Genomic DNA, 50,944 nt, shown 5'->3' with positions numbered 1-50,944 from the left:
GGGTGGGGGAGGCGGCGGAGGCCGCCCTTGGGGGGCACGAGGACGGGGTCGGGCCAGCGGGGAGAGAGGTGGTCGCCGAGGGTGACCCGGCGGAGCTTGCGGCCGACGAGGGGGAGGACCCAGTCGGCGGCCCACCGGCGCTGCTCGCGCAGGCGTTCGCGGAGGGGGAGCGGCTCGGGCGCCTCCCACGGACCGGTCGAGATCGTATGCGGGACGCCGAGCGTGTCGAGCACGCGGCCCGCGAGGACGCGGTGGCCCCGCTTGGAGAGGTGCATCCGGTCCGCCGACCACAGCATGGGGGAGTGGAACTCTTGCATCGCCCAGTAGTCGACGAGGACCGCGCCCCGCTCGCGGGCGATCCTGCGCACGGCGCTGTTGTAGAGGTGATTGCGGCGCACGAACATTTTCGGAGCGGGCAGGCCCGGGATGTCGACGCCGGTGAAGAGGACGAGGGAGGCGCCGGTCGTCGCGAGGGCGTCGACCAGCGTTTCGTAGCGGGCGATCAGTTCGGCGGTGTCAGTGCCGAGGTCGAGGATGTCATTGCCGCCCGCGTAGAGCGTGACCAGGGTGGGACGCAGAGCGAGGGCCGGGGCGAGCTGGTCGTCGATGATCTGCGCGAGGCGCTTGGAGCGGATGGCGAGGTTCGCGTATTCCCAGCCGGGCTCGGCCTTCGCCAGGCGCTCGGCGACGCGATCGGCCCAGCCGCGCACACCGTTCGGCAGGCGCGGGTGCGGGTCGCCGACTCCCTCCGTGAAGGAGTCACCGAGGGCGACGAAGCGGCGGCGGCGGTCGTCCATCCGCTCAGCCTCTCTGCCGGGGGAGAACGCCGGGTGTCCGACGGGCGTCGGGGAGGCGGCGGGCTCCGAGCCTCCTGCGAGCTGCGCGCGGCTAGGGTGTTGCGGTGATCGATGGTGGACCGGGCCGCTCCCCGGAGGACGAAGACCCGGCGACCCGGGGCGAGACACCCGTCCCGAGCATGGAGGACGAGGACGACGAGGCGCTGGAGTGGGCGGGTGAGGGCGCGGATCCGACCCTCGCTGCGGGCGAGGCGCGAGCGCGCCGGGCGCAGCGGGCGGCGGGCTCCTCAGCGAACCGCGCGGGCGACAGCGCGGCTAACGACGAGGGGGACGACTCCGGGGACGACGATTCCGCGGACGACGCGGCCTCCTCCTCCGCTCTGCTGATCGCCTCGGGCATCGCCGCCGGGCTCTACCTCCTGTACGCCATCGCCTGGGCGATCACGGCGACGCGGCAGGGGCCGACCGTCGTCCAGCGGTTCGAGCCGGGCGACGGGCTGGGTCAGGGGATGTACACGCTCGGACTGTGGCTCGCGGTCGCGGCACCGCCGGTGTGGTTCGCCGTCGTGCTGCTCGTCACCCGCGACTCCCGAGTGCGTGCCCGCGTGCTCTGGCTCGTTGCCGGGCTCGTTCTGCTCGCTCCGCTGCCGTTCCTGAAGGGGGCGTGATGACCGACTCGACCCGGGCCACTCTCGGCGGGACCGGCCGCGGCGACCGGAGGGGCGGGCGCCTCGTCGCCTCCGTGCTCATCGCCGTCGCCTTCGCGCTCTTCTTCGCCTGGGACGTCTGGGAGGCGATCGGCAACCTGATCGGTCTGCGCAGCTACGCGGCGCTACTGGACACCGATCTGACTCCGACCGGCTGGACCGTGCTGCTGCTCGCTCTGGTGCTGCCGGTGGTCTGCTTCGTCGTCGCTCTCGTGCTCGGTCGCCGGCGCGGCCTCGCCGCGAGGGCGGGTCTGCTGGCCGCGGCGCTCTGCCTCTCGGCCGTGCTCTCGCTCGACGTGCAGCTGATCCTGGGAGTCGAGAGCCTGGTCTCCCTGGTCTGACCGTCCGCATCGCTGAGCTGACTCTCCGCGCGTCATCCGGCGCGGGACGCCTGCACCCCTCCGCTACAGTGACGGGGGGCTGCCGACGCTCCCGCCTCGGTGCCCACTCCGTCCCCTCTCCGAAGGAAGCGCCTCTCGTGACACAGCCGGTCGTCCTGATCGCCGAAGAACTCTCGCCCGCCACCGTGGACGCGCTCGGTCCCGACTTCGAGGTCCGCTCCGTCGACGGCACCGACCGTCCGGCGCTCCTCGACGCTCTCGCCACGGCGCACGCGATTCTCGTGCGCTCGGCGACGCAGGTCGACGCCGAGGCGATCGCCGCCGCTCCCTCGCTCCAGGTGATCGCCCGTGCCGGCGTGGGCCTGGACAACGTCGACATCGCCGCCGCGACCGCCGCGGGGGTGATGGTCGTGAACGCGCCGACCTCGAACATCATCTCGGCCGCCGAGCTGACCGTCGGGCACATCCTGAGCCTTGCCCGCCACATCCCCGCCGCCCACAGCGCGCTCGCGCAAGGCCTCTGGAAGCGTTCGACGTACACCGGCGTCGAGCTGTACGAGAAGACCGTCGGCATCATCGGCCTCGGTCGCATCGGTGCTCTGATCACCGCGCGCCTGCAGGCCTTCGGCGTGACCGTCGTCGCCTACGACCCCTACGTGACCAGCGCCCGCGCACAGCAGCTCGGCGTCACGCTCCTGGGGCTGGAGGAGCTACTCGCGCAGAGCGATTTCATCACCATCCACATGCCCAAGACTCCCGAGACGACCGGCATGATCTCGGACGAGCAGCTGGCGCTGATGAAGCCGACGGCGTTCCTCGTCAATGTCGCACGCGGCGGGCTGATCGACGAGGACGCCCTGCACCGTGCTTTGGTCGCGAAGACCATCGCCGGCGCCGGGCTCGACGTGTTCGTGAAGGAGCCGCCGACCGACTCACCGCTGCTCGCCCTCGAGAACGTGGTCGTCACTCCGCACCTCGGGGCCTCGACCGACGAGGCCCAGGAGAAGGCCGGAGTCTCGGTCGCCCGCTCGGTGCGCCTCGCGCTCTCGGGCGAGCTCGTGCCCGACGCGGTGAACGTCGCCGGCGGGGTGATCGATGAGTACGTGCGCCCGGGCATCCCACTGATCGAGAAGCTCGGCCAGGTCTTCTCGGGTCTTGCGGACTCGCCGGTCACGTCGATCGACGTGGAGGTGCGCGGCGAGCTCGCCGGTTACGACGTGAAGGTGCTCAAGCTCGCGGCGCTCAAGGGCGTGTTCAGCAACGTGGTCTCGGAGACGGTGTCCTACGTCAACGCGCCGGTGCTCGCGGAGCAGCGCGGGATCGAGGTGCGCCTGATCACCGACGCGGTCTCGGACGAGTACCGCAACGTGATCACGCTGCGCGGGGCGCTCTCGGACGGCTCGCAGATCTCGGTCTCGGGCACGCTGACCGGCACGAAGCAGGTCGAGAAGATCGTCGCGATCAACGGTTACGACGTCGAAGTGCCCCTCGCGAAGCACCTTGTCGTGATGAGCTACGTCGACCGACCGGGCATCGTCGCGGTCTACGGCCGCGAGTTCGGCGACGCGGCGGTCAACATCGCCGGCATGCAGATCGCGCGCACCGAGGCGGGCGGCACGGCCCTCTCGGTGATCACCATCGACTCGCCCGCCCCTGAGGGCCTGCTCGAGAAGGTCCGCATCGCGATCGACGCCGACCTCATGCAGGAGATCGACATCACCGAGCAGTGAGCACGCGGCGCTTCGCCTAGGTCGACGTCGTCGGCGTCGAGCCGTTCCGCGGCAACCCGGTGGCGGTGGTCGTCGACGGCGACGGCATCGCGGATGCGGCGATGGCGGAGTGCGCGATCGAGGTGCGGGCGTTCCTCCCGGAGGTCGGCACGCGTCGAGCGCGCGGGCGGCGAGATCGGGGTCGGTGGCGCGACGGTGACGCGGATCGACGGGGTCGTGCTCCTTTAAGACGGGCGCGGTCCTCGGCCGTCCGTGGCTGATCCTTCAGCCGCGCGGGGAGAGATTGGCGCGCGGGGAGCGATCGGCGCACGGGTGGCGTCCGTCGCCTCCGTCAGCACGGCGACGAGCTCGTCTCGACCGACGCGGGCGAGGTGCGGTGACGGCGGTCCCCACGCCGACAGGATCCGGGTGGCTAGAGCCTCGACGTCGATGTCGCCCAGGGGGACGACCAGCGACCAGCGCTGGGCGAGGACGGCCAGTGCCGATTCGTCTCCGGACGGGAGGCCGAGTGCGCTCAGGACCGCCATCGACGCGGCGGCACGGCGGCGAGGCGCTCCCCAGACCCGCGCGTCGGCCCGGGCGCGCCGGTCGATCGCCGGCAGCAGGGCGGCCAGGCAGCCGACTTTGGACACTCCGGTGACAGAGGCGAGCTCGTGCGCCAGGAACCAGCCGGGGAACGCGAACGCTGCGCGGCCCGCATGCATCGCAGGGGCGTGGCTGAGGCCGCTCAGACGGGCGATCTCGAGCCGAGTCTCCTCGGCCGCTGGTCCGCTCGGACCGGAGGCGACGGCGTCGCCCAGGACAGCGAGCCGGCCGGCGGTGGCGAGCGCGAGCTGGTCAGCACCGGCCTGCGTTGTCGGGCTCGCGTAGGGCTCGAGCGTCCGCGCGAGGGCCTCGAAGACGCCGGAGAGTACTGCGGCGGCGCTGAGGGAGCGGGTCAGTGCGGGCTCGAGCACGGCTGCCTCCGGAAGCAGGACCGATCCTGACACCAGGAAGCGGCGATCTCCCGCGGCGAGGACGGCGTTGCTGTTGCGCTCGGATCCGGTGCCGAGCGTGGTCGGCATCGCGATCAACGGCAGACGTGAGCGCGCGGTCTCGAGCACAGCGTGTCCCGGAGCCATCGACGTCGCCGCCTGCAGGTCGGCCCCCTCCGCCGCTGCTCGTGCCAGCTTCGCCCGGTCGATCACCGAACCCCCGCCCAACGCTAACACAGCTGAGAAACCTCGTAGCAAGCGTGCATCTTCGAGAACGGCATCGATGGTCGGAAAGCCGCTCACCGGGTGCACCGACGTCGGGATCTGTTCTCGCGTGAGCGTGTCGAGAACGTAGGTCGGCCCGGGGCCCGAGAGGAGTGCGCGATCGACGAAGACGATGACTTCTCCGGCCGAGTCCTGGGCATTTCTCACCGCGCGCGCGCGAAGCGCGCGTATGCCCTCTGTGTCGAATCCTGTCAAGAGAGCAGTAGCGATCAGTGAGCGCATAAGTATTACTCCATTCGGGTCTTGACCTGATGATGTCACGTACTGCTAGTGTGCGAGAGCTTGCTGGGGAGGGTGGCGAAAGCGTCGGAACTAGTGGGCATTCCTATTCACAAACAAGCAAGGGGGAAGTCATGGAACGGAGCCTGCTGAGCGGTTACACCGCTTACGCATCGCCGACGGAGATCCAGAGCATCGTGCTCAACGACGCAGAGCTGGGTGACGTGGGAACGTCGGTCAGCCTCAGCGTCAGCGTGAGCTACTCGCTGTCGTTCTCCTGGTCCTGGTCCTGGACCTGATCCGTCTGAGGACGGGTTCCTGATCGGCGCCGAGCCGTCCCCGGGGCGGCTCGGCGCTGACTTCTCGTGACTCGCTTCTTCGAGGAGCATTCTTTCCCACCCGCCTCCTTTCTCCTGCCCTTCTCTGAGGAAGGAGAAGCGAGAGGCGGACAGTGTGCGCTTCCCCGAGGGAGGTGACCGCCACCGCGCCATCCAGACCTCACCGCCCGAAAACACGACAGGAACTGCGAGGCCTCCGGTGATGACGACCAGCCCGACGACGGCCGCGGCGATCGACCTGATCACGTCCAGCGAGCCGGTCTCGCAGGACGACATCGACCGCCGCCTGAGCCCTGCGCACCGGATCGGCCCGGCCTCGGCCGTGCTCCAGACCGTCCAGGCGATCCGCCTCAGCCGGCCACGAGTCGTGCGCTCGACGCGCGAATCCGACCAGCTGACCGCCGTCCACGTCGAGTCCGAGGCCGGAATCGCGGGGATCGTCTACGTGCAGGAGACCGCGGAGGGCCGCCTCGAGGGCCTCCGGCTGGTCGCTGCGGTTCCCCCGCTCGCCGACGCGGACGACCTTCGCGGCGCGCTGTCGGACGTGGCGGGAACGGTCTCGGTGCTGATCCGCGACGGGGCCCGGCTCGACCGCTCGGGTGCCGAGGTCGTCGCCGGATCGTCGTTGATGAAGCTGTTCCTCCTCGACGCGGCGCTGGGTGCCGTCGAGTCCGGCGAGTTCTCTCTCGCCACCGACTGCGTCATCCGGGCATCGGACATCTCGTATCTCAGCAGCGGCCTGACTCCGGCGCATATCGGCAGGTCGGTGTCGCTCCGTGACCTCTGCTCGCTGATGGTCCTGCGATCCGACAACAGTGCGGCGGACATTCTTCTCCGCATTCTCGGCGCGGAGAGAATACTCGCGACAGCCGAGTCGCACGGCCTGTCTCGCGCGCTGAATACTCCACTGCTCTCGACCAGGGACTACTACCGTCGCGCCTGGGGTGCGGCAGCGGATCCCGCGGCCGATCATGCTACTGTCGACGCCCTCCTGCGCGCGAATGCTCTCGAGGACATCCGATACCCGGACGGGCTGGACTACTTCGTGACGCCCGAGTCGATCGACAGCGTGATGCGTCGCCTGTCCGAGCGGCCGTGGACTCCGTGGCTGACGGAGAATCGATGGGAAACCGCTCCGATCATTCAGTTCAAAGGCGGCTCCGCACCCGGCGTGCTCGCCGGCTCCTGGCTGCTCGTGACTCCCGATTCGGTGAAAGGACTGACTTTCTGCTTGAATGGAGATCAGCCGCTCGGCGCGATCGAGGAAGTCTATGCATTCGCGTGTGCCGAGGCGGTGCTCTCGACGGGGGACATGTCGCGGAGCGACGGAACGAGGGGGATCTGATGCTGACCGAGGCGATCACGGACAGGCTGGTGGGGCGCAACCGCTCCACGGTTGTCACGTCTGCGGAGGGCCTGGTTTTCCGCAAAGTGTTCTCAGGTGAGCGGGCCGACGCCGACCGGCGCTTCCGCAACACCCTGCACTGGGAAGAGGTCCGTCGCGCGCGGGAGCTGACGTTCTCGCCGGCGATGCTCTCGAGCGACGCCGAGGCGCGGACGGTCGTCTTCCCCTATCTGCTCGAGGCGCGCTCGCTCCAGCAGGTGCTCGACAGCGCCCAGGACACGGACGAGGCCGAGCGCCTCTTCGGCCGGGCCGGCGCGATCCTCGGCGAGCTGCACTCGATCACGGGGCTGCATCCCTCCCTCGACACCGACGGCTCGGAGGACGAGCCGTTGCACGGGTTCGACTGGCTGAGCCCCGACGCCTACGCCCGGGCAAGCGGCGGCGAGCTCGAGTGCTGGCGGCTGTTCCAGCACGACGCCGAGCTGGTCGAGGCCGTCCGCACCTGGACGACGGGTCAGCGCCGATTCGAGGTGGTGCCCTCGCACGGCGATCTGCGCCCGGATCAGTTCCTCGTCGGAGCCGACGATGAGCCGGTCCTGATCGACTGGGAGGAGTTCACCGTCGCTCCCGCGCACCGCGATGTCGCGGGGCTGCTCGGGGCGGTGCTCTTCGACGCGATCGCGCGCGCTTTCACCGGAGTCGATTCGCCGGAGAGCTCGCCGCTGGACTTCCACAATCTTCTGCTCGAGCGCGGCGAGACGATGCTCGACCGAGCGCGGCCGGTGGCCGCCGCGATCCTCGCGGGATACCGCAGCCGCTCCGACCAGGACCTGGATCGCGACGAGATCGCCCGGGGCGTCGGCTGGTACGTGATCGAGCGCGTCATTGCGCGGTCAATGCTCTCGTACGCGATGTCGGCCTCGGACCGAGCGCTGGCCGGCATCGGCCGCCAGGCGATGCTCGAGCCGGGCAGCGCCGCTCTCCTCCTAGGCGAGGTGAGCGCATGAGCGCCGCGGGGCCCTCGGCGGCCGAACTCGCCGGGCTCCTCGAGTTGGATGCCGATCGCGGGGTGCTGATGCTCGGCGACGCGCGCCTCGACCTCGACGCCCTGGATCCCCGGCGCGGACTGTCGACCTGGCTCTACGCCACGCTGCACGCGGGCAACCCGGACGTGTTCGCGACGACGTCGCTGCTTCCCGACGAGGCCTTCGAGGAGGAGATCCGAGCGGCCCTGCCGGATCCAGGCGTCAGCGTGCCCGTAGAGGCCCCGCTCGGAACCGCCGCTGTCGCAGGCGTCGTCGAGCTGCACCGTGTGCGCGTGCGGTTCGACGACGAGGAGCTGACCGAGTCGCTGGGAGCCCGACACGCGCGCGTCTCGTGCCTGCGCCCGAATCTCACTCCGGGTTTCTTCATGTTCGTGCACGAGCGCGCCGACCGGCCGGCGGCCCCCGGATCGATGCTGCGTCACTACGTGCGGGTCGAAGACCCGGACGAGGCTCTCGCATTCTGGGCCGCCAGTGTGCACGAGCTCGTGCGGCTCGGCCTCTCGTTCCGCACCAAGATGCTCTCGCGGCCGGACGCGTTCCCGCGCAACGACTCCCTCGTCTACTACTCCTCGGTCGACGCGGACGCGGTCGCCGCGGCGCTGAGCGCTCTCGTGGCATCCTCGGGAGCCGAGACGAGCGGGTCGCCGCTGTGCGCAGAGGTCGTCCCGGGGCTGCGGGTCGCCGCGGATCCGCTCCGCTCCGGGCGAGAGCAGAGCTTCGGTGAGAGCCGGTGCGCCGCACTGGCCGTCGGAGTCGCCGCCGCCGTGACCGCGGGCGGCTCCCTGGTCGAACACCTCCGCGACGCGCTCGTCGAGGCCGGCATCGATCCGGATGACGTCGCCCGCAACCTCGCGCCCGGCGCGAGTGGGGATCGTGCCGCGTGAGCGAGATCTCGCTGCTCTGCCCGCATCAGCCGAGCGGTCCGGGGATCGTCCGGCGCTACGCCCGGGCCGTCCGGGAGGGTCGTTATGCGCGCCTGTGGACGGGCCAGTCCTTCCAGATCGAGAGCCACATGGCCCTCGCCGGCCTCGGCGGGACGGAGGACGCGGTCCCGGTCGGGATCGGTACCGCGCTGGCTCCGCTGCGCACGCCGTATGACGCTGCGCTCCAGGCGCGTTCGCTCGCAGCGGTCCTCGGCCGCCCCGTCGCAGTGGCCTATGGCGCCTCCGACCCGGACTTCGTGATGGCGACCAGGGGGGCTCCGCTGGAGCGCCCGGCCAGCTACACCGCCGCTTACGCGGGCATGGTCCGCGACCTGCTCGCCGGACGCTCCGTGACGAGCGTCGAGCCCGGCCTGGAGGCCCGTGAGGCGCGGCTCCCCGCGTTCGAGACGGGACCGGTCGAGGTGGGGACCGGGGTGTTGCGGCCCGGGATGGCGTCGCGGTCGCGCGATCTGGTCGACTTCGTCGTTACCTGGATGACGCCGCGGACCTACGTGCGCGACGTCCTCCTGCCGCGCCTGACGCGCGCGGACGGCTCCCGGGCACGGGTGGTGACCAACGTGCACGTGGCCCTCACCGGGCCGGGACGCTCCCCGAACCTGCTCGCGCAGGCCGGCTGCTCGAACCACCTGGCGCGCTTCCACTACTCCGACATGCTCCGCCGCGCCGGGATCGACGCGCACCCCTCCGACATCGCCTCCGGCGCGCGCGAGCTCGTGCGCCGGAACGTCTTCGTCGTCGGCGACGCGCAGGAGGTCGCGGAGCAGATCCGCGACATCGGCGGGCACGGCATCGACGAGGTGGTCGTCAACCCGACGGCGGTGGCAACGGTGCACGGCGACGAGGCGGCCCTCGACGACCTCCAGCAGATCAGTGAAGCCCTGAGACCGAAGGTGATGTCATGAAGATCGAAATCCTGCTCCCCGTCCTGCTGCTCGGTCTGGCGTTCCTGATCTACTGCTACGTCGATCTGATTCGCAGCGCGGGCACCCGGTACCTGCCGAAGTGGGCGTGGGCGATCATCTGCGCGATCTCGATCCCCCTGGGCGGAATCCTCTACCTTATCTTCGGCCGGACCGAGCAGCGTGCAGCCCAGTAGCGAGGTGCAGAGCGGGACCGAGGTGCGGCCCAGGAGCAGCGTGCTGGTCCGCGCCGATGGTGCCACGGTACGGTTCGGCTCGTTCACGGCGCTGGACGGCGTCGACTGCTCGTTCGCGGGGACCGGTGTGCACGGCCTGATCGGAGTGAACGGCGCGGGGAAGACGACGCTCATCCACGCGCTGCTGGGGTTGATTCCGGTCACTTCCGGGCGGATCGAGCGCGGCTCCGGCGAGATCGCCTACTGCCCCGACACCCCCAGCTTCGAGCCGTTCCTCACGCCGCTCGAGGTGATGGCGCAGTCGGCGCGGCTCGGCGCGCCTGCGAGCGGAGTCGCCACGCGGCGCGCGATCCGGGACCTGTTGGCGCGGGTCGGGCTGCAGGACGCCGCGCGGCGCCGGGTGGGCGGGTTCTCGCGCGGGATGAAGCAGCGGCTCGGGATCGCCGCCGCGCTGGTGCGCCGACCCTCGCTGCTCATCCTCGACGAGCCCACGAGCGCCCTCGATCCGGTCGGGCGCGAGGCGATCCTCGAGATCGTGCGCCGCCTCGGCCGCGAGATGTGCGTCGTGATCTCCAGCCACATCCTCACCGACGTCGACTCGGTGGCCGATCGACTCGTGGTCCTGGACCACGGACACCTCGTCTTCGCGGGGGACAAGGGTGCGTTCATCGAATCCGCCTCGGTGCGCTCGAGCATCGTCGTGTCCTCGTTCGAGGACGCGTCGGCCTTCCGTGCCCGCCTCGCGACGGCAGGGGTGGCGTCGGAGCCGGCCCTCGGCTCCGTCCGCGAGCTGCTCGTGCCGATGGGGTCGGTCGAGCCGCTGCTCGCGGTGATCGCGCGCAGCAGCGGCGACATCCGCTCGATCAGTTTCGGCGAGAACTCGCTGCAGCAGGCGTTCATGAACCGGATCGGCGCGCTCGCCGAGGCCGGGGCGGGGGAGCGGTCGTGAGCCTCTCCGTCGAGTTCAAGCGCTGGAATCGCACGCGGAGGTTGCTGGTCGTGGCACTCCTGTTCCTCTTCTCCGGCATCACGTCGCCGCTCATCGCCGAGTACAGCGCCGACATCTTCGGCGCGCTGGGGGCGACCGAGACCGTGACCATCACCGTCTCGGCGCCCACCTGGCAGAACCTCGTCGACTCCTACTTCAAGAACTCGTCGCAGCTCGCCCTGCTGCTCTCGGGCTACCTGGTCGGCTGGGCCTGCGCGCTCGGGCCGGATGAGCGCCTGCGCCTGTTCTACCGCTCGCGGGCGACGGGTCCGTGGCAGATTTTCGGCCCGCGGCTCGCGGTCTCGGCGATCGTCGCCTCGATCGGGGCACTCGCCGGCGCGCTGATGGCGGGGTACGAGACGGTGGTCCTGCACCCCGACCTCGACGGGGGACTCCTCGTCGGAGGGCTCGCCCTGCAGGCCGGCGCGCTCGTCGTGTTCGTCCTCCTGGCCGGAGTCCTGGCGTGCCGGACGAACGCTCCCTTCCTCTCCGCGATCGCCGTCGCGGCCGTCGTCTTCCTCGGTGGGCTCTTCGCCGGCGCGGAGGGGTTCCAGCAGTGGTCCCCGACCGCCCTGCTCTCGCCCTCCGGCCTGATCGCCGGTGACGGGCCCGACCAGTGGGGCGCCGTTCTCGTCTCGCTCGCGGTCCTGACCGTCGCGATCGCGAGCGTCCTCCTCATCCGCATCCGATCGAACGGACATCGAAGCACATGATCGAGACAGCGACCCAGACGCCGACCGCGCACCGCTCCGAGGAGCTGATCGGCGTGCACGGCCTCACCAAGACCCTCGGCGCAAGGACCGTGGTCGACGACGTGTCCTTCTCGCTGCGGCGCGGATCCGCGTTCGGCCTGCTCGGACCCAACGGCGCGGGCAAGACCACGACGGTCCGCCTGCTGACGGGGCTGCTCACTCCGACCGCCGGCTCCGTGGAGCTGTTCGGCGAGGCGCTCACAGCGGAGTCGGCTGACCGCCTCCGCCACCGGATCGGCGTGCAGACCGACGGCAACCTCTACGACCTGCTCACCGTCCGCGACAACCTCACGGCCTGGGGCGAGCTGTTCGGGATGTCGACGGCCCGCCGGATCGCGCGCATCGACGAGGTGCTCGAGCTGTTCGGCCTCTCGGACCGGGCGGACGACGTGCTCGGCTCGTTCAGCAAGGGCATGCGGCAGAAGGTGGCGATCGCCCGGGCGATGCTGCACGAGCCCGATGTGCTGTTCCTGGACGAGCCCACCTCAGGGCTGGACCCCGAGGCCGCCGCCGACCTGATCGGCCACCTCTCGTCGCTGACCGCGTCGAGCGAGGTCGCGGTCGTGATCTGCACTCACCAGCTGCAGGGCCTGGAGACGCTGTGCGACAGCATCGGGATCCTCGACCGCGGCCGACTGGTCGCCTCGGGCCCCGTCGCGCAGCTCCTCGAGCAGCGCTGGCCGGACACCACGGTGCAGCTCACTGTGGACGGGGACCCGGCCGCCGCCCTCGCGATCATCGCGCGCGCCGCCTCCGCACCGCCCACCTCCGACGACGGCGTCCTGACCCTGCGCGTGCGGTCCGAGGCCGACATCCCCGCCCTGGTGCAGGCGCTCGTCGGCGGAGGCGTCCGCCTCACCTCGATCCTCCCTCGGCGCCACACCATCGAGGAGTACTACTTCACGACCATCGGAGCAGAACGATGAACCGCCGCCGCGTCACCGCCCTCGTCCAGAAGGACTTCCGCGAGATCCTGCGCAACAAGCAGGCACTCGCCCCGATCATCGTCGTGCCGATTCTTTTCGTCACGGTGCTCCCGGTGCTCGTGCTCCTCCTCGGGAGCAACCAGACGCTGATGGCGTCGATCAACGGAATGCAGCAGTTCCTCGCGAACCTGCCCGCAGGCATCGTCCCCGCCGACTACGACCTGGCGCAGTCCACCGCCTACGCGATGGTGATCTACTTCTTCGCGCCGATCTTCCTCCTTATCCCGGTGATGGTGGCCAGCGTCACGGCGAGCGCGAGCTTCGTGGGCGAGAAGGAGAAGCGGACGATCGAGGGGCTGCTCTACACGCCGCTGACCAACAGTGAACTGGTGCTGGCGAAGATCCTCGTCTCGCTGATCCCCGCGGTGCTCATCACCTGGGCGGCGTTCCTGCTCTACGGCCTCGTCGTGAATCTGGTGGGCTACCCGCTGTTCGGCGGGCTCGTCTTCCCGACCGCCACTTGGCTCGTCTCGGCATTCGTACTCGCTCCGCTGATCGCCTTCCTCGCGATCTGCCTGATCGTGGCGGTGTCGCAGCGAGCGACGACGGTGCAGGGCGCGCAGGGCACCGCCGCCTTCCTGGTGCTTCCGCTGGTGGGGCTGGTCGTCGCGCAGACGGCGGGGCTCTCGCTCTTCAACCTCGCCGTCGCCGGGGTCGGCGCGGTCGTGCTCGTGCTGGTCGACCTGGCCCTGTTCTTCGCCGTGGTGCGGCGCTTCGACCGGGAGCGGCTGGTGACGCGGCTCTGACTCGGGCTCAGCTGCCGAGGAGGCGCTCGACGACCGCGAGGACGTCCTCGGCCTCGCCGCGCGACTCCTGGCCAGTGGGAAGTAGCGCGGAGTTGTAGTAGAGGCCGTCGCTCATCAGGACGATCGCGCGGGCGATGAGTGGGTCGCCCACCGCATCGGCGACGACCTCGTTCCAGCTGTCGTGGATCCGCGCGAGGCCGCCGCTGGCGCGTTCGTCGTGTCCCTGCGCGATCCGCGAGACGGCGAGGACGGTGCGGTCGAAGGCCGAGTCGGCGGCGAAGGAGGTGCGGAGGAGGTAGGCGACCACTCCCTCCGGAGCGGCGAGACTCCGCGCGACGTCCTCCTCGCGCCGCGCGTCCAGGCGCAGGAGCAGGCCGTCGACGAGGGCGTCCTTGGAGGGGAAGTGGTAGAGCAGGCCGCCCTTGGAGACGCCGGCTCGACGAGCGACGGCATCGAGGGTCGCGGCGCGCTCGCCCTGCTCGATCAGGAGCTGCTCGAACGCGTCGAGGACGCGGTCGCGGGCGGGGGCTGCAGGCACGGCGTCCATTCTAGGGCGGATTCCTGCGGACTGTACCGGCTGGACGGTATACTCACTGCGTTCCCGTCTCGAAAGGTCGTCCCCGTGTCCGCGCGCACCGCTCCCATCCCCACCCTCGACTCCGCCGGCGCCGCCGACCGGGTCGGGCGACGCGCCTGGGTCGCGCTCGCGGTGCTGATGCTGCCGGTGCTGCTCGTCTCGGTCGACAACACCGTGCTGAACTTCGCGCTGCCCTCGATCGCCGAGGGGCTGGGCCCCTCCGGCACCGAGCTGCTCTGGATCGTGGACGCGTACCCCCTGGTGCTCGCCGGACTGCTGGTGGCGATGGGCAGTCTCGGCGACCGCGTCGGGCGGCGACGCCTCCTGCTGATCGGCGCGATCGGCTTCGCGGCCGTCTCAGTCGTGGCCGCGTTCGCCCCCACCGCCGGTGCGCTGATCGGTGCCCGCGCGGCGCTGGGCTTCTTCGGCGCGATGCTGATGCCCTCGACCCTCTCCCTCCTGCGCAGCCTCTTCCCGAACCGTGATCAGCGCCGCCTCGCGATCGCGATCTGGGCGACCGGATTCGCGGTCGGCTCTGCCATCGGCCCGCTGGTCGGCGGCGTGCTGCTCGAACACTTCGCCTGGGGGTCGGTGTTCCTGCTCGCGGTGCCGGTGCTACTGCCGCTGGTGGTGCTGGTGCCGATCCTGGTGCCGGAGTCGCGCGACCCGCGGCCCGGGCCGGTCGACGTGCTCAGCATTCTGCTGTCGCTGGCGACGATGGCGCCCGTCGTCTACGCGGTGAAGTCGTTCGCCGAGCACGGGGTCGATGTGGTCGGGGTCGCGGCGCTTGTCGTCGGTGTCGTCTCGGGCGTGCTCTTCGTGCGTCGCCAGCGGCGGCGGACGTCGCCGATGCTGGACCTCTCGCTCTTTGGCCGCGGCTCGTTCAGTGCGGCGATCGTGGTCAACCTGCTCAGCGTGACGGCGCTCGTCGGCGGGCTCTTCTTCCTCTCGCAGCATCTGCAGCTGGTGGTCGGGCTGTCGCCGCTGGAGGCGGGTCTCGTGCTGGTGCCGGGCCTGGCGGTGATGATCGTGGCGGGGCTGGGCGTGGTGCCGATCGCGCGCCGCGTCGCTCCGCGCCTCGTCGTACCGGCCGGGCTGCTGATCTCCGCGGTCGGCTACGTTCTGCTCGCCGTCGGCAGCGCGGCCCCCGGCGGCGCGTCGGCGCTGACCGTGGCTGTCGCCTTCGCGTTCCTCGGACTGGGCATCGGCGCGGCGGAGACGGTCTCGAATGAGCTGATCCTGGCGAACGCCCCCGCCGATAAGGCCGGAGCCGCCTCCGCCGTCTCCGAGACCGCGTACGAGCTGGGCGCCGTGCTCGGCACAGCGACGCTCGGTACTGTCCTCACCGCGGTGTACCGCGGGGGAGTGGTGTTGCCGGAGGGCCTCGACGCCGCGCAGGCGCAGCGGGCCGGCGAGACCCTCGGCGGCGCCGTGTCGGTCGCGGGCGAGCTGCCCGCCGACTCCGCCGCGAGCCTGCTCGCCTCGGCGGGCTCGGCGTTCGACGCGGGCGTCGGCTGGTCGGCGTGGCTCGGCGTCGTCCTCGTGCTGGCCGCGGCTGCCGTCGCCGCCTGGCGCCTCCGACGAAGCTGAAGCGCCCCTGCTGCCTCCCGCGAGATGCCACTTATGCGCGCGTTCCTCGGCGTGTCGCCCGCGCAAGTGGCATCTCGCGGCGGGGGCGGGGGAGGGGCCGCGAGTACGCTGGGGGGACTCCACCCCCGTACGCCTGAGGACCGCCATGCCCCGAACCGTGAAGCTCGCCGTCATCCCCGGAGACGGAATCGGTCCCGAGGTGACCGCTGAGGCCGTCAAGGTCCTCGCCGCCGTCACCGCCGATTCCGACCTGGTGCTGGAGACGACCACGTTCTCGGTCGGCGCCGCCCGGTACCTCGAGTCCGGCGAGGTCCTCACCGACGATGACCTTGCCGCGATCGCGCAGCACGACGCGATCCTCCTGGGCGCCGTCGGCGGGGCACCGGGCGACCCGCGCCTGAAGGACGCGAGCATCGAGCGCGGGCTGCTGCTGCGCCTGCGCTTCGAGCTCGACCAGTACGTCAACCTGCGGCCCACCCGCCTCTACGCGGGTGTGCCGTCACCGCTCGCGGCCCCCGGAGAGGTCGACTTCGTGGTCGTGCGCGAGGGGACTGAGGGGCCCTACGTCGGTACCGGCGGAGTGATCCGGCCGGGCACCCCGCAGGAGGTCGCGAACGAGGTCTCGGTCAACACGGCCTACGGGGTTGAGCGGGTCGTGCGCTACGCCTTCGAGGTCGCCCGCACGCGGCGCTCCCGGCTCACGCTCGTGCACAAGACGAACGTGCTCGTCTTCGCCGGCTCGCTCTGGAGGCGGATCGTCGACGAGGTGGGGGCCGCTTTCGAGGACGTGACCGTCGACTACCTTCACGTGGACGCCGCGACGATCTTCCTGGTGACCGACCCTGCTAGGTTCGACGTCATCGTCACCGACAACCTTTTCGGCGACATCCTGACCGATCTGGCCGGCGCGATCAGCGGCGGCATCGGACTCGCGGCCTCGGGAAACATCAACCCCGACGGCGCGTTCCCCAGCATGTTCGAGCCGGTTCACGGATCCGCGCCCGACATCGCCGGACGCCAGCTCGCCGACCCGACCGCTGCGATCCTGTCGGCGGCGATGCTGCTCGACCACCTCGGCCGCAGCGACGAGGCCGCCCGCGTGACCGCGGCCGTGACCGCCGACATCGAGTCGCGCGACGGCACTCCGCGCTCCACGGAGGCGATTGGCGACTCCGTCGTCGCCCGCCTCCGCTGATCCCCCGCAGAAGGACACCACCACGATGAGTACCGACTCCGCCGACTCCGCCCCCGCCGCCCTCGCCTTCGAGGTGACCCCGGCCCCCGCTCCCCGCTCCGAGCAGGAGCGCGCCCACATCCTGGCCAACCCCGGTTTCGGCGTGCACTTCACCGACCACATGGTCGGGCTCCGCTGGACCCGCGCCGACGGGTGGCACAGCGCCCGCGTCGAGCCCTACGGCCCGCTCGCGCTCGACCCGGCCGCTGCCGTCCTGCACTACGCGCAGGAGATCTTCGAGGGGATGAAGGCCTACCGCCACGAGGACGGCTCGATCTGGACCTTCCGCCCCGAAGCCAACGCCCGCCGCCTCCAGCGCTCGGCCCGTCGGCTCGCGCTGCCCGAGCTGCCGACGGAGCTCTTCATCGCATCGCTGCGGCAGCTGATCGCGGTGGACGGCGGCTGGGTGCCGTCCGAGCCCGAAACCAGCCTGTACCTGCGCCCGTTCATGTTCGCGCAGGAGGCGTTCCTCGGTGTCCGCGCGGCCGAGGACGTCGGCTACTACCTGATCGCCAGCCCCGCCGGAGCCTACTTCTCGGGTGGCGTCGCGCCCGTGTCGATCTGGCTCTCCACCTCCTACGCCCGCGCGGGCAAGGGCGGCACCGGAGCGGCGAAGACCGGCGGCAACTACGCCTCCTCGCTTCTGCCGCAGCAGGAGGCGTACCGCCACGGCTGCGCGCAGGTGCTCTTCCTCGACTCCGAGGAGTCGCAGTGGATCGAGGAACTCGGCGGGATGAACGTGGTGCTGGTGAAGAAGGACGGCACGCTCGTCACCCCGGAGTCGGACTCGATCCTCGAGGGGATCACTCGCGACAGCGTGCTGCAGCTCGCCGAGGACCGCGGGCACCGCGTCGAGCGCCGTCGAGTGAGTATCGACGAGTGGCGGGACGGAGTCGCCTCGGGCGACGTCGTCGAGGTGTTCGCCTGCGGGACCGCGGCCGTGATCACTCCGATCGCCGAACTCACGGGCGAGGGCTTCACGGTCGGCCAGAAGGACGCGCCGGCGGGCGAGCTGACGATGTCGCTCCGGGAGGAGCTGACCGGTATCCAGTACGGACGCCGCGAGGACACGCACGGATGGATGACGAGGCTGGACGCATGAAGATCGCACGATTCGCCACACAGCGCGACGGGGACAACGGGGGAGCGATCCACTTCGGGATCGTGGACGAGGACGACCTGGTCGTGCTCGCCGGGGATCCGATGTTCGCCGGGTTCGACACCACGGGCGAGCGGATTCCAATCGCGGAAGCGAAGCTCCTCGCGCCGGTGATTCCGCGCTCGAAGGTCGTCGGGATCGGCAAGAACTACGCCGATCACGCGGCCGAGATGGGCGGCGACGCTCCCGCCGAGCCGCTGGTGTTCCTCAAGCCCAACACGTCAGTGATCGGCCCGGACGAGGCCATCGTTCTGCCCGAGGATAGCCAGCAGGTGGAGTTCGAGGGCGAGCTGGCGGTCGTGATCGGCGCTGTCGCCCGCAACGTGCGCGCGGAGGACTACGAGGACGTGGTCTTCGGCTACACGATCGCCAATGACGTCACCGCCCGCGATCTCCAGCGCGCGGACGGCCAGTGGACCCGCGCCAAGGGCTATGACACCTTTTGCCCGCTGGGGCCGGTGATCGAGACCGAATTGCTCTGGAACGAGAGTGCGATCGAGACGCGGGTCAACGGCCGCGCGCAGCAGTCGGGCAGCACCGGCGACATGATCCACGGTGTGCCCGAGCTCGTGGCCTACGTCTCGCGCATCTTCACGCTGCTCCCGGGCGATGTGATCCTCACCGGGACGCCGGCGGGGGTCGGTCCGATCGCCAACGGTGACACCGTCGCGGTCGACGTCGAGGGGATCGGCACGCTGTTCAACCCGGTACTCGTACGGCGCTGAGCCCGGCCCCCTCCGGCTTGGAGGGGCTTTGGGCGCGTGAATCCGGGTTCGGCTCGCGGAAATCGCCGGATTCCGCGAGCCGAACGCGATTCCGCGAGCCCGAGGTCGCGCGGGCGGGGTGTCAGCCGGCGCTCGCCGGGTCGCTGGCCACGGAGCCGTCGGTCTCGCCCGGCAGGTCCGCGTCTCCGGAGACGGAGTCGCCCCCGCTGTCGCCCTCGGTCATGGCGTCGGCGAGGCCACGGTCGATCGCGGTGCCGCCGGGAGCGGCGCCTGCAGCGGAGGTGTCCGCCGCATCCTCGCCGGGCAACACGGTCTGCGCGCCGCCGGTGTTCGCGGCGGTGTCGTCGTCTGATCCGGGCAGGTCCTGGTTCACGGTGCGGTCGGCCATAGCGGCTCCTCTCGATCGGATGCGTCCAGCCCAGCACGACGCAGCGCCGTTGGCAGGGCATTGACAGCACGGCGGCGGGCGGCGGCAAGTCCGCGGTGTACCAGATCGCCGGAGCCGAGCGCGGCGGAGTCGTCCTCGTCGTCTCTCCGCTCGTGGCGCTCCAGGCAGACCAGCTTGCCGCGATCGAGGCGGCGCCCGCTGCTCCGCCCGCTGTCGCGATCAACTCCGCCCAGGGCGCCGCTGCCGTGGCCCGCGCCTGGGAGCGGATCGACGAGGGCGGTCCGCTCTACGTCCTGCTTGCTCCGGAGCAGCTGGCCAAGCCCGAGAACGTCGCCCGGCTGGCGGCCGCGGGAGTGTCGCTCCTGGTGGTCGACGAGGCGCACTGCCTCTCCTCCTGGGGCCACGATTTCCGGCCCGACTACCTCCGCCTGGCCGACGTGCGCGGCCAGCTCGGCGACCCGCCGGTGCTGGCGATGACGGCCACCGCCTCCGGGCCGGTGCGCGACGAGATCGTCGAGCGGCTACGGATGACCGATCCCGAGATCCAGGTGCATGGCGTCGACCGCCCCGAGATCCGCCTGGTGGTCCACCGCCACGAAAGCGAGAACGAGAAGCGCGCGGCCGTGGTCGAGGAGGCGCGCAGCTGGACGGCTCCGGGCCTGGTCTACTTGGCCACCCGCAAGGAAACCGAGGCCTACACTGCCGACATCGCGGCGGAGGGGCGCCGGGTCGCGGCGTACCACGCGGGGCTCAAGGTGTCGGAGCGCAAGGTCGTGCACGAGCAGTGGCGGGCCGGCGAACTCGACGTCGTCGTCGCCACCTCGGCCTTCGGGATGGGCATCGACCGCGCCGACGTCCGCTTCGTGTTGCACGCCACGACCACCGAGTCGCTGGACGCCTACTACCAGGAGATCGGCCGGGCGGGCCGCGATGGCGAGCCCGCGACCGGCGCGCTGCACTACCGCGCCGAGGACCTGGGGCTGCGCCGCTTCTTCGCCAAGCGCTCGGTCGATAAGGCCGCGCTGCGGGTGGTCTGGGCGGCCGTGTCGGAGCAGCCGGGGCTCGACTCCGGCGCACTGGCGAAGGAGCTGGACACGCCGGCCCGCACGATCGCCCGGATCGTGAACGATCTCGCGGACGCGGGGCTGGTCGAGACCGGCTCTGGGCTGCGCGCCACGCGCGAGGCCTCCGGCGACGAGGCCGTGGACGCGGTGAAAGAAGCCCTCGCCTCGCGAGAGCGGATCGCGGAGTCGCGACTGGAGATGATGCGGGCGTACGCCGAGACCACCCAGTGCCGACGCCGGGTGCTGCTCGACTACTTCGGTGTGGAGTCGCCGGAGTGGTGCGGTAACTGCGACGGCTGCGAGCGGCACGAGGCGAGTGGGGAGACCGCCGAGGCGCCGGTCGACGCTCCGCTCAGCGTCGACGAGGCCGTCGAGCACCGCGAATGGGGCGCAGGTACCGTGATGAGCGTCGAGGCCGACCGCGCGACGATTTTCTTCGAGTCCGAAGGCTATAAAGTCCTCTCCTTCCAGGCCCTCGAGTCCGGCGCCCTCCGCGAGCACGCCCCCGCCTAACCTGCCACCCGTGCTTCTCCGGCCGCGAGATGCCACTTGAGTACGTCCGACACGGCGTGTCGCAGACGTAAGTGGCATCTCGCGGAGGGGAGGTCAGACCTTGGAGACGGCCGAGCTCACGTCGGTGGGCTTGTCGTACGTGGCGTCGGGGATCGCGCGGAGTGCCTCCAGGACGTCGCCGTCGGCGCCCTCCTTCTCGGCGGTCTCGACGATCGTGTCCTTCGAGGCGGGGTAGTCGATGCCCGAGAGGTACTTCTGGATCTGGATCGGGTTGGGAACGTCCATCGTGCTGTCCTTTCGTCGGAGTGTTACGAGTGCTCTTCGGCGAAGAGCCGGTCGAAGGCGTCGACGCGCCGGTCGGTGACCGTCGTGGGCGTCTCGAGGTGCACGGCACCGCTGGGCACCAGGCCCGCGCCGCCGAAGCGCTCCATGACGCGCCACTGCGCGGCGACGTCCTCGCCGCTGTGCTCCGGGGGCAGCTGCTCCCAGAAGTCGAAGCCGCCGACGGCCAGCAGGGCGTCGCGGCGGTAGAGGACGCAGGCGCCCAGCCAGGCGACTCGGTAGGCGCGCCAGGCCCCCTCCGGGACGTCGAGGCGGGCAGCGACGTGCGTGAGGTTCGCGGCGTTGTGCAGCGGCCACCGCTCGAACTCGGGGGTGCCGCGCCGCACCCGCTCCGGCTCGACGCGCTCCTCCCAGGTCTCGAACGCCGCTGTCTCGTGCGGGCGCACGTCCTCGAGGTACGACAGGCCCTGCACCGCGGAGCCGACGAAGCCGCAGCCGAGCCGCTCCAGCGCCTCGTGCAGCCGCGCGAGCGTGCCCGGTTCGAGCCAGACGTCGTCGTCGAGGAAGAGGACAGCGGGGGCGGTGGCCAGGGAGAGGAGGTAGTGGCGCTGCTCCGCGAGGCCCCGGCGGGGCAGGTGCCGGCGCACCATCGGGGACCGGCCCTGCGCCTCCAGCACGCGCAGCATCGCCCGGATCGTCGGGTCGGTCTCGGCGACCGCCGCGTCGGACTGGTCGCTGAGAATCACGCGGAAGGGCGGATCGTCCTGAGCGGCCAGTCCGGCGAGCATCGCGGCGAGCTCGGCGCGGCGCCCGACCGTCGGCACGAGCACGTCGATCAGCGGCTGCTCGGGCGCCTGGGCGACCCCCCAGCGCCCGGACCAGCGGCGGCTCGTCACGGTGCGGCCGATCGGATCCGCTGAACCATCTCGGTCGTGGAGTGCTCGGAGACGTAGCCCACCGTGGTGACGGTGCCGCCGTAGGAGCGGACGACCGCCGCCTCCGCGAGCATGTCCGGGTTGTAGTCGCCGCCCTTGACGTAGACGTCGGGCTGCACCCGTTCGAGCAGCGGAATCGGAGTGTCGCCGCCGAAGAGGGTCACGAAGTCGACGCAGCCCAGCTCGGCGATCACTCCGGCGCGGTCGCCCTCCGGGTTGATCGGCCGACCCTCGCCCTTCAGCCGGCGGACGGAGTCGTCATCGTTCACGGCGACCACGAGCACATCGCCGAGCTCACGCGCCTGGCGGAGGTAGGCGGTGTGCCCTCGGTGCAGGACGTCGAAGCAGCCGTTGGTGAACACCACGCGGCGGCCGCGGCGCGACTGCTCCGCGAGCACCTCGACCAGCGCCTCCTCGCCCAGGACGATGGCGCCGGGCGCCGCGAGGGAGGCGAGGAGGTCCTCGCCCGTGCAGACGGAGGTGCCCGGGCGCTGCACCACCACGTCGGCGGCGGCCTGCGCGAGGTCGACGGCGGTGGCGAGGGAGCGGCCGGCGGCAAGGGCGAGCGTGGCGGCCGCGGCGAAGGTGTCGCCGGCCCCGGACGCCTGCTTCTCCTCCGCGGGCTGCGCGAAGGTGCGGCTGATCGTGCCGTCCTCATCGAGGGCGGTGGAGCCGTCGCGGTCGAGGGTGACCACCACGTGCCGCGCGCCCGAGCGCGCGCGTAGCTCCTCGGCGGCGTCGCGGACGGCGGCGGCGCGCTCGGAGCCGCGGCCGAGGGCGGCGCCGAGCAGCCGCTCCGCCTCCTTGGCGTTCGGAGTGACGACGTCGGGCCGGGCGAAGGCCCAGTCGGCGAGCTCGTGCGCGTCGATCACGAGGAGGTCGGGGCGCTCGATGGCGAGCAGGCGTTCGAGCGCCGCGCGAAGGATCCCGGAGCCGTAGTCGCAGACCAGAACGGCGTCGGCTCCCGCGCCGGCCCGAGCGGCGGCGTCGGCCAGCAGGGTGAGTTCGTCGTCGGAGGGACGGTGCGGGCCGGAGTCGACGCGCAGCATCACGCTGTCTCCGCCGACGACGCGGGTCTTGATCGTCGTCGCCGCTCCGGTCCGGACGACCGCGGAGGTGTCCAGGCCCGCCCGCTCGAGGGCGCGCACGAGGCGGTCGCCCTCGGCGTCGCGCCCGGCCACTCCGACCGTGCGGACCACCGCCCCCAGTGCACGCAGATTCGCGGCGGTATTCGCCGCGCCACCCGCGACATCGACGATATCCTCCAGCCGCAGGACCGGCGCGGGCGCCTCCCGCGTGACTCGCTCGGCCTCGCCGAGCCACCAGGAGTCGAGGATCAGGTCTCCGATCACGGCGACCACCGGCGGACGCTCGTGGACGTGCGCCAGCAGTGCGCTCGCCCGCTGGAGCGCCGAGCCCTCGAGGCTCACCGGGCACGTCCCGGCAGGACGGGGAGCCCGAAGTGGACGACCGTGGTGGTGGTCATCTCCTCGAGCAGCTCGGGGCCGTAGCCGAAGCCCGATCCCGAAGCGCCGCGGGGCTGGGCGCTACCGCCGGGCGCGCCTCCGAAGACGCCGTTGACCTTGACCGTGCCGACGGGCAGGGTCGCGGCGGCGCGGTGGGCGTGCTCCATGTCGGCGGTGAGGATCGACGCGGCCAGGCCGTAGGGGCTCGCGGCGGCGCGGGCGAGACCCTCGTCGAAGGAGTCCACGACGGCGATCGGCGCGACGGGCCCGAACGTCTCCTCCGTCATCACGAGCATCGACTCGGTGCAGTCGGCGAGGACGGTGGCGGGGTAGAACGTGCCGTCGCCGGGGGTGCCGCCAGTGAGGGCGCGGGCGCCGCTGCCGAGGGCTTCGGTGACGTGCTCGTGGACGGCGTCGCGCATCCGGGCGTCGACGAGCCGGGGGAGGGGGCCGGCGCTCCAGCGGTCGGCCTCGGCGACGAGCGCGGCGGTGAACGCGTCAGCGATGTCGCGGTGCACGTAGATCCGCTCGACGGAGGTACAGATCTGGCCGGCGTTCGCGAAGGCACCCAGGGCGGCCTGCTCGGCGGCCCAGACCGGGTCGACGTCGCGGTCGATGACCAGTGCGTCATTGCCGCCGTTCTCAAGGATCACGTGCGCTCCGGTGACGGCGGCGACCCGGGCGAGGGCACGGCCCGTCGCGGTCGAGCCGACGTGGGCGAGGACATCGACGCCCTCGGTGCGGGCGAGCTCGTCGCCGACCGTGCCGTCGCCCTCGACCAGCGTCAGCACGCCCTCGGGCAACGCCGCAGCGAGGATCGACGTGAACAGTGCGCCCGTACCCGGGCTGCGCTCGCTCGGCTTGTGCACGACGACGTCCCCCGAGACGATCGCGGCGCCGAGGAGACCCGCGGCGACGGCGACCGGGTCATTCCACGGAGTGAGGGCGAGGACGACACCGCGCGGATGCGGCAGGGCCAGATCGACGTTCAGGGCCCCTCCGCGCAGGCTCTTTCCCCGGTGCAGCGGGCCGAGCTCGGCGTACTGGAGCAGCGTGTCGACTCCGGCGCGAACGCCGCCCAGTGCGTCGCCGGCGGGCTTGCCCGTCTCCTGCGTGTTGAGGTCGGCGAGCTCCTGCTCGCGCTCGGCCACCCGGTGGGCGGCGGCACGGAGGAGGGCGCCGCGCTCGGCAGGCGCGGTGGCGGCCCACCCGGGGAACGCGGTCCGCGCACGGCGGACGGTGTCGGCGGTGGCGGGGGTCGTGATGTCGATGGTCACGGTCACCTCTCGGTCGGGGGCGCGCGCGGAGTGGCGGGCGCATCCGACCGGTACCCGGGTGCTGGGGACCTAGACACGGAGGAGTCGGGAATTCAGCGCTCCTGCGGGCGCGGCGCCGCGGGTCCGAGGATGACGGGGAAGTTCCGCTCGTGCTTGCGCGCGAACTCCTCCCCGGCGAGGGGTGCGTTCCACTGCAGGAACGGCACCAGGAGCGGGAAGCCGAGCGTGATCGTCGTGACGGAGAAGAGGCGCTTGCGTCGCACGTCGTAAACGCTCAGCCCGCCGTACCTGCCTCCCGCGGGGGTAATCCGGGCGATGTCGCGGAGCGGGACCGAGCGCGGGTGCCCGGCCACGGGGACGACGTCGATCCGGTCGTCGCGGAGAGTGACGCGGAATCGCGCGATTCCGCTCGCCAGCCCGATCATCAGGACACCGTCGATCGTCAGGGTGACACCGGCGATGAGCATGCCGGTCTCGCCGGATCTCGCCAGCGCCACTGTTGCCATCAGGGCACTCGTCCTGCTCCGCACAACGTCAGCTGAGAGCAGGTCTCATCCACCATCATCGATGAGACGTGCTCTCAGCTGACGTTGTGCGCTGGCGATCCGGTTTCGGATCGGCCGTGGCGGGGAAATGGAGAAGTGCACCATCCCCGGAGCCGCGTCCGCGCGCCTTCGCAGCTGAGAGGAACCCGCCGTGGTCGCCATCGCCCCCCTCCGAGAGCCCTTCGCCGGAGTCGAGAGGATCGCCGTCCTGCGCGGCGGCGGTCTCGGCGATCTGCTGTTCGCCCTCCCCGCCGTCGACGCGCTCGCGGCCGCGTACCCAGGCGCCGAGATCACCCTGCTCGGCACACCCGCGCACCGGGTGCTGCTCTCGGGGGTCGAGTCGCCGATCGCCGAGGTCGAGATCCTGCCGATCGCGCAGGGAGTCCGCGACGGGGAGGGGGAGGATCCGCGGGTGGTCGAGGACTTCACCGACCGGATGCGCGCGCGCCGCTTCGACCTGGCCGTACAGCTGCACGGCGGCGGGCGCTACTCCAACCCGTTCTTGCAGCGGCTCGGCGCGCGGCACACGGTCGGCTCGCGTACGCCCGACGCGGAGGAGCTGGAGCGCACGATCCCCTACGTCTACTACCAGCATGAGATGCTGCGCGCGCTCGAGATCGTCGGGCTGGCCGGAGCGGCCGCGACCCGGCTCGAGCCGGCGCTCGCCGTGGATCCGGAGCGGCGGGACCGCTTGGCCGCTGCGCTGCCCTCTGGCGGCCCGCTGGTGCTGATCCACCCGGGCGCGACGGATGTCCGCCGGCGCTGGCCGGCCGCCTCCTTCGCCGCCGTGGCGACGGAGCTGCTGGCCGACGGGGCGCGTGTGCTCGTGGTGGGCGACGACTCCGATGTGTCCGCCGCCGACGAGATCGTCGCCGGAGCGCCGGGAGCCGTCTCGTGGGCGGGCATCGTCGACCTGCCGGATCTCGCTCCGCTGCTCTCGCTCGCCGATCTGGTGCTCGGCAATGACTCCGGGCCCCGGCACCTCGCGGCCGCAGTCGGCGCCCCGACGGTCGGGGTCTTCTGGGTGGGCAACGCGATCAACGCCGCTCCGCTCGGGAGGCAGCGTCACCGGGTGCAGCTCAGCTGGACCACGCGCTGCCCGGTCTGCGGCGTCGACGTGACGCAGGTCGGCTGGACGGCCCCGCGCTGCGAGCACGACGTCACCTTCGTCGACGACGTCCGCGTCGCAACCGTCCTCGAGGACGTCCGCGCTGTCCTCGCGTCCACCCGCTGACCGCGAGATGCCACTTGGGTACGCGACACGCCGGAGCGGGCGTACCCAAGTGGCATCTCGCGGAGGGGAGGCCGAGGGGGTCAGGGCCAGGAGGGCTCCTCCTCGTGGGTGATGACGAGTTCGCGGATCTCGCAGGCGCGGGGCTGGCCGAGGATGAACATCACGGCGTTCGCGACGTTCTCCGGGTCGTTCAGCAGCGCGTCGGGGCCGGGCTTGTACTGCTCGTCCCGGTCGTCGAAGAAGCGGGTCTTCATGCCGGAGGGGATCAGCGTGGTCACGCCGATCTCGCCCTTGGTCTCGGCGGCGAGCGCGCGGGTGAAGCCGAGCACGCCGAACTTCGAGGCGCAGTACGCGGTCGCGTCCGACACGGCCTTGATCGCCAGCGAGGAGGCGACGGTGACGACGCGCCCGTGGGTCTCGGTGAGGAAGGGCAGTGCCGCGCGGACGACGGCCGCGGTGCCGAGGAGGTTCACCGAGATGACGCGCTCCCATTCCTCCGGCTCGACGTCGACCAGGCGGCCGCAGCGGTCGATGCCGGCCGCGGTCACGACGGCGTCGAGCCCGCCGTGCTCGCGGGCGATCTCGGCGACCGCCTTCTCGGCCTCGCGGGTCTTCGCAACGTCGACCTGGTAGGCGGCGACGCCCTCCTGCACGGCGGAGACGTCGCGGTCGAGCACGATCGGGGTGCCGCCGGCGGCGGTGACCGCGGCGGCGACGGCCGCACCGAGCCCGGAGGCTCCTCCGGTGATCAAAACGCGGCCGATGGGGGTGGCAGTGGTGCTCATGGTGTCCTTCCGGGGGTGGGCTGCGGGCCTTGTGGGCCTCGGGTCAGCCGACGCGCGCGAGCGCGGCGGCGAGATGAGTGGTCGAGCGGCCGGGGTGGTAGGGCACGGTGAGGACGCGGCCGCCCCACTCCGCCACGGTCGCCGTCTCGGGGAGGGATTCGGCGGAGTAATCGCCGCCCTTCACCCAGACATCGGGGCGGATGCGGCGCAGCGCCTCGTCCGGCGTGTCCTCGCCGAAGACCAGCACGGCGTCGACGCATTCCAGTGCGAGGAGGAGGTCGACGCGGTCGTCCTCGGGGATGATCGGGCGCGCGGCGCCCTTGAGGCGGCGCACGGAGTCGTCCGAGTTCAGGCACACGATCAGGCAGTCGCCGAGTGCGCGGGCGGCCGAGAGCGTGCGGGCGTGGCCGGCGTGCAGGAGGTCGAAGCAGCCGCCGGTTGCAACGACGGTTCCACCCGAGGCGCGCACGGCCTCCGCGACGCGCAGCGCATCAACCCCGCCGCCGCGAAGTGGTGCGGCGTCGGCGGGAGCGGCGAGGGAGGCGACTCCGCCCGCGAGCAGGTAGGCGCCGGCGTCGGCGACAGCGGCCTGGACGGCTTCGGATGCACTGGAGCCCCTGGCGAGGGCGACCGCGGCGGAGGCGGCGAACCGGTCGCCCGCTCCGCACGGGTCGGTGGGCGGCACGGAGGCGGCCGGAGCGACGACCGGCACGCCGGCGCCGCGGGCGCGCAGCAGAGCCCCGGAGGAGCCCATCGTCACGGCGACCGCCCCGCAGCCCCAGCGCTCGAGGAGCGTGGTCGCGGCCGACTCGGCGCGCGTCACTCCGCGCCCGGTGGCTCCGGAGAACGTGGTGGCTTCGGCGAGGTTCGGAGTCGCGAGCGTGGTCGCGGCGACCGGCTGCGAGCCGCGGGGGTGCGGATCCCAGACCAGCGGCACGGTGAGCGCGTCGAGCGCGGCACGGAGCGAGGCGTCCTCGGTGAGGCGGCGGCCGTAGTCGGCGACGATCACCGCGTCGGCGTCGGAGAGCGCCGCGAGCATCGCGACGCTCACGCCGGGAACGGGTAGGGTCTCGCAGCCGCGGTCGATCCGCACCACGGCCTGGCCGGAGGCGGCGACCCGCGTCTTCACCGGCGTCGGCGCCCCCGAGGGCCCGGCGATCACCCGAACGCCGTCGAGTTCGGCGCGCAGCTCCGCCACATCCGGGTCGGAGTCGTCGGCGAGCGCCGTCACGAGAGTCACCTCGTGCCCGTCGCGGGCGAGCATCCGCGCGACCAGCCCGGCACCGCCGGCGCGGGCGCTGCGGGCCGTGACGTCGACCACGGGAACCGGCGCGTCCGGGCTCAGCCGTTCGGCAGGTCCGGACAGGTCGACGTCGAGCACGACATCGCCGACGACGACCAGGTGCAGCCGGCTCACGAGGCGGCCGCCGTCCGCGCGCGGATCCGGTGCTCGAAGGCCCGGCAGAGCGCGTGCACGAGCACCAGCTGCGCCTCCTGCACGTTGGCGCCGTGGCCCTCGAGCGCGATCGCCTCGTCGCACAGCTCGGTCAGCGGGTTCGGCCCCTCGCCGGTCAGCGCCCAGGAGCGGGCGCCGGCTGCGCGGGCGGCCTCGGCGGCGTGCAGGAGGTTCGCGCTGCGGCCGCTGGTCGAGAGCAGCACCACCACGTCTCCCGCTCGGGCGTGCGCGGTGACCTGCCGGGAGAACACATGGTCGAAGCCGTAGTCGTTGCCGATCGCGGTCAGGCTCGACGTCTCGGCGTGCAGCGAGAGGGCGGAGAAGGGGATGCGGTCGCCGTCGAAGCGGCCGACCAGCTCCGCGGTGAGGTGCTGCGCCTCGGCCGCCGAACCGCCGTTGCCCGCGGCGAGCAGTCGTGCGCCGGTGTGCAGTCGGTCGGCGAGTTCGACGCCCCAGGCGGTGATCCGCTCGGAGTGGTGCTGGAGCTGGGCGACCGCATCGAGCGCGTGCGCCACGTGGTCGTCGACGAGGCGCTGGATGGCGTCCGTCGGGGTGTCCAGAACGGTGTCGATGGTCGCGGTGTCGATGGTCATCGTCGCGGAGCCGCCTTCCGGGTAGTGGGGGATGAGGGTGCGCTCGTGGCGCCGGTGAGGACCGACTCGTCGCCGAGGCCGGCGAGAGTGGTGACGTAGGCCCGCTCGGTGTCGGCGGCGACGCGGTCCCAGGAGTAGCGGGACTCGACGCGCTCGCGGCCGGCGGCCCCGTAGGCGCGGGCGCGGGTCGGGTCGGCGAGCAGCGAGCCGAGGGCGGAGGCGAGGGCGACCGGGTCGCGCGGGGGCACGTGGACCCCCGTCACGTCCTCGACCACGGTGTCGATCAGCCCGCCGACGGAGGAGGCGACGACCGGCACTCCGCACGCCATCGCCTCCAGCGGAGTGATACCGAACGGCTCGTACCAGGGCGCGCAGACCACGACGTCCGCCGAGCGGAGCATCGCGGGCATCGCCGCCTGCGAGAGCTGGCCGACGAAGTCGACGCGGTCGGCGACTCCGAGGCTCCGGGCCACGCCGTGCAGCCGTCGGTACTCGGGGTCGGCCGTCAGAGCGTCGCCCGAGCCGGAGCCGCCGACGACGACCAACTCGGCGTCGTGCCCGACCGCGACCAGGTGCGCGAGCGCCTCGATCGCGATGCCCATGCCCTTGCGTGGCACCAGGCGGCCGATCGTCATCAGCCGCGAGCGTCCGTCGCGGGCAGCGACCGGGCCCTGGACCGAGAACCGGTCGATGTCGACTCCGCAGGGCACCACCGAGATGCGCGAGGTCGGTACGCCGAGACCCTTCAGCTCGAAGGCCTCGTCGGAGCAGGTGGCGATGACGCCGTCCGCCCGCTGGCCCACTCCCGGCTCCAGCCAGGCGCGCTCCTCGGGGCTGGTGTCGAGCGCGCCCTGCTGGCGGCGCTTCACCACGCCCAGCGCGTGGAAGGTGTGGAACACGGGTACGCGGCGCCCGGTGGCGCGTTCGACCCGCTCGGAGGCGTCGAGCGCGGCAACCCCGGACATCCAGAAATGGCTGTGCACGAGGTCCGGCCGCTCCTGCAGCCACTCCTCGGCGAGGTCGACGGCGAAGTCGCCCATGAACGGCAGCAGCTCGTCCTTGGAGACGCGGCGGGGCGGCCCGGCGTCGATGTGCACCACTTCGACGCCCGAGGTGAAGGGCACGCGCCGAGGGAGGGAGGGGTCGTCGCGGCGGGTGTAGACGACGACGCGGTGGCCGCGGCGGGCGAGCGCATCGGCGAGCGCGGCGACGTGCACGTTCTGGCCGCCGGCGTCGACGCCGCCGAGGGTCGCCAGCGGGCTGGCGTGCTCGGAGACCATCGCGATCGTGAGCGCGGGCGCGGCGGAGAGGTGCTGCTTCATCGGGTGCTCCCTTCCAGTGCGGGCTCCGGCGACCGGCGCCGGGGGAGGTCGGCCAGGACCTCGTCCCAGTCGCGCTGGAATCGGGCGAGGCTGTAGCGGGCGAGCGCCGCCTCGCGGGCGACGGCGCCGGCGCGGGCGGCGCGATCCGGGTCCTCGACGAGCGCCCGGGCGGAGGCGACGAGCCAGTCGAGGTCGTTCGAGACCGCTCCGGCCTCGGGCGGGACAGCGCGCCCTGCCTCCGTCACGTCGAGCGCGACTACGGGCATCCCGAGGTGCATCGCCTCGAGCAGCGCGAGGCCGAGCGAGGTCCAGCGGAACGGATGCAGGTAGACCCGGCGGCGGGCGAGAGCGGCATGCATCGCCTGCGTACGCACGTCCCCGATGGCGTTCACGTCCCGAAGGCCCGGCAGCGCGGCGAGCTGGTCGGTCTTCATCCCGAAGACGTCCAGCGGAGCGACGGCGCCGAAACGGGGGAGCAGGTCGGTCCCGGCCACCCGGCCGCGGCGCACCGGCTCGTTGACGACCACGCCGAAGTGCGGCAGCTCGCCGGTGTACAGGGGGCCCGGGTCGTGGATCCCGTGCTCGATCACTGTCGTCGGCGTCGAGCCGGTGTCCCACATCAGGGCGTTGAAGTGAGTGACGTGGACGATCAGCAGGTCGTCGCGGTCGGCGAGTGGGTGCCGGTTCTCCGGGACGTTCCCGCGGGGGGTGTTGTGCTCGACGTAGACCGCCGGCACGTCGCGGCCGAGTCTGCGCCCGAGCAGGCGCTCCGCCTCGGCGAGCTCCTCGGGTCGCTGGAGCAGCACCGCGTCGACCTCGGCGTCGTGCAGCTCCTCCGGCGCGACCTCGACCGCGGCCGGCCAGTCGCGGCCGCCGGTGCCCAGGCCCCAACCGTCGCGGGCCGCAGTGGTGGGGAGCAGGTAGCTGTGGGCGCCGCGGACGAAGGCGTCCGCCCAGCCGCCGTGCACATGCCAGAGCAGGATCTTCATGCGATGGCCTCTCTCGGGGACGTCGTGGTTCGGAGTCGGAGGGCGGCGGCGACCGCCTCCTCGGCGCTCACCCCGGCGAGGCACGGGTGGCCGGGGACGGGGCAGATCCGCGCGCGCGAGCCGGCGCACGGGGCCTCCTGATCGCCCAGCAGTGCGACCGGGACGCCGTAGGGCGCCCAGCGCACGGCCGGGACGACCGGTGAGAAGAGGCTGACCACCGGCGTGCCGACCGCGGCGGCGAGGTGCGCCGGACCGGTGTTACCGCTGATCACGACGTCGGCGGAGGCCAGCACCTCGGCGGCACCGGCGAAGTCGGTGGCTCCGCCGAGGTCGATACCGCGGGTGCCGGCGACCTCGGCCGTGAGCGCCCGCTCGCCCGGTCCGCCGGTGACGACGACGGCGAGTCCCGCGTCCGCGAGCAGCTCGACGGCGCGCGCGGCATTCGCGGCGGGCCAGGCACGGGCGGGAACGGCGGCTCCCGGATGCACCACGACGTAGGGGCCGATCCCGTCGAGCGCGCCGGGCAGGGTGCCCTCGCGCCGCACCCGCAGCCGGCCGTCATCACCGGCGGGCACCGCAAATCCGGCCGCCGCAGCGATGGCGAGCGCGCGCTCCGGCTCGGGCTGGTCCTCCTCCAGGGTTTCGCCCGGGACCAGGCGCACGTCGAGCAGGGCGCCCGCGAAGTCGACCGAGGCGCCCGTGATGCGGGTGACGCCGGCCAGGCGGAGCAGCAGCGCCAGCGGCAGCGGCGACTGGTGGAAGGAGGTGAGGATCACGGCCTCGGCCGGCGCGAACTCCTCGACGATCGCGCGCAGCTCGTCGACGAGCACCGCATCGACCGGGCGGGAGGAGTCGCCGATCCACGGGCACCACCAGGTGCGGACGGAGGAGGGTCCCGGCAGCAGAGCGGCGGCGGGCGCGCCCTGCGGCCCGCTCAGCAGCAGAACCTCGGCGTCGGCCGCGATCGCGCGCACCGCCGGCCCGCAGAGCAGCACGTCCCCCGCGCTGTCCAGGCGGGCGACGAGGACACGGCGCCTCACTCGGAGTCCCCGTCTGGCTGCATCGCCAGCAGCAGCTCAACCGCCTCGAGAAGCGTCGCTGCACGGAGCGGGGCGGCGGCCACCTCCTCGTCGCGGGTGATCGGAGTGGGCACCAGCACGCCGAGGGCACCGGCGGCCGCCGCGGCACCGACGTCCGCGCCGATGTCGCCGATCACGGCGAGGGAGTCGGCGGGGAGGCCGAGCGACTCCGCCGCGCCGAGCACCATGCCGGGCTCGGGCTTGCGGCAGGAGCAACCGTCCTCGGGCCCGTGCGGGCAGAGCATCCACACGTCGAAGCCGCCGAACAGCTCATCGACCCGCTCGTTCACCGCGTCGGCCTGCGCGCGGTCGATGATCCCGCGCGCGATCCCGGACTGGTTGGTGACCACGCCCAGAGCGAGTCCCGCCTCGCGCGCCCGCTCGACCGCATCGAGGGCCGTCGGCATCGGCGTCACCTGCGTCGGGTCGCCGTTGTAGGGCACGTCTACCACGAGCGTCGCATCGCGGTCGAAGAGGATCCCCCGCAGTCGCGGGGCCCTCGTGCGCTGGTCGGCGCTCCGGGAGGAGGAGTCGTTCACCTTCTCCTCATACCCCGTGCCCAGGGACGTAAACCCCCTCGCGGAGAAGTCGGTCGCGCCGGGCGCGTCGCTCCGATCCGCGCACACCGCGTCTGAGCCGCCCGCGGCGGGGTATGGGGACCCCGACAGGAAGGAGGCGCCGTGCGCGCTCTCACCGCCCCGGACCGCACTCCGGAGATCCTCGCGCTGCGCGCCCTCAAACTCGGCGACCTGCTCGTCGCGGTCCCTGCGCTGAAGGCGCTGCGTCGCGGCTTCCCCGGGCACCGGCTGATCCTGGCCACGACGCCCTGGCTCGAACCGATCGTCGACCTGGTCGAGGGTCTGGACGCGCTGGTGCCCACCCTCCACGGCCTCGACGACCCACTGCCGATGGCCGCCGGCCGGGTCGAACTCGGCGTCAACCTGCACGGCAACGGCCCGGAGTCGCGGCTGCGGCTGCGCGAGATCGCCCCGGAGCGCACGCTCGAGTTCCGCGTCCCCGCGCTCGACCCGGGCGCGGGCCCCGGTGATCCGCGTCCACTCTGGCTCGACGGCGAACTCGAACGGGCCCGCTGGGCCCGCCTGGTGAACTCCCTCGGCCTCGACGCCGACCCCGAGGACGTCGCGATCGCCGTCCCCGAGGCACCCGCCCCCGTCTCCGCCGCCGCCGTCGTGCACATCGGCGCCTTCTACGGCTCGCGCGAGTGGCCCGAGGAGCGCTTCGCCGCGGTCGCCTGCTCCCTCGCTGCCGAGGGACACCGCGTCGTCTACACCGGAGGAGCGAACGAGGCCGACCGCGCCCGCCGCGTCGCCGAGCTGGCCGGCACGGGCGAAGTACTGGCGGGAGGGCTCTCGCTCAGCGAGTTCGCCGCGGTTGTCGCGGCGGCCGAGGTGGTGGTCACCGTCGACACCGGCGCCGCCCACCTCGCCTCGGCGTACGGCATTCCCTCGGTCGTGATTTTCGGACCGGCCCCGCCCGAGGCCTGGGGCCCGCCCGCCTCCGGCCCGCACCGCGTGCTGACCGACGCTTCGCTCCGCCGCGGCGACGTCTTCTCGACCGAGCCCGATCCGGCGCTGCTCGCCGTCGGGGTCGACGACGTCCTCGCCGCCCTCGCCTCGCTCCCGACGCGTTCCGACGCCCACCTCAGGCGGACTTCAGCCGCGTCGTCGGGCGCACCGGTGTGACCGTGGCCACCCGAGCCCGGGCCGCGCGCGGCTGATGGTTGCGCGAGGGGGCACCGAGCCGGTCGGCGAGCTGCGCGAGGATGCGGCGCTGCAGGCGCGAAACCTGCATCTGCGTCGTCCCCAGCGCATCGGCGATCTGCTGCTGGGTGCGCTCCTCGACGAAGCGCATCCGCAGGAGCTCGCGCTGTCCCTCCTCGAGTTCGGCCAGAGCCTCGGCGAGCCCGTGCCGCCGGTCGATCTCGACAAGGCGCGCGTCCTCGCCGCCGAGCGTGTCGCCCAGACCCGCGCCGCCCTCGCCCACGGTCTCGTCCAGCGAGAGCGGATGTCCGGCCGAGCGCGCGTCTGCGACGTCGGCGGCGTCGACGCCGAGGCGTCGTGCGATCTCGTGGTCGGTGGGGTGGCGGCCGAATTCCTGCGCGAGCTCGTCGGCGACGACCGCCGAGCGGCGGTGCAGCTCCTGCACCCCGCGCGGCGGGCGGATCATCCAGCCGAGGTCGCGGAGGTGTCGCTTGAGCTCGCCGGTGATCGTGGGGACGGCGAAGGCAGCGAAGCTCTCGCCGCGATCCGGAGTGAAGCGGCGGGCGGCCTTGACCAGGCCCACATAGGCGACCTGGCGCAGATCCGCCCAGTCACCTCCTGCATGGGCTCCTCCCGCGTGGGCACCTCCTGCAGGGGCGCCACCTGGGTGGGCGCCCCCTCCCGGGGATCCTCCTGCGCGGGCGCCGCCTCCCCGCGAGATCCGGTGCGCCATCGCCTCGGCGAGGCCGAGATGGTCGAGTACTATGCGCTCGCGAATCCGGTCGCCCTCCGCAGCCTCCGCGCTGACCGCGGCCTGGAAGAGCGCGAGCGTGCGGGCATCCTTCTCCTCCCGTGCCGCTTCGGTGAGGATGCTCGGACGGCCGGTGCCGGTGTCGATCGTGCTCATCAGTGCTCCTTCCGGGCGCGCTTGCGCGAAGGCCCGGCGCGGCCTGCGGTGCGGCGCTCGGACCCCCTCGACGAGAGGCCCAGAGGTCAGCGCACCACTGCTCCTGCTCGCTCCGGGAGTCCGTTGACTCGGAGCAGTGCTTCGCGGTAGAAGCAGCACCCGCAGCCCCGCGATCCCGGGCGCCGTCCCGCCTCCCGCCGGTAGGATCATCCCCGTATGTCTGAGCTCACCCCGCCCCTGAACCGCGCGAGCAACGCGCACCCGTTCACAACCGCGACCGGGAGCGACGTCCGCGTCCGCTTCTGCCCGTCGCCGACCGGGACGCCGCACGTCGGCCTGATCCGCACCGCCCTGTTCAACTGGGCGTACGCGCGCCACACCGGCGGCACCTTCGTCTTCCGCATCGAGGACACCGATGCCGCGCGCGACAGCGAGGAGAGCGTCGAGCAGATCCTCGACGCCCTGCGCTGGCTGAAACTCGACTGGGACGAGGGAGTCGGAGTCGGCGGCCCGCACGGCCCGTACCGCCAGTCCGAGCGCACCGATGTCTACCTCGACGTGATCGCGCGCCTGACGGCGTCCGGCCACCTCTACGAGAGCTACTCCACGGCGGAGGAGATCGACGCGCGCAACGAGGCGGCCGGCCGCGCCACGCAGCACGGCTACGACAACCACGACCGCGACCTCACCGAGGAGCAGCGCGCCGCCTTCCGCGCCGAGGGTCGAGCCCCGGCGTTGCGCCTGCGCGTACCGGACGCTGATCTGTCCTTTGACGACCTGGTCCGCGGCCCGATCACCTTCCCCGCGGGCTCCTTCAGCGACTTCGTCGTCGTCCGCCCCAACGGACAGCCGCTGTACACGCTGGTGAACCCGGTCGACGACGCGATGATGCAGATCACCCACGTGCTCCGCGGCGAGGACATCCTGCCCTCGACCGCCCGCCAGATCGCGCTGTACCACGCGCTGATCGACATCGGAGTGACGAGCTTCGTCCCGCGCTTCGGTCACCTCCCGTACGTGATGGGCGAGGGCAACAAGAAGCTCTCCAAGCGCGACCCGTCCTCGAACCTCTTCCACCACCGCGACCGCGGCTTCATCCCGGAGGGCCTGGTCAACTACCTCGCCCTGCTCGGCTGGTCGCTCACCCACGACCGCGACGTGTTCTCGATCGACGAGATGATCGCCGCCTTCGACGTGGCCGACGTGAACCCCAACCCCGCGCGCTTCGACCTCAAAAAGGCGGAGTCGATCAACGGCGACCACATCCGCCTCCTCGCCGTCGACGACTTCACCGAGCGGACGATCCCGTATCTCATCGCCGCCGGTGTGCTGGGCGGCGAGCCGACGGCCGAGCAGCGCGCGGTCCTCGCCGCCGCCGCGCCGCTCGTCCAGGAGCGGATCGGCCTGCTGGGTGAGGCCCCCGGCATGCTCGGCTTCCTCTTCACCACGGCCGCCGCGCTCAGCTATGACGAGGACGCGCTCAAGGGCCTGCCCGCGAACGCCGGCGAGGTGCTCGCCGCCTCCGTCGGCGCGCTCGAGCTGGTTCCGGAGTCGGAGTGGCTGACCGCCGCGATCCAGGAGGCGCTCGCCTCCGCGCTGATCGAGGGACTCGGCTTGAAGCCGCGCCTCGCCTACGGGCCGTTGCGCACCGCGATCTCGGGCCGCCGCGTCTCGCCGCCGCTGTTCGAGTCGATGGAGATCCTCGGCAAGCAGGAGTCGATCGCCCGCCTCGATCGCCTCGGCGCCTCCCGGCAGGCCTGATCGTGGCGGAGACGGTCGGCGGCCACTACGACGTCGTCGTGATCGGAGGGGGACCGGCCGGGATCTCGACCGCGCTCAATCTCGTCCGCGCGCGCCGCAGCGTCCTGCTGCTCGACAGCAACCGCCCGCGCAATGCCGCCACCCTGCACTCGCACGGCTTCCTCACCCGCGACGGCATCTCGCCGCTGGAGCTGCGCCGTCTCGGCCGCGAGGAGTTCGAGCGCTACGAGGCCGCCGAGGTGCACAACGCGCTGGTCACCTCCGTCGAGCGCTCCGGCGGCGAATTCGTCGTCGGCGCCCGCGGCGTGCGCGGCAGCGCCGACCGATCGGTTCTCGCCACCGCCGTCGTCGTCGCCGCCGGGCTGCTCGAGACGCCGCCCGCGCTGCCGAGCCTGCGCGCCTACTACGGCACCGCCGTGCACAGCTGCATGGAGTGCGACGGCTACGAGAAGGCGGGGGAGGCGCTCGCCCTGATCGGCGAGACCGACGACCTCGCCGAGCGGGCCATGCTCCTCTCGCAGTGGTCGACCGACCTGATCGTCTTCACCAACGGAGTCGGAGTCGTCAGCGACGCCGACGAGTCGCTCCTCGCCTCCATCGGCATCCGCGTCGACCGCCGGCCCGTCGCCGACCTGGCGGGGGAGCGGGCCGAGATGACCGGCGTGCTGCTTGCCGATGGTGACGTCGTCCCGCGGACGGGAGCCTTCGTCCGCCCCGTGTGGACGCCCGTGCTCGACTACCTCGACGCCGCCGGCCCCGAGCGCGACGCCGACGGCTTCCTCCGCGTGGATGCGGGCGGCCGCACCTCCGTGCCGGGCCTGTACGCCGCGGGCGAGGTCACCCCTCCCGGGCCGCAGCAGCTGATCGTCGCCGCCGGGTCGGGTGCGCAGGTCGCCTCTGCGATCAACCGCGATCTCGTGCGCGCCCGCCTCGGCGAGGCCGCTCCGGAGTCGGAGGGGTCTGTGGTCCGCGGGTCGATTTGAGCGGGGTCCGTCGGTAGGGTACTGTCGTCTCTCGGCGCTCGGGTCTCGATCCGGTCGCCGCCTGGTCCCGGGGTCACCCCCGGATGACCATTGGGGTATGGTGTAATTGGCAACACGGCTGATTCTGGTTCAGTTGTTCTTGGTTCGAGTCCAGGTACCCCAGCCATGCGCGGCTTCGCAAAAGCGATGGATCGCGTTGACCGACGTTCGTGCACGTCATAAGCCCCGGCGGGATCGCCGGGGCTTCTCGATTTCGGTGCCGCGTCAAACACCCCATGATGCGATGGCCGGCGGCGTCTTCGCCTCGTTCCGGTCGCCCGTCGATCGGACCATCGGATCCGACACGCACGCCGTGGGCGTGTCCGCGACCCTGCGTGCAGAGAAGGGGCGCGGCGCGCTTCTCGACTCCGAACCGCGCGGTGGTAGACGCTGATCAATCGTTGGTTGGTGGGAGCGACGTCGGAGCCGGATAGTCCGCCGAAACAGGGCGGAGGTGCATGAGGCTATTCCGTTCAAGGCGGGGAGTTGCCGTTCGCATGGTCAGAAGAAGAGCGAGCGAACCTAATATCGAGATGGTCGACCGATGGCGCGTAGTCGCGCCAAGTCCGAGCGGTGCATGAAGGTAAGTGCTCTAGGGCGTCGGGATCCGTAACTCGATTTCCGCTCCGGGTTCCATCCGTTTGTACCCCAAAGGGTCCCTCCTTATGAGGACTCTGTCGAGCCTTGAAAAGGTGATATGGTCGATGACGACGCGACAAACATGTGCGGTCGGGTTGCCGGCCGAGGAAATTTTTGTCGCGGAATGTCAATCTCGAGAGAAAGGGGGGTGCAATTGGACGAATCCATTGGCGCGTCTGCCAGCGTCGACCAGATTATGGTCTCCGTTCGGCGAAGAATGTTTCTGGGCCTTGGGATCGGAGCGGCTGCAACTGCCGTCGGAGTCTCCATCGTCGGTGATGCGCCGCGAGCGAATGCGGCGGTGCAGCCGTATAATCCGTGGGCCGATTATCGCATTACCGGCACGTGGAGAGAGCACGCGGAGTACAGTCAGGGCGGAATAGACTACCCTCTGGCCTACGGTACCGATCTGGTCGCTCCGGCTGCAGGGACGCTCAGGACTTCCGGAGGCTCCGGCGAATTCGCCGCGGGATGGGTGGGAACTGCCGGTCGGCGCTCCATTCTCATCCTCGACACTCCGATCAATCGTGTCCTTGCGGCTGAGTCGGTGCCGCCTGAAGCGGCAGGGCCGATGGTCGCCATCGTTGTTCAACACCAGGCCCAGTTTGGTTCGGCGGGACACAAAGAGGTCGGCGAGTACATCGGCAAGTCCGGCGCTTCTGTTGACGGCAACGACAATGGCGGAGACACGCATCTGCATGTTCATGGCCTCGACGCGCAGGGTCGTCGCGTGGACATGACGAAATTCATTACGAACACAGTGGGGAACGTTCCTGTTTCGCCCATTGAAACGATCACTATGGAGGATGACGATATGGCAATGGCTGTGGTATGCGAGGAGACTGGCGCTGCGAGTGACAAGTGGATCGCGATCTTCGGTGGCGGTCTCCTCTATCAGGAGATCGCTCCCAGCAATCGGGGGTACTGGAACGTATTCCAGAGTTCGATGAATAAGATTCTGGCCCAGCGCAAGGCCAATTACTCGTTCGAAGCAGTGCGGGTGACTCAGGCGGAGTACACGAACATCAAGTCGGCCTTCGAGAAGATGCGGTAGTCACGCACCGACGAACGCGCTAGTCCTGTCGCTTCATTGTGGTGTCTCACTGTGATGGAGCGTGCATGCGGCGAAGCACCGCGGCGTGTGTGGCATTTCCCACGCAGGTCGCGGTGTTTCCTTTTGTTGAGCATCATCACGACGCAAGACGGGCGGACTCGTTCGTCAGAAGTAAGGCGCGAGATGGTCGCGTAGCGCGGCATCGCACACGTACGTCGCCCTGATCCCGCGCGTCAGCAGCACCGTGGAGATGTTGCGGACATACGCGAGCAGATCCTCGTCGCTGTAGCGGAGCCCGAGCTTCGAAGTGTTCTCGCGCCCCTTCTTGTCGTGGTAGTTCGCGCGGTCGAAGACGATCCGGTGCTCAGCCGGGTCGTACCGCAGATCCGGTTCGATGATCGGCGTCCCGATCGCTGTGACGCAGGGTCGCGCGCACCGCGAGGCCGGTTGGGGCCTCGCCGCTCTTGGGCTGTTCCTCAACTGCTGAAAACATCGAGGCGCTCGGCGCAGAGGAGATCGAGCGCGTCTGTCGCGAAGCCGACGTCGCCCGGATCAACGCGGCTCGCGAGTCAAGGCCCGCCAGCTCGCCACGGACGAGGCGAACCTGATCGAACGGACCGCCTGACCCCCGCGTCCCGCTACCCTCGATGTATGTTCGCCGGGCTGCAGGGCTGGCACCTGCTCATCATCTTCGTCATCCTCTCGCCCGTCATCCTGCTGGCGGTAGGCCTCCCGGTCGCCCTCGTGCAGGGCCGCGCCCGCCGCGAGGCCGGCCTCGTCACCGACCCGAACGTGAATCCGCTGGCCATCACGGCGTTCGTGCTCTCGTTTGTCGTCGGTCTCGCCGGAGTCGTCGGCGGCCACCTCGCCCGCGCGCAGATCCGCCGCACCGGCGAGGCCGGCTGGGGCCTGACCGTCTTCGCGCTGATCCTCGGCTACTACGCCACCGCCGTCGCCGTCCTCGTCGGCGGCACCGTGCTGGCGTCCGCCTTCGCGCAGGGCTGAGCCGCCCTTTCCTAGGGACACGATTATTCCCCTGGCGGGAGAAGGGACCGTCGACGGCGTGCCGGTGACCGAGGCGCAAAGTGCTGCCTGGGCTGCCGAGGCCGAAGCCGGTGATGATGCGGCCGCCCTGAAGCAGCGCGGTCGCGGGCGTCCCGGTCGCGGAGCCGCCGCTTCGCAGGTCGTGCCGGTGAGGCTGACGGAGGAGGAACGGGCGGCCCTCGACGCGAGCGCCACTCCCGGTCCGGCATGATCCGCGATGCTTCGGGCATGGGGTCGGGCGTGCTCAGCCGAGCGCCTTCCGCATCTGCACCGCCGTCGTCTCGTAGCCGAGCGACTCGTACAGCGCCCGGGCCGGCATGGTGAAGCCGAAGACGTTCAGCGCGAGGGCGGAGCCTCCGCGAGACAGGACGTGCGACTCCGCCAGCAGCATCGCCGCCCGGCCGAGTCCCCGGCCGCGCTCGGCGGCGTCGATCTGCACGTCCCACACGTACCAGACGCCCTCGAGATCGCTCGGGTGCGGGCCGAGCCACACCGACCCGACGGCGCGCCCCTCCTCCAGGACGTCGAGAACGTCGTGCCCTGGGGCGGGGGAGCCGTTCGGGAAGTACTTCTCGTACGAGGTGTCGGCGTTGCGAGTCGCGGCCGCCTCGTCGTCGCCCGCCCGCATCCGATCGGCGATGTACGCCGACCGCTGGACCCGCATCCACGAGGCGCGAGCGGAGGAGGACATCGGCGCGAGCGTGACGGTCATCCCTCCACTGTGGCAGTCGGCGATCAGCTCGCGTCGCGCTCGGCGTGCTTCCGCTTCCCCAGCCGCGTCGCGAGGAACAGCAGCGTCCCGACCACGACGTACCCCGCCGTCGCCAGCCAGACCACACCCGTCTGCTGTGTCAGCAGCACCACGCTCGCCACGATCGCGAGCACCGGCACCACGCGCGGCACGGAGTAGTGGGAGTGGCCCACGCGGTCCTTCTTCAGCACCAGCACCGACACGTTCGCCGCGATGAACACCAGCAGGAGGAGCAGCACCGTCGTCTCGGCGAGCGTCCCGACGTCGCCGATCAGGCTGAGCAGCATCGTCACACCGCCGACCACCACGATCGACACCCACGGCGTGCGGCGGCCGGGCAGCACCTTCCCGAACGCGCTCGGCAGCAGGCCCGAGGTCGCCAGCCCGAAGCCGACCCGCGAGGCCATCACCATGAACAGCAGCGCGCCGTTCGCGATCGCGACCAGCGCGATCAGGCCGAACAGCCACGGCGGCACCGCCACTCCGCTCGCCGCGACCACGTCCAGCAGCGGCCCGCTCGAGGCCGCGAGTTCGTCGTTCGGCAGCACGATGACGGCGCCGAGCGCGATCAGGAGGTAGACCACGGCCGCGGTGATCAGCGCGCCGAAAAGGGCCCGCGGGTACACCTTCGAGGGGTTTCGCACCTCCTCAGCCATGTTCGCCGCGGCCTCGAAGCCCAGGAACGAGAAGAAGGCGACGATGGAGGCGGCGAACGCGCCCTGCAGCGGAGCGACATCCGGGTTGAACTCGAGCACGCGGGAGGCATCGCCGTTTCCGGCTCCGAAGAACACCGCGGCGCAGACGATCACGATGATGAGGCCACTCACCTCGATCACCGAGGCGACCAGGTTCGCGGTCAGCGACTCCTTCACTCCGCGCAGGTTCACGAGGGTGAGGATCGCGAGGAACACGATCGCGGTGGGGATCGGCGGCACATCGAGCAGCGCCCCGAGGTAGTCGCCCGCGAAAGCATTGGCGAGGGAAGCGGCCGTCGTGATACCCGAGGCCATCATCAGGAAGCCGATCAGGAACGACAGATACGGCTTCCCGAACGCCCGGTCGACGTAGCGCGCCGCGCCGCCGGCGTGCGGATACTTGGTGATCAGTTCGGCATAAGTGCCCGCGGTGAGCAGAGCGACCACCAGCGCGATCAGCAGCGGCAGCCAGATCACGCCACCGACGTCCTCCGCCATCGTGCCGACCAGCGTGTAGATGCCCGCCCCGAGCGTGTCGCCCACGATGAAGGCGAACAGCAGCGGTCCGGTGATCACCCGCTTGAGCGACGCCTTTCCGGCAGCGGTCTCGGCGGTGTCCGTGGTATCGGTCATCCGGCTACTCCAGCGAAGGAGGTACCCGAGGCGCAAGCCCACGCGCCCGATCGCTGCGAAATTTCTCATAACCGAAACACCGGCGGGCACACTCCTTGCCGGGCGAACAGGGGGGCGTCGGCGAGTGCCGCTGAGTGCCCGCACTGGGTAGGCTGGAGCGCTTCGTCGTGAGTGGAGCGGTCGCGGAGGAATCATGGGAAAGAAGCGCAACCAGGGACGATCAGGAGGCGGTCGCAGCGGCTCCGGCGGGCAGGGCGGCGGACGCACGGCCGAGACCGCGCTGATGGTGCGGTTCCGCAGTTGGTACCGCTCGCACCTCGCAGAGGTCGGCATCGAGCACGAGCACCTGGAGGTCGACGAGGCCGTCGAGGTGCTGACCGACCTCTTTGCGATGACCCGCGATCTGCGGCCGCGCGGCTCCTTCGCCCAGCCGGACGCCGAACTTCTCGAGGCCGTCTTCGACCAGATCGAGGCCGACCTGTCCGGGGAGGAGAGCGAGGCCGACCTCGACGACACCCTCTTCACCGTCGCCGAGGTGATCGAGCACTTCCTCGACTTCCTCACCGACGAGGACCTCTGGACCGGCACCGACGAGGAGCTGGACGAGTGCCAGGCGGTCCTCGACGAGGTCCTCGACCTGGCCGGCTCCTTCGTCGAGGCCGTGCTCGATGACCTGGCCGAGCTCGACGAGGTCCCGGCCGAAGAGCAGCTCGCGGCCATCCGCGCCACCGCTCTCGTGCACGCCGCCGACATCGTGGTCGAGCACCTCGCCGCCACCGAGGGCGCGACCCTCACCGAGCGCGCCGCCCGCGAGATCGCCATCGAGGCGGGGATCTCCTCCGCCGGGTCCACCCCGAGCGACGACTCCGTCCGCATCCCGGTCTCGGCCTGGTGGGACGCGCTGGTCGGCTCGGCCGTCCTCGAGCGGGACGGCACGGCAGCAGGGCTCGGCGACGCCGCCGTGCTCTGGCGCAGCTCCGACGCGCACGAGGCCGCCGCCGAGCGCGTCGCCTACGTCGCCCGTTTCCTTGAACAGTGGCTCCTCAGCGCGCAGTCCGCGCTCGCCGCGGCCGACACCGAGGACGGCGCCTTCTCCCCGGAGGAGCGCGCGGTCACCACCACCGACGCCGTGCTGGTGCGTATCGCCGTCGCTTGCCAGGCCGAGATCCACCCGGGCCTGGTCGTCGGCGAGCTGGTCGACGAGCTGGCCGCCGACTCCGGTGTCTCGCTCGACGAGGCGCTGGACGAGCGTGAGCGCATGGTCGGGTCGGCCGAGCGGATGCTCGACGACGCCGCCGAGCTGGGGCTGCTGCTGCACTCACCCGAGTTCGGCTACGCGCTGCCGGCGGGTCTGGCCCCCGTTCTCGCCGCCGTCGTCCGCGCGACCGTCGTGCTCCTGAACGAACGCGAGGCGACCCGTCTCGAGATCCTCGATGAGGCGACCCAGGACACCGCCACCGCCTACGCCCTGACGGTCGCGCTGCTGGGCACCAGACCCGCTGTCTGGCGCCGGCTCGAACTCTCCTCTGAGTCGTCCCTGCGCGATCTGCACCTCGCGCTCCAGCTCTCGCTGGGCTGGACAGACGCGCAGCCGCACTACTTCACCCTCGACGTGCCCGACGAGGAGCAGACGCCGATCGGCTCGCCTGCCGACGCCGAGGAGTTGGGCGCCGATCTCGTGGACGAGTCGGGCGTAGCGCTCGCCGAAGTCCTCGAGCAGGAGCAGGACGAGCTTTTCTACGTCTACGACCTCGAGGACGAGTGGCGCCACGTCATCCGCCTGGAGTCGATCGCGCCGCTGTCGACCGCTCTGCCGCGGTGCACGGCGGCGCGCGGCGCGGCTCCGCTGGACGTGCCGGGTGGCCCTGAGACCTGGGCCGACACGGTGCGGGCCGCGACCGATCCGTCCTCGGTCGATCACGCCGAGGCGCTCGAGGCCCTGGGTCTCGCCGCCGGCGCCTCGTTCGACCCGGCAGCGGTCGACGTGGACGCGATCAACCGGTCGCTCGGACTCCTGCGCTCCAGCGTCTGACCAGGCCTCGTCCGCGCAACGTCAGCTGAGAAGCCTGCTCATCCACCATCGTGGATGACAGGGCCTCTCAGCTGACGTTGTGCATCACGGAGTGAGCAGCAGCTTGCCGATGTGGCCGGACGAGCGCATCCGCTCGTGCGCCCGCTCGGCCTCCGCGAGCGCAATCACCTCGTCTACCACTGGGCGGACCGTCCCGCCCGCGACCAGAGGCCAGACCTCGGCACGCACCTGCGCGATGATCTCGCGCCGCTCCTTCAGGGGTCGGGCGCGGAGGGTCGTGGCGTGGACTGTCCCGCGCTTGCGCATCAACACGCCGAGATCGAGGGCGCCGAGCGTGCCCGACTGGTTACCGATGAAGACGACCCGTCCGCCGACGGCCAGCGCCTCCAGGTCGCGCGCCAGGTAGTCGCCACCGACCGGATCGAGGATCACGTCGACTCCGCGGCCGCCGGTTTCCTCGCGGATCCGCTCGACGAAGTCCTCCTCGCGGTAGTCGATCAGGATGTCGGCGCCGAGCGCGCGGCAGGCGTCGAGCTTGCGCGGGCTGCCGGCCGTGACCGCGACGCGGGCGCCGAGGGCGGAGGCGATCTGGATGCCGGTGGTGCCGATCCCGCTCCCGCCGCCGTGGAGGAGGACGGTGTCGGTCGAGGCGAGTCCGGCGACCATCACGAGGTTCGACCAGACGGTGGCGGTCGTCTCCGGAAGGGCCGCCGCAGAGACCAGGCCGACGCCCTCCGGGACCGGCAGCACCAGCCCTGCGTCGACCGTGACGTACTCGGCGTAGCCGCCGCCCGAGAGCAGCGCGCAGACCTCGTCGCCCTCCGCGAGTCCTGTCGTTCCGACGCCGAGCGCGGCGATCGACCCCGAGACCTCCATCCCGAGGATCTCGGAGGCGCCGGGCGGCGGCGGGTAGACGCCGCCGCGCTGGCCCAGGTCGGCCCGGTTGACGCCGGCGGCTGCGACGCGGATCAGGACCTCGCCGGGGCCGGGAGACGGAGTCGGCACCTCGTCGAGCACGAGTCGGGAGTCGGGGCCGGGGTTCTCGACGCGGATCGCCTGCATACGTCCGAGGCTACGCCGCGCGCCTCAGCGCCCGATGGCGGAGGTGCGATTCGCAGGGGATCCCGACCCTGCGACGCCGTTCATGCGGGAGAGAACGCTCTCACGCGCGCATCCCCTGCAGATCGCACACGCTCCTGCAAATCGGACGCCCTCAGCGAGCAGCCGCCGCGTCGAAGTGGCGCAGCGGCTCGCCGACGGTGAGCCCGCCCAGGCTGAGCGAGGCGATCCGCTCGGGGTGCTCGAGTCCGAGCACCCAGCCCATCCGAGCGCCGAGGGAGTAGCCGAGCACGTGCGGCGCGTCGAGGTCGTAGGAGTCGAGCACCCGCACCAGGTCGCTCTCCATCGCGCTCACGCTGTAGGCGTCGGAGTGGTGCGGCTTCTCGCTCGAACCGTGTCCCCGCTGGTCGAGTGCGACCACGCGGTAGCCGACCCGGTTGAGGGTGCGCAGCCAGCCCGCCGTCTCCCAGTTGAGCACCGCGTTCGACGCGAAGCTGCACTGCCAGCACGGTCGGCGCTCCCTCCTCACCGACGGAGTAGGTGGCGAGTCGCACCCCGTCATCGGCCACGACGTACACGGGCGGGGGGAATGCGATCACCGCACCACCCTGCCCGCTGCTGCTGCGCGGCCACCCGTACGGACGACACGCCGCGGCGGAGCGTCAGGAGGGGCGTCCCGCCGCAGCGGCCGGACGCGGAGGAGCCGCGACGGTCAGCGCGGCGGGCGAGTGGAGCGGGCGAACGGCACGGCGAACCAGAGGCGCACGGTCCGGCCCCGGCCGGAGCGGATCCCCAGGATGACGCACAGCACGAGGTTGAGCACGGCCAGCGCGAGGATCGCGGTGATCGTCACGAGCGGCCAGTCGCCGCTGAGCGAGTCGCGCACCGACACCAGCGCGAGGTGCAGCGGCACCAGCATCAGTTGGAGCGCGAGGTAGGTGAGCTGCCAATTCACGGCCACCAGGCCGTTCCGGTCGCTGAGGGTGCCGATCCGCCGCCGCGACCCCCAGACCATCACCGTTGCCGTGAGGGAGATCACAGGGGAGACCACCACGAAGCCGGCGAGCGCCGAGAGCCCGGCGAACCAGACGGCTCGGGCACCGTTGCCATCGCGGGTGCGGTGCCGCAGCTCGTCGTCGTCCATCAGTCGCCGCCTCCTCGCGTCGGCTCCAGTCTCGCATCCGCCCCCGCTCTCCTGCGGGGGATCGCCCCCGAGTTCCGGGGGTTCACCGGATGGGGCGGGCTGGAGCCCGTCCGTAGCGTAGAGGCATCGCCGGAGCACAGCCGGCACCACCGCCGGCCGCAGCCGGCATCATCGCATCCCGCCGGGCGACCGGCACCCCTCCAAAGGAGCACCCCGTGACCACCGACGACCGCACCGCCCGCCTCTCCACCTCCGCCGACGAGCAGCCGACCGTGGACCTGGGTGCCACCGCCGTCCTCACCGAGGACCGCCCCGCGGCCGACCAGCCCGCCGCCTCCCACCCGCCGTACGCCCCCTACGGCACCCCGTCCGTCCCGCCCGCGGTGCTCGCCCTTGCTCCCTCCACCCCGTTCTCCCTCACCAGCCTGATCCTCGGCGTCACCTCCGTCTTCTTCGGGCTGACCGTGATCGCCCCGACCGTGGGCCTCGTCTTCGGCATCCTGGGCCTGCGCCGGGAGCCGACCGGCCGCACGCTCTCGATCTGGGGCATCGTGCTCAACTCCGTGATGCTCGGCATCGTGCTGCTGTTCGCCATCGCGATGGTCGTCCTGCTGGTGCTGGTACCGCTCGAGGGCATCGCGTCGGACAGTTCCTACCTCTGATCCTCCGCGATCCGACCCGCGCCTCCTGTCCGCTTCGGCGGAGGGAGGCGCGGGTCGTTCTCGCGCCGCAGACCGTCCTCGCCCCGCACCCCGGCGATAGGCTGGCTGCGCAGTTCGCGGACCCCCTGCTCCTCCGGGGCCGCACGACGACAGCAACGGAGCTGGACGTGACCCTCGCACCGAGCACCCTCCCCGACAGCGACCCGGAAGGCAGAGCACTGGACCACACCGAGACCCCCGCCACGCGCACCGAGAGCGACTCCCTCGGCTCGATGGAGATTCCCGCGGCGGCCTACTGGGGCATTCATACGGCGCGCGCCCTCGACAACTTCCCGATCTCCAAGCGCCCGATCTCGATCTACCCCGACCTGGTCCGGGCGCTCGCCACGGTCAAGCTCGCGGCCGCTCGGGCCAACACCGAGCTGGGCAGTCTCGCTCCGGTCAAGGCCGAGCTGATCGAGACCGCGTGTCGGCGGATCATCGACGGCGAGTTCCACGACCAGTTCGTGGTCGGAGTGATCCAGGGCGGAGCCGGCACCTCGACGAACATGAACGCGAACGAGGTCGTCGCCAACGTCGCGCTCGAGATCGGCGGCTACGGGCGTGGCGAGTACGCGCACCTGCACCCGCTCGACGACGTCAACCGCAGCCAGTCCACGAACGACGTGTACCCGACGGCGATCAAGATCGCGATGACCTGGTCGCTTCGCCGTCTGCTCGACGAGCTGGCGCTGCTGCGCGAGTCGTTCTCCCGCAAGGCCGTCGAGTTCGGCAGCGTGCTCAAGGTTGGCCGCACTCAGCTGCAGGATGCTGTGCCGATGACGCTCGGCCAGGAGTTCCACGGCTTCGCGACCACCCTCGGCGAGGATCACGCGCGACTCTCCGAGACCATCTGGCTGCTCGCCGAGGTCAATATCGGAGCCACCGCAATCGGCACCGGCATCACGGCCGACCCGCGCTACGGTGCGGCGGCCGTCCGCCATCTCAACGAGATCACCGATCTCGAGCTCGAGCTGGCGCAGGATCTCGTCGAGGCGACCAGCGACACCGGCGTCTTCATGTCGTTCTCGAGCGCGCTCAAGCGCTCGGCGATCAAGCTGTCCAAGATCTGCAACGACCTGCGGCTGCTCTCCTCGGGCCCGCAGGCCGGTTTCGGTGAGATCAACCTGCCGCCGCGTCAGGCCGGATCGAGCATCATGCCCGGCAAGGTGAACCCGGTCATCCCCGAGGTCGTCAACCAGGTCGCCTACTCGGTGGCCGGCGCCGACGTCACGGTCACGATGGCCGCCGAGGCGGGGCAGCTGCAGCTCAACGCCTTCGAGCCGGTGATCGCGCACTCGCTGCTGCAGAGCATCACCTGGATGACGCAGGCCTGCCGGACGCTCCGCGAGAACTGTATCGACGGCATCACCGCCAACATCGACCGGCTCGAGGCGATGGTCGCGTCCTCGGTCGGTGTCGTCACGGCGCTGACCCCGAGTATCGGCTACACCGCCTCCGCTGCCCTGGCGAAGGCCGCGCTCGCGACCGGCCGCAACGTGGCGGATCTGGTGGTCGAGGCGGGGCTGATGTCGCGCGAGGAGGTGCTGCGGCTCATCTCGCCCGCCCGCCTCTCGGGCATCGAGGCGATGACCGCCGCGCTCCCGATCATCGACCCCGCGCCGAAGGAGTGACTGCGGCCGCGAGGTGCGCCCCGGCGTAGCTGCGCCACGGCGCCCAGCGGCGGCCCGCCTCGGCCAGAGCGCGCTCCCCGGCGGGCAGGCCGAGCGCAGCCGCCCCTCTCCGGACCGCGGGGTCGCCGGTGAGCAGCACGTCCGGATCGGCGGTCGCGCGGAGGGCCACCGCGGCGGCCGTCGACCGCCTGATGCCCGGGACGGCCAGCAACTGCTCGAGGACTTCGTCCCTGCCGGCGTCCAGTCGGAGGGAGCCGTCCGCGAGCAGCCCGCAGACCCGCAGGAAGACCTCGGCGGACCCGCGCAGTAGCCCCCCGGCGTGTTCCGCGATCACGGCGGGGGAGGGGAACGTCCGCGTGATGGATCCGCTCGCCACCGCCTCCGGAAGCGTCTCACCCAGCGCAGCGACCAGGCGGCCGGCCGCTCGTCGGCCGACCAGCGCGCGAACGAGGGTCTCGGCCGGATCCACGGAGCCGGGTACGCGCATCCCCGGGCGCGCGGCGATGCTCGCGGCGAGAGCGGGATCGGCTGAGAGCGCCTCGTCCACGGCGCGCGCGTCCGCGTCGAGATCGAGCAGCCGCCGGATGCGAGCCACCAGCGGCCCGACGTCGGCGACCGAGACAAGGCTGGCGCGGCAGCGGACCCTCTCCCCGTCCACCCCGAGCCGGACCAGCGCGGGGCCTGCGGGCAGGAGGAGCGAGCGCGCGTAGCCGCCGGGCGACGCCTCCTCCAGCCCGGGGAGCGCGCGGGCGCCGAGCTGGTCGAGGACTCCCGCATCGAAGGGTGCGCGCACCGGGAGCCGGAGTTCGAGCGTCGTCGCCCCGTCGTGAACCGCCGCGCCGGAGCGGACACCGCGGGCCGAGGCGCGCAGGGCCGTCGGCGTCCGCTCGTACACCTCGACGAGGGTCGCGTTGAACTGCCGGATGCTCGCGAATCCGGCCGCGAACGCCACGTCGGACACCGGCAGGTCGGTGCCCGTGAGCAGCAGCCGTGCGGTCTGGGCGCGCTGGGCGCGGGCGAGGGCGAGGGCAGGCGCGCCCAGCTCCTCGCGCAGGATCCGGCCGAGGTGCCGCGCCCCGTAGCCGAGCCGCGCGGCCAACCCCTCGACCCCCTCCCGGTCGACGACGCCGTCTCCGATCATTCGCATCGCGCGCGCCGCCGTGTCGTCGCGGAGGTTCCACTCGGGGGAGCCGGGCACCGCATCGGGTAGGCAGCGCTTGCAGGCACGCAGGCCCGCCTCGTGCGCCGCGGCCGCCGTGGGGTAGAAGCGCACGTTCGCGCGCTGCGGCGTGATGGCTGGGCAGCTCGGGCGGCAGTAGATGCCGGTGGAGTGCACGCCGGTCAGGAAGCGGCCGTCGAATCGGGAGTCGCGGGAGGCGACGGCGCGGTATCGCTCCTCGAAGAGCGGGTCGGAGTCGGGCACTCCTCGAGCCTGGCACGTCCGCTCCCCGGCCGGTGGCGGGAATCGGACACCTGGGTGGGCCCTCCAGGCCTGCTCCAGTCGCGCAGCCCTGTCCTGCTCCGGTCGCGCAGCCCTGTCCTCCTCCGGTCGCCCGACCGTGTCCTGGTCCGGTCGTGCCGTGCGCGTCAACCGCCGACGGCGCACCCCGCCCGTGCCCTACTCTCGGCCCCATGAGCGC

The 50,944-nt window shown here is 71.7% G+C and carries 51 protein-coding genes and 1 tRNA gene; 28 read left to right on the top strand and 24 right to left on the bottom strand.

The window, feature by feature from the left end; genetic code table 11:
• On the bottom strand, positions 1-797 hold a 797-nt coding region (locus C5D07_RS13180), incomplete at its 3' end, for an SGNH/GDSL hydrolase family protein (RefSeq protein WP_104259522.1).
• 104 nt (positions 798-901) lie between these two features.
• Between C5D07_RS13180 and C5D07_RS13175 the strand changes: the two genes are divergently transcribed.
• From C5D07_RS13175 to serA, 3 genes are all read left to right on the top strand, one after another.
• Entirely contained in the window at positions 902-1,465 is a 564-nt protein-coding gene (locus C5D07_RS13175) for a hypothetical protein (RefSeq protein ID WP_068252182.1), read from the top strand.
• On the top strand, positions 1,465-1,845 hold the full coding sequence (locus tag C5D07_RS13170) for a hypothetical protein (RefSeq protein WP_084415822.1): 381 nt from the start codon (positions 1,465-1,467) through the stop codon (positions 1,843-1,845). The genes C5D07_RS13175 and C5D07_RS13170 overlap by 1 nt, the downstream gene beginning before the upstream one ends.
• A gap of 137 nt (positions 1,846-1,982) precedes the next feature.
• On the top strand, positions 1,983-3,575 hold the full coding sequence (gene serA, locus C5D07_RS13165; protein ID WP_104259520.1) for a phosphoglycerate dehydrogenase: 1,593 nt from the start codon (positions 1,983-1,985) through the stop codon (positions 3,573-3,575).
• Between the two features lie 224 nt (positions 3,576-3,799).
• Here the strand turns inward: serA and C5D07_RS13160 are convergent, their stop codons facing one another.
• A complete protein-coding gene (locus tag C5D07_RS13160) occupies positions 3,800-5,056 on the bottom strand; it encodes an iron-containing alcohol dehydrogenase (protein ID WP_068252187.1) in 1,257 nt (418 codons plus the stop codon).
• A 131-nt stretch (positions 5,057-5,187) separates the two neighbouring features.
• On the opposite strand from C5D07_RS13160, the gene C5D07_RS13155 reads away from it, so the two are divergent.
• The 10 genes from C5D07_RS13155 to C5D07_RS13110 all read left to right on the top strand — a co-directional run bounded on the left by C5D07_RS13155 (position 5,188) and on the right by C5D07_RS13110 (position 13,294).
• Entirely contained in the window at positions 5,188-5,352 is a 165-nt protein-coding gene (locus tag C5D07_RS13155; protein WP_068208500.1) for a signal protein, read from the top strand.
• A gap of 241 nt (positions 5,353-5,593) precedes the next feature.
• Positions 5,594-6,736, top strand: coding sequence for a serine hydrolase (locus tag C5D07_RS13150; RefSeq protein ID WP_068252189.1), 1,143 nt, complete (start codon positions 5,594-5,596; stop codon positions 6,734-6,736).
• Positions 6,736-7,743, top strand: a complete 1,008-nt coding sequence (locus C5D07_RS13145) for a phosphotransferase (protein ID WP_068252192.1) — start codon at positions 6,736-6,738, stop codon at positions 7,741-7,743. The genes C5D07_RS13150 and C5D07_RS13145 overlap by 1 nt, the downstream gene beginning before the upstream one ends.
• Positions 7,740-8,666 carry a T3SS effector HopA1 family protein gene (locus tag C5D07_RS13140; RefSeq protein ID WP_068252194.1) on the top strand — a complete coding sequence of 309 codons (927 nt, stop codon included), beginning with the start codon at positions 7,740-7,742 and terminating at the stop codon, positions 8,664-8,666. The genes C5D07_RS13145 and C5D07_RS13140 overlap by 4 nt, the downstream gene beginning before the upstream one ends.
• Complete coding sequence (locus C5D07_RS13135) at positions 8,663-9,628, top strand: LLM class flavin-dependent oxidoreductase (RefSeq protein WP_068252196.1); 966 nt, start codon at positions 8,663-8,665, stop codon at positions 9,626-9,628. Before C5D07_RS13140 ends, C5D07_RS13135 begins: the two co-directional genes overlap by 4 nt.
• Positions 9,625-9,822, top strand: coding sequence for a PLDc N-terminal domain-containing protein (locus C5D07_RS13130; protein ID WP_068252199.1), 198 nt, complete (start codon positions 9,625-9,627; stop codon positions 9,820-9,822). The genes C5D07_RS13135 and C5D07_RS13130 overlap by 4 nt, the downstream gene beginning before the upstream one ends.
• A 40-nt stretch (positions 9,823-9,862) precedes the next feature.
• Complete coding sequence (locus C5D07_RS13125; RefSeq protein ID WP_068252201.1) at positions 9,863-10,771, top strand: ABC transporter ATP-binding protein; 909 nt, start codon at positions 9,863-9,865, stop codon at positions 10,769-10,771.
• Positions 10,768-11,523 carry a hypothetical protein gene (locus tag C5D07_RS13120; RefSeq protein ID WP_104259519.1) on the top strand — a complete coding sequence of 252 codons (756 nt, stop codon included), beginning with the start codon at positions 10,768-10,770 and terminating at the stop codon, positions 11,521-11,523. The genes C5D07_RS13125 and C5D07_RS13120 overlap by 4 nt, the downstream gene beginning before the upstream one ends.
• Positions 11,520-12,488 carry an ABC transporter ATP-binding protein gene (locus tag C5D07_RS13115; RefSeq protein WP_068252205.1) on the top strand — a complete coding sequence of 323 codons (969 nt, stop codon included), beginning with the start codon at positions 11,520-11,522 and terminating at the stop codon, positions 12,486-12,488. The genes C5D07_RS13120 and C5D07_RS13115 overlap by 4 nt, the downstream gene beginning before the upstream one ends.
• Positions 12,485-13,294: an ABC transporter permease subunit gene (locus tag C5D07_RS13110; RefSeq protein WP_068252208.1), complete on the top strand. Its 810-nt coding sequence runs from the start codon at positions 12,485-12,487 to the stop codon at positions 13,292-13,294. Before C5D07_RS13115 ends, C5D07_RS13110 begins: the two co-directional genes overlap by 4 nt.
• Positions 13,295-13,301: 7 nt before the next feature.
• Here the strand turns inward: C5D07_RS13110 and C5D07_RS13105 are convergent, their stop codons facing one another.
• Positions 13,302-13,841, bottom strand: coding sequence for a TetR/AcrR family transcriptional regulator (locus tag C5D07_RS13105; protein ID WP_068252211.1), 540 nt, complete (start codon positions 13,839-13,841; stop codon positions 13,302-13,304).
• 75 nt (positions 13,842-13,916) lie between these two features.
• Here C5D07_RS13105 and C5D07_RS13100 point away from each other — a divergent pair, with 75 nt between their 5' ends.
• The 4 genes from C5D07_RS13100 to C5D07_RS13085 all read left to right on the top strand — a co-directional run bounded on the left by C5D07_RS13100 (position 13,917) and on the right by C5D07_RS13085 (position 18,579).
• Positions 13,917-15,461 carry an MFS transporter gene (locus C5D07_RS13100; protein ID WP_249028239.1) on the top strand — a complete coding sequence of 515 codons (1,545 nt, stop codon included), beginning with the start codon at positions 13,917-13,919 and terminating at the stop codon, positions 15,459-15,461.
• 145 nt (positions 15,462-15,606) lie between these two features.
• Complete coding sequence (locus tag C5D07_RS13095; protein ID WP_068252214.1) at positions 15,607-16,656, top strand: 3-isopropylmalate dehydrogenase; 1,050 nt, start codon at positions 15,607-15,609, stop codon at positions 16,654-16,656.
• Between the two features lie 25 nt (positions 16,657-16,681).
• Positions 16,682-17,797 carry a branched-chain amino acid aminotransferase gene (locus C5D07_RS13090; protein WP_068257055.1) on the top strand — a complete coding sequence of 372 codons (1,116 nt, stop codon included), beginning with the start codon at positions 16,682-16,684 and terminating at the stop codon, positions 17,795-17,797.
• Positions 17,794-18,579 carry a fumarylacetoacetate hydrolase family protein gene (locus C5D07_RS13085; RefSeq protein ID WP_104259518.1) on the top strand — a complete coding sequence of 262 codons (786 nt, stop codon included), beginning with the start codon at positions 17,794-17,796 and terminating at the stop codon, positions 18,577-18,579. Before C5D07_RS13090 ends, C5D07_RS13085 begins: the two co-directional genes overlap by 4 nt.
• A gap of 121 nt (positions 18,580-18,700) precedes the next feature.
• Here C5D07_RS13085 and C5D07_RS13080 read toward each other — a convergent pair whose 3' ends face one another.
• Positions 18,701-18,967, bottom strand: coding sequence for a hypothetical protein (locus tag C5D07_RS13080; protein ID WP_068252218.1), 267 nt, complete (start codon positions 18,965-18,967; stop codon positions 18,701-18,703).
• Positions 18,968-18,981: 14 nt separating this feature from the next.
• On the opposite strand from C5D07_RS13080, the gene C5D07_RS13075 reads away from it, so the two are divergent.
• Positions 18,982-20,544, top strand: a complete 1,563-nt coding sequence (locus C5D07_RS13075; protein WP_346243099.1) for a RecQ family ATP-dependent DNA helicase — start codon at positions 18,982-18,984, stop codon at positions 20,542-20,544.
• A 93-nt stretch (positions 20,545-20,637) separates the two neighbouring features.
• Here C5D07_RS13075 and C5D07_RS13070 read toward each other — a convergent pair whose 3' ends face one another.
• From C5D07_RS13070 to C5D07_RS13050, 5 genes are all read right to left on the bottom strand, one after another.
• The gene (locus C5D07_RS13070) at positions 20,638-20,829 is read right to left on the bottom strand and encodes a DUF2795 domain-containing protein (protein ID WP_068252230.1); all 192 of its coding nucleotides are present in this window, start codon (positions 20,827-20,829) and stop codon (positions 20,638-20,640) included.
• Positions 20,830-20,852: 23 nt separating this feature from the next.
• The gene (locus C5D07_RS13065; RefSeq protein ID WP_104259516.1) at positions 20,853-21,722 is read right to left on the bottom strand and encodes a glycosyltransferase family 2 protein; all 870 of its coding nucleotides are present in this window, start codon (positions 21,720-21,722) and stop codon (positions 20,853-20,855) included.
• Complete coding sequence (rfaE2, locus tag C5D07_RS13060; protein ID WP_104259515.1) at positions 21,719-23,191, bottom strand: D-glycero-beta-D-manno-heptose 1-phosphate adenylyltransferase; 1,473 nt, start codon at positions 23,189-23,191, stop codon at positions 21,719-21,721. The genes C5D07_RS13065 and rfaE2 overlap by 4 nt, the downstream gene beginning before the upstream one ends.
• Positions 23,188-24,504: an aldehyde dehydrogenase family protein gene (locus tag C5D07_RS13055; protein ID WP_237358236.1), complete on the bottom strand. Its 1,317-nt coding sequence runs from the start codon at positions 24,502-24,504 to the stop codon at positions 23,188-23,190. Before C5D07_RS13055 ends, rfaE2 begins: the two co-directional genes overlap by 4 nt.
• Before the next feature lie 92 nt (positions 24,505-24,596).
• The gene (locus C5D07_RS13050; RefSeq protein ID WP_104259514.1) at positions 24,597-25,010 is read right to left on the bottom strand and encodes a hypothetical protein; all 414 of its coding nucleotides are present in this window, start codon (positions 25,008-25,010) and stop codon (positions 24,597-24,599) included.
• A 190-nt stretch (positions 25,011-25,200) separates the two neighbouring features.
• Here C5D07_RS13050 and C5D07_RS13045 point away from each other — a divergent pair, with 190 nt between their 5' ends.
• On the top strand, positions 25,201-26,283 hold the full coding sequence (locus C5D07_RS13045) for a glycosyltransferase family 9 protein (RefSeq protein WP_104259513.1): 1,083 nt from the start codon (positions 25,201-25,203) through the stop codon (positions 26,281-26,283).
• An 80-nt stretch (positions 26,284-26,363) separates the two neighbouring features.
• Here C5D07_RS13045 and C5D07_RS13040 read toward each other — a convergent pair whose 3' ends face one another.
• The 7 genes from C5D07_RS13040 to C5D07_RS15820 are packed head-to-tail and all read right to left on the bottom strand — an operon-like array spanning position 26,364 to position 33,046.
• Positions 26,364-27,068 (bottom strand): SDR family oxidoreductase, encoded by a 705-nt coding sequence (locus C5D07_RS13040; RefSeq protein WP_068252241.1) that lies wholly within the window; start codon positions 27,066-27,068, stop codon positions 26,364-26,366.
• Between the two features lie 43 nt (positions 27,069-27,111).
• Entirely contained in the window at positions 27,112-28,476 is a 1,365-nt protein-coding gene (locus C5D07_RS13035) for a PfkB family carbohydrate kinase (protein WP_068257061.1), read from the bottom strand.
• Positions 28,477-28,481: 5 nt separating this feature from the next.
• Positions 28,482-29,117 (bottom strand): D-sedoheptulose-7-phosphate isomerase, encoded by a 636-nt coding sequence (locus tag C5D07_RS13030; RefSeq protein ID WP_104259512.1) that lies wholly within the window; start codon positions 29,115-29,117, stop codon positions 28,482-28,484.
• The gene (locus C5D07_RS13025; RefSeq protein WP_068252246.1) at positions 29,114-30,439 is read right to left on the bottom strand and encodes a glycosyltransferase; all 1,326 of its coding nucleotides are present in this window, start codon (positions 30,437-30,439) and stop codon (positions 29,114-29,116) included. Before C5D07_RS13025 ends, C5D07_RS13030 begins: the two co-directional genes overlap by 4 nt.
• Positions 30,436-31,428 carry a glycosyltransferase gene (locus C5D07_RS13020; protein ID WP_104259511.1) on the bottom strand — a complete coding sequence of 331 codons (993 nt, stop codon included), beginning with the start codon at positions 31,426-31,428 and terminating at the stop codon, positions 30,436-30,438. The genes C5D07_RS13025 and C5D07_RS13020 overlap by 4 nt, the downstream gene beginning before the upstream one ends.
• On the bottom strand, positions 31,425-32,468 hold the full coding sequence (locus C5D07_RS13015) for a glycosyltransferase family 9 protein (RefSeq protein ID WP_068252248.1): 1,044 nt from the start codon (positions 32,466-32,468) through the stop codon (positions 31,425-31,427). The genes C5D07_RS13020 and C5D07_RS13015 overlap by 4 nt, the downstream gene beginning before the upstream one ends.
• The gene (locus C5D07_RS15820; RefSeq protein ID WP_237358237.1) at positions 32,465-33,046 is read right to left on the bottom strand and encodes a D-glycero-alpha-D-manno-heptose-1,7-bisphosphate 7-phosphatase; all 582 of its coding nucleotides are present in this window, start codon (positions 33,044-33,046) and stop codon (positions 32,465-32,467) included. Before C5D07_RS15820 ends, C5D07_RS13015 begins: the two co-directional genes overlap by 4 nt.
• Positions 33,047-33,187: 141 nt before the next feature.
• Here C5D07_RS15820 and C5D07_RS13010 point away from each other — a divergent pair, with 141 nt between their 5' ends.
• Positions 33,188-34,210 carry a glycosyltransferase family 9 protein gene (locus C5D07_RS13010; RefSeq protein ID WP_068252250.1) on the top strand — a complete coding sequence of 341 codons (1,023 nt, stop codon included), beginning with the start codon at positions 33,188-33,190 and terminating at the stop codon, positions 34,208-34,210.
• Here the strand turns inward: C5D07_RS13010 and C5D07_RS13005 are convergent.
• Positions 34,170-35,135, bottom strand: coding sequence for a sigma-70 family RNA polymerase sigma factor (locus tag C5D07_RS13005; protein WP_068252252.1), 966 nt, complete (start codon positions 35,133-35,135; stop codon positions 34,170-34,172). The genes C5D07_RS13010 and C5D07_RS13005 overlap by 41 nt on opposite strands.
• Positions 35,136-35,351: 216 nt before the next feature.
• On the opposite strand from C5D07_RS13005, the gene gltX reads away from it, so the two are divergent.
• From gltX to C5D07_RS15460, 4 genes are all read left to right on the top strand, one after another.
• Entirely contained in the window at positions 35,352-36,896 is a 1,545-nt protein-coding gene (gltX, locus tag C5D07_RS13000) for a glutamate--tRNA ligase (protein WP_068252254.1), read from the top strand.
• A gap of 2 nt (positions 36,897-36,898) precedes the next feature.
• Positions 36,899-37,879 (top strand): NAD(P)/FAD-dependent oxidoreductase, encoded by a 981-nt coding sequence (locus C5D07_RS12995; protein WP_249028238.1) that lies wholly within the window; start codon positions 36,899-36,901, stop codon positions 37,877-37,879.
• Between the two features lie 91 nt (positions 37,880-37,970).
• Positions 37,971-38,045: transfer RNA gene (locus C5D07_RS12990), tRNA-Gln, on the top strand.
• A gap of 660 nt (positions 38,046-38,705) precedes the next feature.
• A complete protein-coding gene (locus C5D07_RS15460; protein WP_146076764.1) occupies positions 38,706-39,611 on the top strand; it encodes a hypothetical protein in 906 nt (301 codons plus the stop codon).
• Between the two features lie 165 nt (positions 39,612-39,776).
• Here C5D07_RS15460 and C5D07_RS15455 read toward each other — a convergent pair whose 3' ends face one another.
• Complete coding sequence (locus C5D07_RS15455) at positions 39,777-40,091, bottom strand: DNA/RNA helicase domain-containing protein (RefSeq protein WP_249028237.1); 315 nt, start codon at positions 40,089-40,091, stop codon at positions 39,777-39,779.
• 171 nt (positions 40,092-40,262) lie between these two features.
• Here C5D07_RS15455 and C5D07_RS12980 point away from each other — a divergent pair, with 171 nt between their 5' ends.
• Positions 40,263-40,616: a DUF4190 domain-containing protein gene (locus C5D07_RS12980; RefSeq protein WP_068252266.1), complete on the top strand. Its 354-nt coding sequence runs from the start codon at positions 40,263-40,265 to the stop codon at positions 40,614-40,616.
• 283 nt (positions 40,617-40,899) lie between these two features.
• Here C5D07_RS12980 and C5D07_RS12970 read toward each other — a convergent pair whose 3' ends face one another.
• Together C5D07_RS12970 and C5D07_RS12965 are read right to left on the bottom strand one after the other, a co-directional pair.
• Positions 40,900-41,367 carry a GNAT family N-acetyltransferase gene (locus C5D07_RS12970; RefSeq protein ID WP_068252271.1) on the bottom strand — a complete coding sequence of 156 codons (468 nt, stop codon included), beginning with the start codon at positions 41,365-41,367 and terminating at the stop codon, positions 40,900-40,902.
• A gap of 23 nt (positions 41,368-41,390) precedes the next feature.
• Entirely contained in the window at positions 41,391-42,734 is a 1,344-nt protein-coding gene (locus C5D07_RS12965) for an APC family permease (protein WP_068252277.1), read from the bottom strand.
• A gap of 193 nt (positions 42,735-42,927) precedes the next feature.
• On the opposite strand from C5D07_RS12965, the gene C5D07_RS12960 reads away from it, so the two are divergent.
• Positions 42,928-44,766, top strand: a complete 1,839-nt coding sequence (locus C5D07_RS12960) for a plasmid pRiA4b ORF-3 family protein (RefSeq protein ID WP_104259509.1) — start codon at positions 42,928-42,930, stop codon at positions 44,764-44,766.
• Positions 44,767-44,850: 84 nt separating this feature from the next.
• Here the strand turns inward: C5D07_RS12960 and C5D07_RS12955 are convergent, their stop codons facing one another.
• From C5D07_RS12955 to C5D07_RS12945, 3 genes are all read right to left on the bottom strand, one after another.
• Positions 44,851-45,828, bottom strand: coding sequence for an NAD(P)H-quinone oxidoreductase (locus tag C5D07_RS12955; RefSeq protein WP_104259508.1), 978 nt, complete (start codon positions 45,826-45,828; stop codon positions 44,851-44,853).
• 151 nt (positions 45,829-45,979) lie between these two features.
• On the bottom strand, positions 45,980-46,354 hold the full coding sequence (locus C5D07_RS12950) for an alpha/beta fold hydrolase (protein WP_167542346.1): 375 nt from the start codon (positions 46,352-46,354) through the stop codon (positions 45,980-45,982).
• A gap of 183 nt (positions 46,355-46,537) precedes the next feature.
• Positions 46,538-46,969, bottom strand: a complete 432-nt coding sequence (locus C5D07_RS12945) for a magnetosome magnetite crystal formation protein family (RefSeq protein ID WP_068252288.1) — start codon at positions 46,967-46,969, stop codon at positions 46,538-46,540.
• Positions 46,970-47,184: 215 nt separating this feature from the next.
• Between C5D07_RS12945 and C5D07_RS12940 the strand changes: the two genes are divergently transcribed.
• The gene (locus tag C5D07_RS12940) at positions 47,185-47,631 is read left to right on the top strand and encodes a DUF4190 domain-containing protein (RefSeq protein ID WP_104259507.1); all 447 of its coding nucleotides are present in this window, start codon (positions 47,185-47,187) and stop codon (positions 47,629-47,631) included.
• A 272-nt stretch (positions 47,632-47,903) separates the two neighbouring features.
• A complete protein-coding gene (locus C5D07_RS12935) occupies positions 47,904-49,304 on the top strand; it encodes an aspartate ammonia-lyase (protein WP_104259523.1) in 1,401 nt (466 codons plus the stop codon).
• On the opposite strand, the gene C5D07_RS12930 is transcribed toward C5D07_RS12935, so the two are convergent.
• Positions 49,279-50,727 (bottom strand): DNA-3-methyladenine glycosylase 2 family protein, encoded by a 1,449-nt coding sequence (locus C5D07_RS12930; RefSeq protein WP_104259506.1) that lies wholly within the window; start codon positions 50,725-50,727, stop codon positions 49,279-49,281. The genes C5D07_RS12935 and C5D07_RS12930 overlap by 26 nt on opposite strands.
• Between the last annotated feature and the right edge of the window lie 217 nt (positions 50,728-50,944).

The organism is Rathayibacter tritici (assembly GCF_002932875.1).
Taxonomy (GTDB): domain Bacteria; phylum Actinomycetota; class Actinomycetes; order Actinomycetales; family Microbacteriaceae; genus Rathayibacter; species Rathayibacter tritici.
The sequence above is the reverse complement of the archived record's forward strand: the minus strand, read 5'-3'. Positions and strand labels throughout refer to the sequence as shown.

Excerpts from the sequence above, each read along its gene's own strand:
- C5D07_RS13170 (WP_084415822.1), top strand. The coding sequence starts at position 1,465 with ATGACCGACTCGACCCGGGCCACTCTCGGCGGGACCGGCCGCGGCGAC.
- C5D07_RS13160 (WP_068252187.1), bottom strand. The coding sequence starts at position 5,056 with ATGCGCTCACTGATCGCTACTGCTCTCTTGACAGGATTCGACACAGAG.
- C5D07_RS13155 (WP_068208500.1), top strand. The coding sequence starts at position 5,188 with ATGGAACGGAGCCTGCTGAGCGGTTACACCGCTTACGCATCGCCGACG.
- C5D07_RS13150 (WP_068252189.1), top strand. The coding sequence starts at position 5,594 with ATGACGACCAGCCCGACGACGGCCGCGGCGATCGACCTGATCACGTCC.
- C5D07_RS13145 (WP_068252192.1), top strand. The coding sequence starts at position 6,736 with ATGCTGACCGAGGCGATCACGGACAGGCTGGTGGGGCGCAACCGCTCC.
- C5D07_RS13140 (WP_068252194.1), top strand. The coding sequence starts at position 7,740 with ATGAGCGCCGCGGGGCCCTCGGCGGCCGAACTCGCCGGGCTCCTCGAG.
- C5D07_RS13130 (WP_068252199.1), top strand. The coding sequence starts at position 9,625 with ATGAAGATCGAAATCCTGCTCCCCGTCCTGCTGCTCGGTCTGGCGTTC.
- C5D07_RS13115 (WP_068252205.1), top strand. The coding sequence starts at position 11,520 with ATGATCGAGACAGCGACCCAGACGCCGACCGCGCACCGCTCCGAGGAG.
- C5D07_RS13110 (WP_068252208.1), top strand. The coding sequence starts at position 12,485 with ATGAACCGCCGCCGCGTCACCGCCCTCGTCCAGAAGGACTTCCGCGAG.
- C5D07_RS13105 (WP_068252211.1), bottom strand. The coding sequence starts at position 13,841 with ATGGACGCCGTGCCTGCAGCCCCCGCCCGCGACCGCGTCCTCGACGCG.
- C5D07_RS13095 (WP_068252214.1), top strand. The coding sequence starts at position 15,607 with ATGCCCCGAACCGTGAAGCTCGCCGTCATCCCCGGAGACGGAATCGGT.
- C5D07_RS13090 (WP_068257055.1), top strand. The coding sequence starts at position 16,682 with ATGAGTACCGACTCCGCCGACTCCGCCCCCGCCGCCCTCGCCTTCGAG.
- C5D07_RS13085 (WP_104259518.1), top strand. The coding sequence starts at position 17,794 with ATGAAGATCGCACGATTCGCCACACAGCGCGACGGGGACAACGGGGGA.
- C5D07_RS13080 (WP_068252218.1), bottom strand. The coding sequence starts at position 18,967 with ATGGCCGACCGCACCGTGAACCAGGACCTGCCCGGATCAGACGACGAC.
- C5D07_RS13070 (WP_068252230.1), bottom strand. The coding sequence starts at position 20,829 with ATGGACGTTCCCAACCCGATCCAGATCCAGAAGTACCTCTCGGGCATC.
- C5D07_RS13050 (WP_104259514.1), bottom strand. The coding sequence starts at position 25,010 with ATGGCAACAGTGGCGCTGGCGAGATCCGGCGAGACCGGCATGCTCATC.
- C5D07_RS13040 (WP_068252241.1), bottom strand. The coding sequence starts at position 27,068 with ATGAGCACCACTGCCACCCCCATCGGCCGCGTTTTGATCACCGGAGGA.
- C5D07_RS13030 (WP_104259512.1), bottom strand. The coding sequence starts at position 29,117 with ATGACCATCGACACCGCGACCATCGACACCGTTCTGGACACCCCGACG.
- C5D07_RS13025 (WP_068252246.1), bottom strand. The coding sequence starts at position 30,439 with ATGAAGCAGCACCTCTCCGCCGCGCCCGCGCTCACGATCGCGATGGTC.
- C5D07_RS13020 (WP_104259511.1), bottom strand. The coding sequence starts at position 31,428 with ATGAAGATCCTGCTCTGGCATGTGCACGGCGGCTGGGCGGACGCCTTC.
- C5D07_RS13005 (WP_068252252.1), bottom strand. The coding sequence starts at position 35,135 with ATGAGCACGATCGACACCGGCACCGGCCGTCCGAGCATCCTCACCGAA.
- gltX (WP_068252254.1), top strand. The coding sequence starts at position 35,352 with ATGTCTGAGCTCACCCCGCCCCTGAACCGCGCGAGCAACGCGCACCCG.
- C5D07_RS12980 (WP_068252266.1), top strand. The coding sequence starts at position 40,263 with ATGTTCGCCGGGCTGCAGGGCTGGCACCTGCTCATCATCTTCGTCATC.
- C5D07_RS12970 (WP_068252271.1), bottom strand. The coding sequence starts at position 41,367 with ATGACCGTCACGCTCGCGCCGATGTCCTCCTCCGCTCGCGCCTCGTGG.
- C5D07_RS12965 (WP_068252277.1), bottom strand. The coding sequence starts at position 42,734 with ATGACCGATACCACGGACACCGCCGAGACCGCTGCCGGAAAGGCGTCG.
- C5D07_RS12960 (WP_104259509.1), top strand. The coding sequence starts at position 42,928 with ATGGGAAAGAAGCGCAACCAGGGACGATCAGGAGGCGGTCGCAGCGGC.
- C5D07_RS12955 (WP_104259508.1), bottom strand. The coding sequence starts at position 45,828 with ATGCAGGCGATCCGCGTCGAGAACCCCGGCCCCGACTCCCGACTCGTG.
- C5D07_RS12945 (WP_068252288.1), bottom strand. The coding sequence starts at position 46,969 with ATGGACGACGACGAGCTGCGGCACCGCACCCGCGATGGCAACGGTGCC.
- C5D07_RS12935 (WP_104259523.1), top strand. The coding sequence starts at position 47,904 with ATGGAGATTCCCGCGGCGGCCTACTGGGGCATTCATACGGCGCGCGCC.